Source organism: Photobacterium sp. GB-72, from assembly GCF_003026095.1.
GTDB lineage: Bacteria > Pseudomonadota > Gammaproteobacteria > Enterobacterales > Vibrionaceae > Photobacterium.
The window spans coordinates 57,672-115,342 of record NZ_PYNV01000011.1 but is presented as its reverse complement, the minus strand read 5'-3'; the positions used below and the strand labels follow the sequence as shown (position 1 = coordinate 115,342).

Annotated in this window: 53 protein-coding genes (2 of these 53 cut by a window edge); 24 read left to right on the top strand and 29 right to left on the bottom strand. The window is 37.1% G+C overall.

Annotation, left to right across the window (positions count from 1 at the left end; translation table 11 throughout):
- Positions 1-916, top strand: the 3' portion of a protein-coding gene (locus C9J40_RS13500; protein WP_107247195.1) for a siroheme synthase. 23 nt of this gene lie to the left of the window's left edge; 916 of the gene's 939 nt are visible here — the last part of the coding sequence; the start codon falls outside the window, past its left edge; its stop codon occupies positions 914-916.
- A 130-nt stretch (positions 917-1,046) separates the two neighbouring features.
- Here the strand turns inward: C9J40_RS13500 and C9J40_RS13495 are convergent, their stop codons facing one another.
- Positions 1,047-1,544, bottom strand: a complete 498-nt coding sequence (locus C9J40_RS13495) for a DUF1097 domain-containing protein (protein WP_107247194.1) — start codon at positions 1,542-1,544, stop codon at positions 1,047-1,049.
- A 286-nt stretch (positions 1,545-1,830) separates the two neighbouring features.
- On the opposite strand from C9J40_RS13495, the gene nagZ reads away from it, so the two are divergent.
- Positions 1,831-2,835: a beta-N-acetylhexosaminidase gene (gene nagZ / locus C9J40_RS13490; protein WP_107247193.1), complete on the top strand. Its 1,005-nt coding sequence runs from the start codon at positions 1,831-1,833 to the stop codon at positions 2,833-2,835.
- Between the two features lie 79 nt (positions 2,836-2,914).
- Here nagZ and C9J40_RS13485 read toward each other — a convergent pair whose 3' ends face one another.
- From C9J40_RS13485 to C9J40_RS13470, 4 genes are all read right to left on the bottom strand, one after another.
- Complete coding sequence (locus C9J40_RS13485) at positions 2,915-4,507, bottom strand: EAL domain-containing protein (protein ID WP_107247192.1); 1,593 nt, start codon at positions 4,505-4,507, stop codon at positions 2,915-2,917.
- A 794-nt stretch (positions 4,508-5,301) separates the two neighbouring features.
- The gene (locus C9J40_RS13480; RefSeq protein WP_107207199.1) at positions 5,302-6,216 is read right to left on the bottom strand and encodes a cation diffusion facilitator family transporter; all 915 of its coding nucleotides are present in this window, start codon (positions 6,214-6,216) and stop codon (positions 5,302-5,304) included.
- Between the two features lie 293 nt (positions 6,217-6,509).
- On the bottom strand, positions 6,510-7,001 hold the full coding sequence (locus C9J40_RS13475; protein WP_107207200.1) for a hypothetical protein: 492 nt from the start codon (positions 6,999-7,001) through the stop codon (positions 6,510-6,512).
- Positions 7,002-7,162: 161 nt separating this feature from the next.
- Complete coding sequence (locus C9J40_RS13470) at positions 7,163-7,849, bottom strand: VC0807 family protein (RefSeq protein WP_107207201.1); 687 nt, start codon at positions 7,847-7,849, stop codon at positions 7,163-7,165.
- A gap of 133 nt (positions 7,850-7,982) precedes the next feature.
- Between C9J40_RS13470 and C9J40_RS13465 the strand changes: the two genes are divergently transcribed.
- A complete protein-coding gene (locus C9J40_RS13465; RefSeq protein ID WP_107207202.1) occupies positions 7,983-8,528 on the top strand; it encodes an isochorismatase family protein in 546 nt (181 codons plus the stop codon).
- 123 nt (positions 8,529-8,651) lie between these two features.
- Here C9J40_RS13465 and C9J40_RS13460 read toward each other — a convergent pair whose 3' ends face one another.
- Complete coding sequence (locus C9J40_RS13460; protein ID WP_107207203.1) at positions 8,652-9,410, bottom strand: hypothetical protein; 759 nt, start codon at positions 9,408-9,410, stop codon at positions 8,652-8,654.
- Positions 9,411-10,265: 855 nt separating this feature from the next.
- On the opposite strand from C9J40_RS13460, the gene nagA reads away from it, so the two are divergent.
- Positions 10,266-11,399 (top strand): N-acetylglucosamine-6-phosphate deacetylase, encoded by a 1,134-nt coding sequence (gene nagA / locus C9J40_RS13455; protein WP_107207204.1) that lies wholly within the window; start codon positions 10,266-10,268, stop codon positions 11,397-11,399.
- A 207-nt stretch (positions 11,400-11,606) separates the two neighbouring features.
- Here nagA and C9J40_RS13450 read toward each other — a convergent pair whose 3' ends face one another.
- The gene (locus C9J40_RS13450) at positions 11,607-12,035 is read right to left on the bottom strand and encodes an NADH:ubiquinone oxidoreductase (protein ID WP_107247191.1); all 429 of its coding nucleotides are present in this window, start codon (positions 12,033-12,035) and stop codon (positions 11,607-11,609) included.
- A gap of 632 nt (positions 12,036-12,667) precedes the next feature.
- On the opposite strand from C9J40_RS13450, the gene C9J40_RS13445 reads away from it, so the two are divergent.
- The 5 genes from C9J40_RS13445 to C9J40_RS13425 all read left to right on the top strand — a co-directional run bounded on the left by C9J40_RS13445 (position 12,668) and on the right by C9J40_RS13425 (position 17,325).
- Positions 12,668-13,621, top strand: a complete 954-nt coding sequence (locus tag C9J40_RS13445) for a chemotaxis protein CheV (RefSeq protein WP_107207206.1) — start codon at positions 12,668-12,670, stop codon at positions 13,619-13,621.
- Positions 13,622-14,108: 487 nt separating this feature from the next.
- Positions 14,109-14,774, top strand: coding sequence for a hypothetical protein (locus tag C9J40_RS13440; RefSeq protein WP_107247190.1), 666 nt, complete (start codon positions 14,109-14,111; stop codon positions 14,772-14,774).
- Between the two features lie 160 nt (positions 14,775-14,934).
- Complete coding sequence (locus C9J40_RS13435; protein ID WP_107207208.1) at positions 14,935-15,855, top strand: DUF368 domain-containing protein; 921 nt, start codon at positions 14,935-14,937, stop codon at positions 15,853-15,855.
- A gap of 173 nt (positions 15,856-16,028) precedes the next feature.
- Complete coding sequence (locus C9J40_RS13430) at positions 16,029-16,628, top strand: SCO family protein (RefSeq protein ID WP_107247189.1); 600 nt, start codon at positions 16,029-16,031, stop codon at positions 16,626-16,628.
- Positions 16,629-17,064: 436 nt separating this feature from the next.
- Complete coding sequence (locus tag C9J40_RS13425; protein ID WP_107207210.1) at positions 17,065-17,325, top strand: Lpp/OprI family alanine-zipper lipoprotein; 261 nt, start codon at positions 17,065-17,067, stop codon at positions 17,323-17,325.
- A gap of 438 nt (positions 17,326-17,763) precedes the next feature.
- Here C9J40_RS13425 and C9J40_RS13420 read toward each other — a convergent pair whose 3' ends face one another.
- The 3 genes from C9J40_RS13420 to C9J40_RS13410 all read right to left on the bottom strand — a co-directional run bounded on the left by C9J40_RS13420 (position 17,764) and on the right by C9J40_RS13410 (position 20,705).
- On the bottom strand, positions 17,764-18,666 hold the full coding sequence (locus C9J40_RS13420; protein WP_107247188.1) for a L,D-transpeptidase family protein: 903 nt from the start codon (positions 18,664-18,666) through the stop codon (positions 17,764-17,766).
- Between the two features lie 326 nt (positions 18,667-18,992).
- Entirely contained in the window at positions 18,993-20,126 is a 1,134-nt protein-coding gene (locus C9J40_RS13415; RefSeq protein ID WP_107247187.1) for a fatty acid desaturase, read from the bottom strand.
- Positions 20,127-20,219: 93 nt separating this feature from the next.
- Positions 20,220-20,705 (bottom strand): hypothetical protein, encoded by a 486-nt coding sequence (locus C9J40_RS13410; RefSeq protein ID WP_107247186.1) that lies wholly within the window; start codon positions 20,703-20,705, stop codon positions 20,220-20,222.
- Positions 20,706-20,852: 147 nt separating this feature from the next.
- On the opposite strand from C9J40_RS13410, the gene msrP reads away from it, so the two are divergent.
- From msrP to C9J40_RS13390, 4 genes are all read left to right on the top strand, one after another.
- Positions 20,853-21,866, top strand: coding sequence for a protein-methionine-sulfoxide reductase catalytic subunit MsrP (gene msrP, locus C9J40_RS13405; RefSeq protein ID WP_107247185.1), 1,014 nt, complete (start codon positions 20,853-20,855; stop codon positions 21,864-21,866).
- Between the two features lie 2 nt (positions 21,867-21,868).
- Positions 21,869-22,534: a protein-methionine-sulfoxide reductase heme-binding subunit MsrQ gene (gene msrQ / locus C9J40_RS13400; RefSeq protein WP_107247184.1), complete on the top strand. Its 666-nt coding sequence runs from the start codon at positions 21,869-21,871 to the stop codon at positions 22,532-22,534.
- Positions 22,535-22,740: 206 nt separating this feature from the next.
- Positions 22,741-23,367, top strand: coding sequence for a hypothetical protein (locus C9J40_RS13395; RefSeq protein WP_233220322.1), 627 nt, complete (start codon positions 22,741-22,743; stop codon positions 23,365-23,367).
- A gap of 110 nt (positions 23,368-23,477) precedes the next feature.
- On the top strand, positions 23,478-24,806 hold the full coding sequence (locus C9J40_RS13390; RefSeq protein WP_107247183.1) for an MATE family efflux transporter: 1,329 nt from the start codon (positions 23,478-23,480) through the stop codon (positions 24,804-24,806).
- 707 nt (positions 24,807-25,513) lie between these two features.
- On the opposite strand, the gene C9J40_RS13385 is transcribed toward C9J40_RS13390, so the two are convergent.
- From C9J40_RS13385 to C9J40_RS13375, 3 genes are all read right to left on the bottom strand, one after another.
- Positions 25,514-26,908 (bottom strand): peptide MFS transporter, encoded by a 1,395-nt coding sequence (locus C9J40_RS13385; protein ID WP_107207217.1) that lies wholly within the window; start codon positions 26,906-26,908, stop codon positions 25,514-25,516.
- A gap of 407 nt (positions 26,909-27,315) precedes the next feature.
- The gene (locus tag C9J40_RS13380) at positions 27,316-28,272 is read right to left on the bottom strand and encodes an electron transfer flavoprotein subunit alpha/FixB family protein (protein ID WP_107247182.1); all 957 of its coding nucleotides are present in this window, start codon (positions 28,270-28,272) and stop codon (positions 27,316-27,318) included.
- Entirely contained in the window at positions 28,272-29,105 is an 834-nt protein-coding gene (locus C9J40_RS13375; RefSeq protein WP_107247181.1) for an electron transfer flavoprotein subunit beta/FixA family protein, read from the bottom strand. Before C9J40_RS13375 ends, C9J40_RS13380 begins: the two co-directional genes overlap by 1 nt.
- A gap of 131 nt (positions 29,106-29,236) precedes the next feature.
- On the opposite strand from C9J40_RS13375, the gene C9J40_RS13370 reads away from it, so the two are divergent.
- From C9J40_RS13370 to C9J40_RS13360, 3 genes are all read left to right on the top strand, one after another.
- Positions 29,237-30,946 (top strand): electron transfer flavoprotein-ubiquinone oxidoreductase, encoded by a 1,710-nt coding sequence (locus C9J40_RS13370; protein ID WP_107247180.1) that lies wholly within the window; start codon positions 29,237-29,239, stop codon positions 30,944-30,946.
- A gap of 382 nt (positions 30,947-31,328) precedes the next feature.
- Complete coding sequence (pflB, locus tag C9J40_RS13365) at positions 31,329-33,626, top strand: formate C-acetyltransferase (protein ID WP_107207221.1); 2,298 nt, start codon at positions 31,329-31,331, stop codon at positions 33,624-33,626.
- A gap of 292 nt (positions 33,627-33,918) precedes the next feature.
- Positions 33,919-34,752, top strand: coding sequence for a C13 family peptidase (locus C9J40_RS13360; RefSeq protein ID WP_107247179.1), 834 nt, complete (start codon positions 33,919-33,921; stop codon positions 34,750-34,752).
- Positions 34,753-34,887: 135 nt separating this feature from the next.
- Here the strand turns inward: C9J40_RS13360 and murP are convergent, their stop codons facing one another.
- A complete protein-coding gene (murP, locus tag C9J40_RS13355) occupies positions 34,888-36,342 on the bottom strand; it encodes a PTS N-acetylmuramic acid transporter subunit IIBC (RefSeq protein ID WP_107207224.1) in 1,455 nt (484 codons plus the stop codon).
- 31 nt (positions 36,343-36,373) lie between these two features.
- Positions 36,374-37,279, bottom strand: coding sequence for an N-acetylmuramic acid 6-phosphate etherase (gene murQ / locus C9J40_RS13350; RefSeq protein ID WP_107207225.1), 906 nt, complete (start codon positions 37,277-37,279; stop codon positions 36,374-36,376).
- 252 nt (positions 37,280-37,531) lie between these two features.
- Here murQ and C9J40_RS13345 point away from each other — a divergent pair, with 252 nt between their 5' ends.
- Entirely contained in the window at positions 37,532-38,383 is an 852-nt protein-coding gene (locus tag C9J40_RS13345) for an SIS domain-containing protein (protein ID WP_107207226.1), read from the top strand.
- 66 nt (positions 38,384-38,449) lie between these two features.
- On the opposite strand, the gene C9J40_RS13340 is transcribed toward C9J40_RS13345, so the two are convergent.
- Positions 38,450-38,965, bottom strand: a complete 516-nt coding sequence (locus tag C9J40_RS13340; RefSeq protein ID WP_107207227.1) for a GNAT family N-acetyltransferase — start codon at positions 38,963-38,965, stop codon at positions 38,450-38,452.
- A gap of 159 nt (positions 38,966-39,124) precedes the next feature.
- On the opposite strand from C9J40_RS13340, the gene C9J40_RS13335 reads away from it, so the two are divergent.
- Positions 39,125-39,928, top strand: coding sequence for an arylamine N-acetyltransferase (locus tag C9J40_RS13335; RefSeq protein ID WP_107247178.1), 804 nt, complete (start codon positions 39,125-39,127; stop codon positions 39,926-39,928).
- 165 nt (positions 39,929-40,093) lie between these two features.
- Here the strand turns inward: C9J40_RS13335 and C9J40_RS13330 are convergent, their stop codons facing one another.
- The gene (locus tag C9J40_RS13330) at positions 40,094-41,890 is read right to left on the bottom strand and encodes a GTP-binding protein (RefSeq protein WP_107247177.1); all 1,797 of its coding nucleotides are present in this window, start codon (positions 41,888-41,890) and stop codon (positions 40,094-40,096) included.
- A 353-nt stretch (positions 41,891-42,243) separates the two neighbouring features.
- On the opposite strand from C9J40_RS13330, the gene C9J40_RS13325 reads away from it, so the two are divergent.
- Positions 42,244-43,083 carry an SDR family oxidoreductase gene (locus C9J40_RS13325; protein ID WP_107247176.1) on the top strand — a complete coding sequence of 280 codons (840 nt, stop codon included), beginning with the start codon at positions 42,244-42,246 and terminating at the stop codon, positions 43,081-43,083.
- A 220-nt stretch (positions 43,084-43,303) separates the two neighbouring features.
- Here C9J40_RS13325 and C9J40_RS13320 read toward each other — a convergent pair whose 3' ends face one another.
- Entirely contained in the window at positions 43,304-44,566 is a 1,263-nt protein-coding gene (locus C9J40_RS13320) for a dicarboxylate/amino acid:cation symporter (protein WP_107207231.1), read from the bottom strand.
- A gap of 464 nt (positions 44,567-45,030) precedes the next feature.
- Positions 45,031-45,456, bottom strand: a complete 426-nt coding sequence (locus C9J40_RS13315; protein WP_146144961.1) for a hypothetical protein — start codon at positions 45,454-45,456, stop codon at positions 45,031-45,033.
- Between the two features lie 134 nt (positions 45,457-45,590).
- On the opposite strand from C9J40_RS13315, the gene C9J40_RS13310 reads away from it, so the two are divergent.
- Together C9J40_RS13310 and C9J40_RS13305 are read left to right on the top strand one after the other, a co-directional pair.
- Positions 45,591-46,514, top strand: a complete 924-nt coding sequence (locus C9J40_RS13310) for a DMT family transporter (protein WP_107247174.1) — start codon at positions 45,591-45,593, stop codon at positions 46,512-46,514.
- Between the two features lie 133 nt (positions 46,515-46,647).
- On the top strand, positions 46,648-46,941 hold the full coding sequence (locus tag C9J40_RS13305; RefSeq protein WP_107247173.1) for a hypothetical protein: 294 nt from the start codon (positions 46,648-46,650) through the stop codon (positions 46,939-46,941).
- Positions 46,942-47,709: 768 nt separating this feature from the next.
- Here C9J40_RS13305 and C9J40_RS13300 read toward each other — a convergent pair.
- From C9J40_RS13300 to C9J40_RS13285, 4 genes are all read right to left on the bottom strand, one after another.
- Positions 47,710-48,549: a hypothetical protein gene (locus C9J40_RS13300; protein WP_107247172.1), complete on the bottom strand. Its 840-nt coding sequence runs from the start codon at positions 48,547-48,549 to the stop codon at positions 47,710-47,712.
- Positions 48,550-48,801: 252 nt separating this feature from the next.
- On the bottom strand, positions 48,802-49,443 hold the full coding sequence (locus C9J40_RS13295; RefSeq protein ID WP_107247171.1) for an acyltransferase family protein: 642 nt from the start codon (positions 49,441-49,443) through the stop codon (positions 48,802-48,804).
- Positions 49,440-49,646: an acyltransferase family protein gene (locus C9J40_RS22395; RefSeq protein ID WP_107247170.1), complete on the bottom strand. Its 207-nt coding sequence runs from the start codon at positions 49,644-49,646 to the stop codon at positions 49,440-49,442. Before C9J40_RS22395 ends, C9J40_RS13295 begins: the two co-directional genes overlap by 4 nt.
- Positions 49,643-49,822, bottom strand: coding sequence for a delta-aminolevulinic acid dehydratase (locus C9J40_RS13285; RefSeq protein ID WP_107247169.1), 180 nt, complete (start codon positions 49,820-49,822; stop codon positions 49,643-49,645). Before C9J40_RS13285 ends, C9J40_RS22395 begins: the two co-directional genes overlap by 4 nt.
- Positions 49,823-50,027: 205 nt before the next feature.
- Between C9J40_RS13285 and hemB the strand changes: the two genes are divergently transcribed.
- Positions 50,028-51,020, top strand: a complete 993-nt coding sequence (gene hemB, locus C9J40_RS13280) for a porphobilinogen synthase (protein ID WP_107247168.1) — start codon at positions 50,028-50,030, stop codon at positions 51,018-51,020.
- Positions 51,021-51,170: 150 nt separating this feature from the next.
- Here the strand turns inward: hemB and nagE are convergent, their stop codons facing one another.
- On the bottom strand, positions 51,171-52,652 hold the full coding sequence (gene nagE, locus C9J40_RS13275; RefSeq protein ID WP_107208543.1) for an N-acetylglucosamine-specific PTS transporter subunit IIBC: 1,482 nt from the start codon (positions 52,650-52,652) through the stop codon (positions 51,171-51,173).
- 283 nt (positions 52,653-52,935) lie between these two features.
- Here nagE and C9J40_RS13270 point away from each other — a divergent pair, with 283 nt between their 5' ends.
- Positions 52,936-53,814 carry an AraC family transcriptional regulator gene (locus C9J40_RS13270; protein WP_107247167.1) on the top strand — a complete coding sequence of 293 codons (879 nt, stop codon included), beginning with the start codon at positions 52,936-52,938 and terminating at the stop codon, positions 53,812-53,814.
- Between the two features lie 74 nt (positions 53,815-53,888).
- On the opposite strand, the gene C9J40_RS13265 is transcribed toward C9J40_RS13270, so the two are convergent.
- On the bottom strand, positions 53,889-54,206 hold the full coding sequence (locus tag C9J40_RS13265) for a DUF4144 family protein (protein WP_107247166.1): 318 nt from the start codon (positions 54,204-54,206) through the stop codon (positions 53,889-53,891).
- Between the two features lie 281 nt (positions 54,207-54,487).
- On the opposite strand from C9J40_RS13265, the gene C9J40_RS13260 reads away from it, so the two are divergent.
- Complete coding sequence (locus C9J40_RS13260) at positions 54,488-54,844, top strand: YibL family ribosome-associated protein (RefSeq protein WP_006643799.1); 357 nt, start codon at positions 54,488-54,490, stop codon at positions 54,842-54,844.
- A gap of 138 nt (positions 54,845-54,982) precedes the next feature.
- Here the strand turns inward: C9J40_RS13260 and C9J40_RS13255 are convergent, their stop codons facing one another.
- From C9J40_RS13255 to C9J40_RS13240, 4 genes are all read right to left on the bottom strand, one after another.
- Positions 54,983-55,648 carry a YdcF family protein gene (locus tag C9J40_RS13255; RefSeq protein ID WP_107247165.1) on the bottom strand — a complete coding sequence of 222 codons (666 nt, stop codon included), beginning with the start codon at positions 55,646-55,648 and terminating at the stop codon, positions 54,983-54,985.
- 436 nt (positions 55,649-56,084) lie between these two features.
- A complete protein-coding gene (locus C9J40_RS13250; protein ID WP_199187085.1) occupies positions 56,085-56,624 on the bottom strand; it encodes a YaeQ family protein in 540 nt (179 codons plus the stop codon).
- A 182-nt stretch (positions 56,625-56,806) separates the two neighbouring features.
- On the bottom strand, positions 56,807-57,115 hold the full coding sequence (locus C9J40_RS13245) for a GIY-YIG nuclease family protein (RefSeq protein WP_107247164.1): 309 nt from the start codon (positions 57,113-57,115) through the stop codon (positions 56,807-56,809).
- A 124-nt stretch (positions 57,116-57,239) separates the two neighbouring features.
- On the bottom strand, positions 57,240-57,671 hold the 3' portion of the coding sequence (locus C9J40_RS13240) for a YceH family protein (RefSeq protein WP_199187080.1). The gene runs 228 nt beyond the window's last position; the window shows 432 of its 660 coding nt (coding positions 229-660); the start codon falls outside the window, past its right edge; its stop codon occupies positions 57,240-57,242.

Genomic DNA, 57,671 nt, shown 5'->3' with positions numbered 1-57,671 from the left:
AAAGTTAACCCATAAAAAAGTATTAGTCGTGGGTGGTGGTGAAGTGGCCTGCCGCAAAGTAGATCTATTACTTAAAGCCCAAGCTAACATTACGCTTGTCTCGCCAGAGCTTCACCCTCATCTTGTATCACTACTCGATGAAGGTAAATTTGAATATCTAAAAGCCCGTTATAAAAAGTCACTTCTTACACAATTTGACCAAGTTTGGGCGACAACCGATTCTCGTGAACTCAACCATCAAGTTTATCATGATGCTAATGCATTAAAGATATGGACAAATGTTGTTGATGATCCTGCATATTGTGATTTTATAACGCCATCCATGATTGATCGTTCACCAATGCAAGTTGCCATTTCAAGTGGTGGCGCATCACCTGTTTTGGTTCGTTACTTACGAGAACGTTTCGAAACACAATTACCACAAAACTTAAGCTTATTAGCTCATTATTCAGGACAGCAGCGTACTCGAATAAAACAGCATTACAAAACCGTTGATGAACGTCGAAAGTTCTGGGAGACATTCTTTCGTCTACCAGCAGTTGAAACAGCAACAACAGAGCAAGAATTAGAACAGGCTTTTAGTGAATTATTAGCATCATACCAAGATACAGGCGCTAACTTGTATTTAATCGAAACAGGTAACGACCCTGAATTATTAACACTGAAAGCATTACGTTTGATGCAGCAATCAGAGTTTGTTCTCTACCCTGAAGGGAAGAATGATATTTTTGTCGACCTTTGCCGTCGAGATGCTGATCGTGAAAGTTACGAACACGAGAACGTCATCGCTCGTGCGAAACAATTACTGAATGAGGGAATGCGAGTTTGTGTATTAGCGTCTAAAGACCAACACCGACCAGCATTGAAAAAGCTGTGTATCGAGCGTAATGGTATTTTTGTGCCTAGTCATAGCTAATACATCGTAAATAGACAAATATAAATTTATCATTACATATAACAATGCCGCTGATTAATCGCTTTTTTAAGCATAAATCTAGCGGCATTTTTATAAAGCTGGTTAATGAGCAATATGTAAGATTGTTTACTTAATCCTGGGTGATGGGTAACTCTATTTCAGCGCGAGCCGTTTTTTTTTCTGCGAGTTTCGCGTGTAGCCATAAACCAGAACTTTTCATTAAATAGCCAAATACTACACCCACAACCAATGATGGTATAACCAATTGCCAATTACCATTTGCAGCAAACGTTGCGCATGAGCCTATAAAGGTACCAGGGATAAAAGATAACCACGATTTTTTTGCTTGTGCGCACATCATAAATGCAACTAGAGCAGTGACAACGTAACCAATAATCTCAAAATGAACTAAAGATGATAACTTAATGATCACCATCGCCCAAAAAACACCGCTTAAGTTTGTTGCAATGCTTAACCCAACGCCTTTTATACCATCGCGCTGAAGAGCAAAATATGTCGTGCAGCCAAGAAATCCTCCCCAGCTTAATAAGCCCAGAGATACAGCTACCCAGCCCCAAATCCCAGATAAAATTCCTGTTGTTAAAGCGATTGCTATAAGTACCGACATGACTCACTCTTTTGCGATGACAGAATTGTATTGAGTGTAACCTAAGACCTGTTCAAATTAATCAACTAAGATCACACAAAGAAAGTAATACTACATTCCATTTCATAAAATAATCAACAAAGATCACCATAATTACTTTAATTTAATACTGATATTGGAAATGATTAAACCGTGTTCATCCCCTAAAAAATTCCATTATGATGATGCCTAAATTCACATTAAAAATTGCGGATAAAACTGACTATGGTAATTTATCGCCTAATATAATGTTACTCGGAGTGCCGTCATGGGACCTTTAATGCTTGATGTATCAAGTTATGAACTTGATGCAGAAGAACGCGAAATTATTCAACATCCTACAGTAGGCGGTATCATCTTTTTCGCCCGAAATTATGACAATCGTGAGCAACTTCGAGCGTTAGTTAAAGAGATTCGAAAAACGGCTAAACGCCCTTTACTGATTGGTGTCGATCAAGAAGGCGGACGTGTTCAACGTTTCCGCGAAGAATTTACCCAACTACCACCTGCTCGCGCTTTTGCAGCGTCTAAAAATGGAGAAGTGCTTGCTAAGCAAGGTGGCTGGCTAATGGCTGCTGAACTACTCGCGATGGATATTGATATTAGTTTTGCGCCTGTACTTGATCTTGGTTACGACTGTAAAGCGATCGGTGATCGCGCTTTCTCAAATTCACCACAAGACGTTATCCGTTATGCAAGCCAATTTGTAAGTGGTATGGCGCAGGCTGGCATGGCTGCAACCGGTAAACACTTCCCTGGTCATGGTGGTGTGATAGCCGACTCTCACTTAGAAACACCTTACGATTCACGGGATAATATTAAGAACCATGATATGACCGTATTTACACATCTCATTGAAAACAACCTGCTGCAAGGCATCATGCCAGCACACGTTGTATTTGATGCTTATGACGAAAAACCTGCAAGTGGTTCCGAATATTGGTTAAAACAGGTATTACGTAAAGAGCTAGGTTTTAAAGGCGTGATCTTCTCTGATGACCTTAATATGAAAGGAGCTGACGTATTAGGCAGCTATAGCGAACGAGCTATTGCAGCTCAAGAAGCTGGTTGTAACATGGTAATGTTATGTAATAACCGTGAAGGTGCTGTACAGGCCCTTGATGGATTACCACAGATTCCAGTGCCTATTTTAGAAACATTGTTAAAGAAACCAACCGCTGAGTATAGTGATTTGATCAATACTCGTATATGGAAAGAAAGCCAAGATGCCGTTTCTCGTCTCGCACAAGAGTGGACAGAGAAAAACGTTTAACACGTGGTTACTGTAATCATTACCAACAAAAAAGCCGACATTATGTCGGCTTTTCTTTATCCATAACTCGTTATCTTATCTAAATAGCCAAAAGCTTATTCTTATTTTTAATCTCAATATTATAAATCGAAAACTCTTCAGCATTCATTGGCATACCAAAATAATACCCCTGCTGAAGATAAACATCACGCTCAACAAGGTAATCGGATTGCTCTTTCGTCTCGACGCCTTCTGCTATCATTTCCATTCCAGCCTGTTTGCCGAAGGCTATAATAGAATCAAGCAGAGAAAGTTTTATATCCGTCGTACCGATATTTTCAACGAACATCTTATCGATTTTTAAACTCCGCAAGTTCAATTCTTGAATATAACTGAACCCACCATACCCTGTGCCTGCATCATCTAATTTAATATCAATACCCTGAGCTTTAAGATATTGGATAACCTCAGAGGCAATAGTAAGATCTTCAAATTGTTTTCGTTCTGTAATTTCAAAAGCAACCTGTTTAATAGGGATCTTTGAATTGCTGAATAATGCTAATGACTCATTCATTATCTGTATATTTTCTAATTGTTGCGGTACAAGATTAATACTGATCACTCTATCGGTTAACTGCCAGTTGATAGTACTCAAATCTTTAATCGCTTTTTCAATTAATAAATTAGTAATAGGGATAATTTGTCCACTTTTCTCAACGTAAGGAATAAATTCCATTGGTGATATTAATCCAGCCCCTTTTTTCTTCCATCTAGCAAGTACTTCACAACCATAAAGTTCTTTGGCCTTTAAATTAATAATAGGTTGGTAATAGGGTACGAACTCACGTTTAACTATCCCTCGTTGTACTAATGCATGTAACGATAAACGTCGTCTAATGAATAAACGCCGCAACAAAATTAAAAATCCAGCAATAAATGCACCAGCTAAAAAGAGAGGCATCCTTAATAATTGTGACTCTTTATCTAATAATTCCAACTTAATGTAATTAGAAAATTTCAAACCATTAGGCATTAAAACTTCATATATAGGTTCAGCCGTGTATGATTTATTATCACCTTGCCAACCTAATCGATCCAATTCATTATCTGCTGATATAGATGTTAAAACACAACCTTCACAGTATTTATTTCGTAAGATTTCTTCAACGATGGGTTCTAAGGACAGAACCAAACTCCCCTTGCTACCTTGCCACCGAACTTCAAAAATACGTTGCAGACTATTTTTTTCAGAAGATAACCATAACGACATCATATTGCCGTAAGTTTTAATTTTCCGAGATTCAACATGCTGACCATGATTTTTTTCATAAAAACTCGAACAAGTACTTTTGCCTGAGGGGGTTAAAGAAATCTTACGGATAAGATAATTACTATAGGCAATACGTTTTAATTGCTCCTGCTCTTTCTCACTACACGTAAAATCAAAATTGCGGCTAAGATTCGTAATAAAGTCTTGATAATCGCCTATATTTTGAATATGAGTTTTAACCAATTCATCAGTATCTGTTTGAATTTTTGTTGATAAATGCTTAGTTGCAAAATATGGTGCGAGAGTCGTAAAACCAAAACCGACTAAAATAACAAAAAACATTAAACCAATACCAATATGGCCTGAAAATCGCATCAAAAAAATATCATCAATCGTTTTGGTTAATCTCTCTTTCTTAAACATTGAATAAACCATCATTGTTATTATTCATAATCTACCATCCATGTAGATCTCTATAAAAATCATTACTTATAATAAAGTTAAAACCTAAAGCATTATTAGACAAGCCATAGAGAAGATTAAATACCAGCAGAGATCACATGTTATAAAATATTCATTTCAACTTAAGACTTACACTCTAATTTATAAAAACAAATCAACACAGTCAAACTTTTACAAATTAAATACCAAATTAAATACCAAATTAAATACCAAATTAGAATAGAATATACTCAAAAAATTTATCAATGAAATAATAATGTTTGTTAAACTTAAACTTTAATTTATCTCCATTTCATTAAAATAAGATTTAAATCACAATAATAGTTTCATTTTTTGCCAATAAAAAAAGCGCTAATCATAGCGCTTTTTTTAATTTCTGTTCTTCGCAATAAGGATTATAAACTATCCTTGCTATAATCAATATTCTTAGTGCATTTTTTTTCTTTAAGAATGATATAAAATGCACCCACAATGAATGCTATAACTAAAGCAGTGTCCATGATTCACCTGTGATAAAAATAATTTTCAACATTGGCTAAAAATTAACTCTTATTTCGTGTTTAATTAAACAAAGATAATTTTTAGAGCGAAGAAATAATACAAGATTCCTATATCTATTTCACCACAGTGGTTATCATTTTGTAAAATTCAATATAAATGATTCGAAAAAGTATAATTACAAAATGTTAGTTAGGATAAGCCCTGATTCGCAGTCAATTATCCTAACATTAAACCTAAGTTCTATTTAGACTATGTTACAGCCAACGTTCTTGACCGGTAAAACTAACAGAAAGCCATGTTTCACCAAGATCGGCCTCCAACTTATCCCATATGATTTGACGAATATTATCTTGTTGTTTTGTCGTCCATCTTTTTTCATCTTTTACCAAGATGTTAATTTCTAAATCATACTGACGACCGATTTTAGCAAAATGATGAGTATAATCATCGAAGTCATACTTTTCAGAAAGCTCTGCAATAACTTGATCGACGTGCTCTTGAACACTGTCTTGTGGTGCGACAAGCAATACTTCCTTTAGATTTCGTCTTAATACCTTTATCGGTAATACTGATGCTGCGATAGATAATGTTGTAACAAGAATGGGATCGACATAGGCATTCCACTTAGAATAACCCATTGCATCAAATATAATAACTAAGATAAAACCAACCAATATTGCAGCACTTAAGATCGCGTCAACTAACCATTCTTGCGAGTCAACTCGGACTAATTCGGAATCAACACTGCGTGCGATAGAGGTTTCAAAAAAGTAAATCGAAAAACAACTGACGGTTGAAAGAACAGCATAGACAATCGCGTCTCCCAAAATAATGTCGTGACCACCTTGCATTATTGTTTGTATGCCCGTCACAAAGGCAAATAAACATGTTACTAAAATTAATAGACCATTTACCACGTTGATAAGAGGTTCAAAATGGGCATAACCAAATTGAAACTGTTCATCATCCGGTTTTGAAACTAAGTACGCCGTATAAAGACTAAGTCCTGTCATCCCCATACTTAAAAAAGAGAACATACCGTCTAATAAAATAGCATTAGAACCAACATACAGACCGTAACCAATACCTAGCGTAGCAACAAAAATTGTTCCTACTAATGATATCTTCAGCGCCATTCTCTCTTTACTAATTTTACGGCTTGAAGCCATAATATCCCCCTAGAATTAATGATAAAATAACGTAACTACCCGCTACGACAATAAAACTTCAATTTAAAATATCTCTATATTTAACAATATAGTGTCAAATACAATATCATTAAAAGTGCTTTTAGGGGAATTTTTGATATTTTTCAGTATTAAACAGGCGTAAAACAGATAGCCTATGCCATGCAGGTTTAGAGCTATAAACACAAAAAAGTACAATAAGTTATTAACTTATAAGAATATAATTTCACTGTATATATTAGGTTAAACAGAACTTCGTGTGTGACACATATTGATTATTGCTCTTCACGAACAAGCTCTAAACGTTCAACATCACTATAAAATGACACCATTTTTACTCGGCTTAAATCAAATTCAAAGCTACTTTTATCACACATATTTTGCTTATCTGCATCAAGTTTTATTCTGTTTCTTTGTTGTCTATTAAATGATGCTATGTACTGCTCTTTTATAAATTCACAACGTGCTAGCTTTTCACATGCTTCGTAACTTTGCTGGTTGAGTATTTCCCAGTGCTCGTTAAATTGTGACAAGGCAATATGGAGTTGCTTGTAATTTTGATCACTAATAAAACCTTTAAGCTCTGTAATTTTTTGATATTGGGTATCTAGAAATGAGCTAAAGAAATGAGAACCTCGTTGGGACGGGTGGTTAGCGCAATGTTTATCAACAAACTTCATTCCTTCTTTATCTGAAGAGTTAGCCACTTCAATCGTTGAGCAAGCCGTTATTACTAGTGATGTGAATATTATTGAGGTTAGCTTCATGACATGTCCGTTTTTAAACTACATGTCTAAATTATTACTCAAAAGTTTGAATTATGTTTTCCCTGTAAGCATTATCTTAAAAATAAAACGGTAACACACCTTACTTTGATACAAAAAAAGCAGTGAGTGATTCACTGCTTACATTTTGATGAAAAACGACATTACTGCGACTTAAATATCTCGGCCGTTTCTAGCTGTGTCATACGGCGAATTTGACGCCATACAAAATAGAATATACCCATCATCATCAACATAGATGGAATTGCTATCATCGGGTAACTTAACAATGTTAAACGTCCCAACTCTTCATTAAATGCTTCAGTTCCTGATTTGCTGGTTACAATCACTGTCGCCAGAATATAGTTCATCACAGATGAAAAAAGAAACGTGCTAGCAAACATGTAATTAGACTGCGTTAGACAGCGATCAAATAAATGCTCGTTGTTCTTTTCTTTTAAACGCTCATTTATGAGCCCTAAATTAAGCACGCTGTCATTTAATACTAATTTGCGTACAACTGGAAACTTGGTAAATGTTGAGCCAAAAACAACAATTCCGATAAGTCCAGGGATCAAGGCTTCTTTAATCGCTAACCACTTAGTATCAAGTTCAAGTAAACCTATACCGCCTGTTAGAAGAACGCTGACAATACCTAGCAAAGCTATAAAGTTATATTTCTTATAACGAATAAGCTCATAACCGCCAAAAATAACAGGGAATGCCAATGCTGCTAGTAATCCGCCTACCGCACCGAGTTGATCACCACCACTAAACTTCATCAGAATCACTGACGGTATAATAACGTTAAAAACAATTTCACTTAACGGGTTTGATTTTCTCTCAGCCATAATCTGACAATACTTCCTTTGTTTACATTTATTTTACGTTAGTCACTTTGCATTGTTCCGTTTCTAAACAACACTGTAAAGAGCAATATGGTTACAAACCATTACTTTTTCAATAGACATAAGGAATCGCGCAATGCTTGATATTCACCATTCAATATTGGTTGTGGTTGACATACAAGGCAACCTCGCGCAACTAATGCACCAAAAGGACCACTTTTTTCGACAAGCTGAAATTATGGTAAAAGGCGCCGAGCTCTTTGACTTACCAACATTATGGCTTGAACAGTTACCCGATAAACTTGGCGCAACGATTCCTCAAATAGCACAACCTCTTACTCAGCAAGGATTAACGCCCATTTCTAAAGAAAGCTTTAGTGCCGTTCAAAATATTAGTTTTGTAGAGCAACTACAATTAAAACAACGTAAGTCGATCATCATTATTGGCATTGAAGCACATATTTGTGTTTATCAAACCGTTATTGATCTGATTTCTGAAGGCTACCAAGTCACTGTAGTAAGTGATGCGATAAGTTCACGGACAGAAGAAAACAAACAGATTGCAGTGAATAAAATGCAACGTGCAGGTGCACAAATCAGTACAACAGAAATGGTATTGTTCGAATTACAGCGGGTCGCCAATGGCGGTAGATTCAAAGCCTTACTCAATTTAATTAAGTGAACGTTGTCTAAGTAAGCAGCGCTTACCTTTTTAGCTGAAAGTGTAATAAAAAGGCATTGCATTATAGAATAACGCTATGCCTTTAATGCATTGATATTAGTAGAGCTGTTATTGACACAGTTACTAGATTGATAGAGCCATAAGGAAACTCGCTGCCGACATAATAACACTACTGATAACGAGCATCACCGTAACGGGTTTACTCTTTGTAATAATTGGCATTAACCATAAGCTTAATGCTAAAACCAGCAAGCCAATACTTGAAATTCGTACGACAAAGCCCGTTAAGTTGCCGAGTTCAGCCTGATGTACCAATAAGCTCATACCCTGCATATTCGATAGTATCGTCACAACACCAAGCACTAAACCACATACAGGTAAAAAGGTATTAAGTTTTGTTAACTTATGCTCAGATTTTACTAACATACAATGTGCGACTAAGCTTCCACCTATAAGAACATTGGCGATAAATTGAATGGCTAGCGAGTAACTAATACCATGATTAATCACCCCTTCAATAAAGTACAGTCCACTCCAAACCACGATCAAGAATAAAAAAGACTTACGCCATTTATCACTGCCAATTAAATGTTTTTCGCATAACCAATAAGCCATGGTAAAAATCAAAATTGTTAAGCAGAAAAAGGTATCAAGACCAAAACTTGATTGACTATGGATTTGCGATAGCATTAACATGCCTTCTCGCAATAACATTGCAGTAATTAACAACAACCAGATCAGGGGAAAGTTTTTAAGTACCCTATCAGATTGTCCAAAACATAGTTTCCCCGATAGCATAATCACGCCAATGACAATAAACGCGCCAATAGAAAATTGAGATAACACCTGAGACAATAAAAATGGCCAGTCAATCCACAGCATGACAACTCCTATACAGTATGGATAGTAACGAACGCTTAAATAAGCGCTTTAACAGTACTAATAATGAGAAGGCGCTATTTTGCCCAAATGCCCACTTGAGTGCAAAAAGAAAAAGGATAACTTCTCGCGTCATGCCTTTTTGTTTATCAGTAAAAAGCGTTGTTTATTAATCAAGCGGTCGTATTCTTAACATCAATAACATCAATAACGTCAACATAGTGGCAATAACTGGCATGGCTAAATAAGTTAAACTAAAACCATGTTATAAACTCTGTGGAGCAACGACATCTGTAATATCCGAGCAGCCACTTAGTGACAAAAGACAGCAGAAAAAACAGCCCCAAAAAAAGCAGCGGCGAGTTACCGCCCAAAACTAAACATTGACACCCAATACCACAATCTTAGGTGGTAATATATGCTTTCTTCTAATGTTCCTAGTGCAATAACCAATTACTAAACTTCCTTAGGGAATGTCATATAATCATCTCCCCCTACAGATAGCGCATACTGATATACCTGGAATAAAGTGATGATATATATATCAATTACTATACAATTACGGTACAAATAAGAATAACCCACTTATTGTCTAATTAAAAAAATCATTCCCCACCATGCTTTCAGTGAATATTTAAAGGCCAATTATGGGTACTTTTGCTGTTTATTTAATGAAAGGATTTGACGAATCATTAACTAAACAGGTATCTTAATTCACATAGAAAAATAAGATTATTTTAATGCTTTCAATCGATGTGTCGTTGCCGTTTAAGTTCAATTGACGAGACATTGTATAAAAGATGATGTATTTACTGTGACACTTGTTGTTAGCAGTACCAATTTACAAGTGAGATACCCATGATCGCAATTATCAACGTTAATGTATTTGATGGACAAACGACTCTTAACAATCAAGCTATTTTTGTTAAAGATGATGTTATTCAACGTATCATTCCAATGGCTGACGTAAACCAATCAGAACTTCCTGAAACAGTGGTTGATGGTAAAGGCTTCTTAGCTTCTGCTGGCTTTATTGATCTTCAGATTAATGGCTGTGGTGGCGTACTACTTAATACTGCAATAAGTAGTAAAACACTTGAGATCATGAACGAGACCAACTTAAAAAGTGGTACAACTCAGTTCTTACCAACTTTTATTACAAGTGACGGTGCTTCATTAGTTGAAGTACTTGAAATGGTTGAAGCTACAGAGCAGCCTGAACAACAAGGTATTTTAGGTCTTCACATTGAAGGTCCTTTTATCAGCGTAGAGAAAAAAGGCGCACACCGTGAAGAATTCATTCGTGAGCTTGACGAAAAAACAGCCCACTACCTTGCTGATAACGCAGATAAAATTTGTGTTTTAACCGTTGCTCCTGAAAATACGTCACAAAAAGTAATCGATATTGTTCGTGAAGCAGGCATTACCGTTTCTCTTGGTCACACTAACGCTACTTACGATCAAGTAAATGAGAAATCAGGCCTAGAAATGGCAACTCACCTATATAACGCGATGACACCACTTGGTTCTCGTGAACCTGGCGTTGTTGGCTACATTTTCGATAAAAAGCCACATGCAGGTATTATCGTTGATGGTATTCACGCTTCATACCCTTCTGTTCGAATTGCACATGATATCATGGGTGAACAACTATTCATGGTAACTGATGCTGTTGCACCTGCTGGTACAGACATGACTGAGTTCGATATGGCAGGTCTTAAAGCTTACGTTAAAGATGGTAAGTGTTTCTACGCTGATGGCACCATTGCTGGCGCTGCAGTTACAATGATTCAAGGCTTAAACAACTTGATTAATCACGTTGGCCTATCTCGTGAAGAAGCATTACGTATGGCTACATTATACCCTGCAAAAGCGATTAAGATCGAAAACGAGTACGGTATGTTAAAAGAAGGCTACAAAGCAAACATCACGTTGCTTTCTGACGACAACCAAGTTAAGCACGTCTTCCAAATGGGTAAACACGTTTTCTAAGTTAGCCACGTAAAATAGTTAACTTGGTATCTGATTAAAATTCAACGGTGATCTTACTGTTGGATTTTTTTATTGCTTCTATCTAGCGATAGCCTGTAGCTATTGATTAAAGACTAATTTGTAAGCAGGTTAAAAATAAAAAGGCCAAGTCAGTCTCTGACTTGGCCTTAAAATTTGATTAATTATTGCCCTATCTAAACTTTATAGTTAATTAGTAGAGAGTTGAGATAAGTGTCTTGGCGCTTTATTGTTACTTTCATCTCTTTCTTCTTGCTGTGTATTGATAACAACACGCTTACCAGCCATAGACATTTGAAACTCTCTTAATTTGAAGTAGCCATATGTAACAACAATAGAGAAGAATAAGTAAGATAACGAGAATACAAACGGTGAATTAATCACTTCAGCTTTTAATCCCCACATAACGCCTACAATCGTTACGGAAAGTTTAGCCATCATTCCCATTAACAGTAATAATAATGCTAATTGCGGGTAGCGAGTTGAACGAAATGCTAACCAATATGCTGTTCCTACAGAAATGGCTGCAATACCAAAGCCGGCAGCAAATGAATGAAAATGGTCACCAGATAAAACACCACCGATCGATGACAGTAAAAAAATCAATGCTAGTTTCATATTTGCCTCTCCAATTGTGAAGCGAAAAATCAATAATATTGCTACTAGGTATATTTTCTCATTTTGAACGCATTATGTATATATGAATTGAAAGATTTCATTTTTGAAAGAATTATGTATTAATTGTTAAATAACAAGCAATAAGCACTTAACACTTTGAAAATAAAGGCGACTATATTAATATAACCGCCAATTGTTAATCTATTGATAAATAAGTAACATTCTTGTTTTAACGCTACATTTAGAAGATTTACCAGTAAACCCGAAGAAAGGTAGATGAAAACACTATCACAATAAGACTAAAATCACAGATTATGAGTTAATTTATCCAAAGTTTTAAAATTAGAGGTTATTTTTTAGCGATATAAATAAATGGTTAATTTTAACCCTTTTTTCTACTGTTTTTGTTGTCTATTTAATCTACGTCACATTGAAGCAACGAGCTGTATGATCATCATAGCTAAAGTCATACTGCTACATCCTCAAATAACAATCATAGAATTAAGAGTTAGCTCACTGTTTAACATTAAACCTTCTTTTTTACTTTCTATTTCATTCAATAAATCTTTTTATCTGTCGATAGAGCTTAATTACTCTATAAGGCCAATCACTCTAACTAAGGACGGTTAAACATGGCAACAATTCTTGACAGTGTTAATCAACGAACCCAATTAGTAGGAGAAAACAGACTAGAGCTACTTATCTTCAGGCTTAACAGCCAGCAACTATTTGCTATCAATGTGTTCAAAGTCCGTGAAGTCGTTAAAGTACCCCACCTTAATTCTCTTCCAGGATCTCATATAAATGTTAAAGGGGTGGCATCTATTCGTGGCGTATCTATCCCTGTTATCGATCTTCGAACCTCAATAGGTATGAAAGAAACCGATATTAATGAACTGAGTAACCTAATAGTGACTGAATATAATGGTTCGGTGCAGGCATTTTTAGTCGGACAAGTAATGAATATCGTTAACATGACATGGAAAGATATTCAGCCACCACCCGATCAAGTAGGCAAGAATAATTTCCTTACAGCTATTTGTGAAATACATCGTGATAACCAAAAACATCTTGTCGGTATAATTGATGTTGAAAAGGTGCTCGCGAATATTATTAATTACAATATTAAAATTTCTGATGAATTATTGAGCAGAGATATCAGTCAGCATCTACAAGGACATAAAATTCTTATTGTTGATGACTCCCCTACTGCACGTAATCAAATTAAGTCAACACTCGCTCAAATTGGCATCGAAGTATTTGAAGCAAACAATGGCCAGCAAGCCTATAATCTATTAGATCAATGGTGTAATGAAGGTAAAACGGTAACCGATGAAATATTGATGATGTTTACTGATGCAGAAATGCCTGAAATGGATGGCTATCGACTTACTCATAAAATTCGTCATGATCCTCGCATGTCAAACTTATACATTACTCTTAATACCTCATTGAGTGGAAGTTTCAATGAAGCAATGACAGTGAAAGTAGGATGCAATAAATTTATTTCTAAGTTCCAACCAGATCTGATTGTTGAAGTTGTACATAACCGAATGATGGAAAAACTAGCAGAGCAAAACCCGTAATTATTTAGGCTCTCTATCAAACTTTTTAACACATTATCTTGTGTTATAACTCTTTGATAGAGAGCTAAGCATAATTTGTAACAGCGATTAAAAATACACTTAACGCAATAACTATTGCAGCTATAATTAATAACACTTCGAATATGTGCTCTGGCATATCATTCCTATATTACAATATAATATGAGTAAATATCTTTTATTAGATAATTTGATGTTTTCTACTCTTAATTTACACATACAGTATAGAGTTCTAAACTAAATCGAAGCTGAACATAACAGCTGTCTTTTCATTTCATCATAGACTCATGTTTTTAAAGTAATTTGTAGAAGAATGTGACCGAAAACGTGAATTTTAATACTCATTATTACAACTACCATTCTTTTATTATCTTACGATCTCATTTTCATTAAGATAAATTTGCTCTTTATATAAAATAGCGTAATGATTAAATAAAAATACAATCAATGGGAGCAAAGAACGCATCATATGAAAAAAGTATTCACTATAGCTTTATTATTTTTTTCATATTTTCCAGCCTTAACTGCAAAAGCAGACGAAGATATACCTCGCGTAATAAAATTATCTCCTGAAAAAATCACACAGCATAATGTAGATCTTCCTCTTAACCAATTTAGAGCACTTGAAATCTTGGCTGATAAGAATGTCAGCAGCCATCAAGTGCCTCGTCCTTATACAATGCCAGACACCACCGACCATACTAAATTATTTGGTTCAGATCTTAATGATAATGGTATTCGAGATGACTATGAGCGTATGCTATTAAAAAGTTACCAACGTTCAGAGTATGTCGCTATGGGAATATTAGCAGCAGAGCGCTGGGATAAACTCCTACGATTATTACACTCACAAGAGCAAATCAAAACTCGTTTTCAAGCCTTAGAGTTATTCAATGATAATATCGCAATTAACCAATGCTATTATTCTTTACAAAAAGTAGATAAAAAGCTGATTTCACCTGTACTTAGCTATTTTAATAATGACCAATTATTAGAAGCTAAATATCAAGCAGAACTATTACTGCTTGATATTATTGGCAATGATCAAGCAAATTTCACTTTTCATCAGCAACCATGTGAACGCTTTGCTGATTTCGCTAAAAGTGCAATAAAAGGCAAACTTGCCGCTTTATAACAACTAGTCAAAGAATTTATCGTCACTTCATTTATTACTATCAGTCATGCTTTTGTTACAAATAACCCAAGATATTAAAAGTAAGATTTATGGTAGTATCTTTCTCATTACTTATATAATGCACCAAATGTTTTTGGCTATCATAGAGATACATAATCTAATGACTAAACTTTTCACCTTTCTAAAAGGCATGGCTATGGGGGCTGCAGATGTTGTCCCTGGGGTTTCTGGTGGTACTATCGCCTTTATCACTGGTATTTACGACACCTTACTTGAGAGCATCCGTCGTATTAACCCATCGCTTATTGGCATCATTCGAAAAGAAGGGCTTAAAGGCGCATTTGAACATATCAACGGTACATTTTTGATCTGTTTATTCGCCGGTATTCTAACCAGTATTTTTACCTTCGCTAAACTCATTACTTGGATGCTAGAAACACATCCAATTCCATTATGGTCATTTTTCTTTGGTTTGATCATTATCTCTGTTATTCATATGTTCAAACAAGTGGAAAAATGGTCGATTAATCGATTCATTGCCATTGTTATCGGTGCAGTATTTGCTTATGGAATTACCGTCCTTCACCCTGTCGCAATGGAGCCAACACCTATCAATGTACTTATTGCAGGTGCTATTGCAATTTGTGCCATGATTTTACCTGGAATATCTGGAAGCTTTATATTACTCCTGCTAGGTATGTATGCACCGATCCTTGCGGCAGCTAAATCTATTGATGTTGTTACGCTTGGTCTTTTCGCAATAGGTTGTGCTGCAGGGCTATTAACGTTTTCTCACTTCTTATCATGGATTCTTCGTAGCTACCGTGATATTGCACTAACGTTCTTAACTGGTTTAATGATCGGTACATTAAGTAAGATCTGGCCTTGGAAAGAAGTGGTGAGTTGGCGTGTAAATTCACATGGTGAACAAGTACCATTACTTGAACATAACTTATCACCGTTTAACTTCGAGCAAGTCACTGGACAACCCGCACTGATCGGATACGCTATTTGTGCAATGGTTTTAGGTATTCTGGTTGTTTGGGGATTAGAAAAATTTGCAGCAACTGAGCAAAAATAATTTACCTATAACGCTCATTGAAGAAGGCAGCCATCTGGCTGCTTTTTTTATCCTTTCTATATTTTAGAGCAAGGATAAATATACCTCACAAAAGTATTAAACATACCTACACTTATAAGATAGCTAAAAGCATAATCACAGTTGTACGATTAAACTTGTTTAAGGATAAACAAATGAAATACCAATGGGTTATTCTAGCCATCGCATTAATCGCAGGACTAACAACAAGCTATATACTTGATAGCCGCGACCCATCACTCGCTATAGAGCCTCATTACCCTCTAAATTTTCTAGAATCAGGCAACGAGGCCGTTGACCTCTATAATCCCGAAGATCAAAGAATACGTTTAGTTTATTTTGGCTACACACAATGTCCAGATGTATGTCCAACATCATTAGCAGTTATGTCTGCAGCCTTAAAACAAATTCCTGAAGAGCAACGCCAAAACATCTGGCCAATATTTATAACATTAGATCCAGAGCGAGATACTGCAGTAAAAACGGCTAACTATGCAAAACATTTCCATTCATCTATTTCAGGTATGGCAGGAACGCAAGAACAAACGAAGGAACTCGCTGAGAAATACGGTGTACTTTACATACGGACAGATTTAAAAGATTCAGCGCTTGAATATACGATTGATCACAATTCCTATTTTTACTTCTTATTACCTAACGGTGAACTTATTGATAAAGTGCCACACCTTCTTAGCCCTGCACCACTTATTTCCGTAATTCCTAACATCATTAAAAGTGTACCCAATGCATCATAATCATGAACGACACAACAATATATACAACTAAGTTAACATTGAGCGATATTTAGATACGAAATTGATAGTCAAAATCATGTGAACTTACTCTCATTTTCTATTTGCATTTTCGTTCATTAATTCGCCTGTTATATTTCTTTTTTTGTTAATATATTTTTTTTACATAAACCTGACGTTTTAATTTATTTGAAGTCATAAATATAGCGCCAGCCCTTATTACAAGCGGCATTACGCATAGTTAGTCACTAAAACGGTATGAAAATTTAATGTCATAATTGTTTATTTTTTAACCAAAAATTCAGTGTTTACGTGAATTTTTTGATCTAACCGAAAAAAATTAATGAGCAATTTTAAGAAGTTATGCCATAATGAATTTGCCAACTCAATCTTTCACACTCAGTTGTAGTGGCACAATCAATATGGAGATTTATAAAAAATGAAACGTACTGTAACTATCTTAGCTGGTCTTCTACTATCTGCATCTTTAGTAGGTTGTTCAAGCACTGAAGCAGACAAAATGCAAACTCTTACTAACAAAGTAGACACTTTAGCTGAGCAAGTAAGTGCACTACAAGGTCAACAAGACCAAATCGTTAGCGCTGTAAACGACTCTCGTGCAGCATCAGACGCGGCTTACCAAGAAGCAATGCGTGCTAACAAGCGTATCGACAACATTGCTGGTTCTTACACTAAGTAATTTGTCTTAGCTTAAGTACTTTAAGGAGATGGCTTTTTATAAGCCATCTCTTTTTTTGTCATAAGAAAGACCAATAAATACATTCATGGTATCAATCATTCCTCTGTTTAATACTTACCGTTAATTGCCTCTATCAAGTATTCAGCTCCCTATTCTAAGCAGCAAAACTTCCCTTTAACCCGTTTTAATTTGTAACTTAACCTAAGTAGAAGAAACGATCTTACGGTTGATAAGTTAAATTTAAACTCTCTTAATTCGTATACTTATATGCTCTCACCTAATAACAATGAGGGTTCAAAGCTTCTGTCACATATTACATCATCTATTAATACAATTATTCATATGCTTCACCAAATCCACCACCATCGTTATTACACACAATATTTAGATAAAAAAAACGAGAGCATAGGCTCTCGTTTGATATCATTTCAAATATAATTAATTTAAAACAACAGGAATACCACTTTGGTTATCTAATGCCTTGGTGAGTACCTGATAAGCATCATTATCGTAATTCAAGTCATCAATCAATTTCGCAGGTGCCGTTACAACTTTCTTTTCACCCATTTGTGATTCATCTTTCGATAATGGCGCATGTACTTCAACAACGATCTGTCCGTTAGGTTCAACTGAATACTTTACAGGTTGATTAATAATGCGCACTTGTGTGCCTAACGCAACGTGTGGAAATAACCACTCAACATCCCATGGGTTCATACGAATACAGCCACCACTAACACGCATACCAATACCAAAATCTTTATTAGTGCCGTGAATTAGATATTCTCCATGACCATAAGCTAAACGCATTTTATAGTCGCCTAACGGATTATCAGGCCCTGCTGGTACAACTGCGGGAAGAATATCACCTCTTGCGGCATGTTCTTTACGAATAGAAGCAGGCGGTGTCCATGTTGGATTCTTCACTTTTTCATTGATACTTGTTGTCATACTTGGGGTTTCACGTCCAACTCGACCGATACCAATAGGGAAGATATAAACTTTTGATGCATCGTCTTTTGGAAAGTAATACAAACGAAGTTCCGCAAGATTGACTACAATCCCCTTGTGAGCAACATCTGGTAATACAACCTTGGTTGGTACCTCAAGTAAACGTCCAGGAGCAGGAAGAAAAGGATCAATACCTTTATTCGCAGCCATCATACCTAAAAAACCAACATTATACTTATTGGCGATATCAGCAAGACTATCCCCTTTTTGTACTTCGTAATAGTTAGGTGTACCAACGATATTACTACCATCGGTTGGTAATTGATATTCAATTGCATTTACAGCAGAAGATACCAAACAAGTAAGTGAAAGAAGCAATGCGCGGTACAAAACGATGTCTCCGTTAAAAAATTCCTGAGTCTATTTGCAACAAACCCAAACATTTTGTTGCATAGTCAGTATTACTCTCTAATACAAACTATAAACAAATCTCTACAATCCATAGTACTTTATATAAGCAATTTCTACTAGCGAGGGTTATGTTTTAGATTAAGCAGATCATTTTAATCAATCAGTTACATAACTTAACTATGCGAATAATAGTAAAATTAATTATATCTATACTACTATACCGTTTATACAAAAAAAGAGCTGTTAAGTTACGGTAAACTTAACAACTCTTTAATTACTGTTTCAATACTATGGGGTTTAGCAAGCTACGTCGTATATTGTTGCATCAAACCTTTCCATGCACGCCGTTGTTGTTCTAGTCGGGCTTGCATAGATTTATACTGCTGCATAAACTCAAAATCATCATAGCTATTGGCAATTTTTTGCTTCTCAAGATCCAGTAAACGCTTTTTTGCTTGATAATAATCTGAAATTTTAGCAATCAAAGCTTCATACTCTTGCTGAAGCTGCGTTAGCCTTGCGACATTGTTCGGCATCTTACTCAATTGTTGTTGGATTCGTTTAAATTGCATTTTTGCTTTGGTTTTTTCAATTCGGTCAGCAGGCGTAACTTTTAAATTTCTTGTCCAACCTATCCATGAACAGGCCTTAATCAACCATTTAGTTGGGTCAAACTGCCACCAGCAAATACCATTTCGATAGTCATTTTCAAAAATATGGTGATAGTTATGATAACCTTCACCAAAAGTTAAAAAAGCCAATAATCCGTTATCACGTGCGGTATTTCTATCAGTATAAGGCTGAGACCCCCAAATATGCGCCAATGAATTGATGAAAAAAGTCGTATGATGGCTGAGTACTAATCGGAGAAAGCCAACAAGCAATAGTGCCCCCCAAATATCACCATGAATAAACCCGAAAGCTAATGGAATACCAAAATTGGTACCCATCGCCAGCCATAAATAATATTTATGCTGCCACATTACTATTTTATCTTTTTGTAAATCACGGCAATTGTCGTAGTCATGGTATCGGCTCCCTTGGTAATCACGTAACATCCAGCCAATATGGCTATAAAAGAAACCTTTTTTCGCTGAATAAGGATCTTTATCATTGTTATCAACATGGCGGTGATGAATACGATGATCTGAAGACCAATGCAAGATACTATTTTGCAAAGCAAATGCACCGCCAATTGCAAAAATGAAACGGAGCATTGCATTAGCTTGATAAGTTTTATGTGACCATAAACGGTGATATCCCGCCGTAATAGACATACCACAAAAGCTAAATGCTACAACTAACATTAATATTTGTGTCCAATCGAAACCATATTGGTACGCATAAAGCGGAACACCAATTATCGCAACAAGTAACGTCACACTAAACACGGCGACATTTAACCAAAGTACAGGGGGTTTTTGCTGTTGAGTTGTCATCCTATAATCACTCTACATTCAGCGTACACATGTAAGCCAAGAATATATGCGCTATTTACGACTATCAATAGATACGCAGTATTTTCATACGACCTACTTGACTAATGTGATACCTGCCACATCATAACGTGCTGAAATCTGCTTATAGTGTTTATGCTCACGTAGGTAAAAGCTTATTGGCATTGCATCGCGTAGCCCTTGCTTGGATAAATAAGCATATTCTTCACGAGTCATTACTACATACTTCAATTGCTCATTTAATAGATTGCGCAAAGCTTCAATCGTCAAAATATCATCTCTTACCATGGCTTTCATATAACCAATTAATACAGATAACGGCACTAACATATCTCTTATAAGCAATTTACGATCCATGATCTTCGCAGCATTTGTTGTTCGAATACCTACATCAAAAATTGCTTGCCAATCAGGCTTATCTTGTTTGGTGACGGCACCATGGGTAAAACAGTAATACGCTTCTATAAATGCTTTAAGGTGATGATACCGCTCCGCATGCACTTCAATATAGATATGCTGTAGTTCAAGATCAGCGTCATATGAATGTCTTGCCACCTTCATTCCTCCAAAATAAAAATTCATTATATAGCATCTACTACTCAGACTTCTTACGTACTGTTTATTGAAATTTCAAATAATTTGTATCGTATGAAATTTTTACAGCTTTTATCAGGTCTACTAATTTAAGCCATTTTTGTAGGGAACGTTATGCTAATTAAGAGAACAAACAAATGGGATTTAAGTGAAAATGATGTCACGCCAGAGTCCATTTATCATCAACGCCGCGATATTTTAAAAAAGTTAGGTATTGCAGCAGCAAGTCTTCCGTTAGCTTCTAATGCAACGGCGGGTATTTTTGATGTGTTTTCAAATGACGATCAGAAAACGATCGATAACCGACGTCCACTTTCTACAATAAAATCACCGTTATCTGATCCAAAGCTTTCACTCACACCGGAAAATAAGATCACTCAATATAATAACTTTTATGAGTTTGGTACGGATAAATCATCACCTGCTATTCGGGCTGAAAATTTTGTTACTGATCCATGGCAAGTAAAGATTGACGGCCTTGTTAATAAACCCTTAACGCTTAACTATGATGACTTATTTTCTTTGTTTCCATTAGAAGAGCGCATTTACAGGCTACGTTGTGTTGAAGCATGGTCTATGAATGTTCCGTGGATTGGTTTTAGCTTAAGCGATATTATTAAACGTGCCGATCCGACTAGTCGCGCGAAATATGTCGCGTTTCAGACCCTCTATGATCCAAAGCAAATGCCAGGACAAGCATCTCGCTCATTAGGTGGCGGCATTGATTATCCGTATGTGGAAGGATTACGCCTTGATGAAGCGCTACACCCTCTTACACTCTTGTCTGTTGGGTTATATGGTAAAACTCTCCCGCCACAGAATGGCGCTCCACTTCGTTTAGTCGTACCTTGGAAATATGGCTTCAAAAGCATTAAATCGATTGTACGTATTACGTTAACGGACAAACAGCCACCAACAACATGGAACATCTTAGCATCTGATGAATATGGCTTTTATGCCAATGTAAACCCAACAGTCGATCATCCTCGTTGGAGTCAAGCAAGTGAACGTTTTATAGGAGAAGGGAATATATTCAGTAGTCGACGTCAGCCTACCACCATGTTTAACGGTTATGCGGATGCTGTTGCGAGCTTGTATAAAGGCATGGATCTAAAAAGGAACTACTAATAATGAAATCTCAAAGAAAGAAGCGTTTTTTAAAGCTAACCCCTCAACATATTACTTGGCTGAAAGTAATAATTCATGCCGTTAGCTTATTCTTTCTTACTGTATTAGTTCTCCAAACATTCAATGGTGGTTTTGGTGCTGATCCAGTTAAGGACATTGAGCACTTCACAGGAAAAGCGGCATTGAATACATTATTTATTACAATGCTTATTAGTCCAATTGCCATGTATTTAAAACAAGGGGCTTTGGTAAAAACACGGAGAGTATTGGGCTTATATAGCTTTTTTTGGGCATTGCTACACTTGAGTGTTTATGTCTCGCTTGACTTAGGATTTGACTGGTCTTTAGTCGGTGAGGAAATCACTCAACGTCCGTATTTAGCTATTGGTGCAATTAGCTGGCTAATTTTATTATTATTGACTTTGACTTCTACTCAGAAGTTACAACGTATATTAGGAACAAGCTGGCAAAAACTTCATAACTGGGTATACCTTGCTTTATTATTGAGCCCAATTCATTATTTATGGTCTGTCAAATCTGGTATTACTGAACCAGTCATCTATATCGTTATTGCAAGCTTGCTTTTATTAAGTCGCAGAGACAAATTTAAACGTGGATTAACTAACCTTGGTATCAACAGAGATCAGAAAACGACGACATCAAATTAATCCACACAACACCTATTAATTTTAGTGAATGCTTTTCACTGTCTAGTAACCTGTACCTAAATCCCAATTGGTACAGGTCTTTTTTTATCTACTTGTCATTTATTATTAAAACCTCATGAATTACATGACATTGCAAAATTTTATGCTACGATAAACTCCTTGCATCTTTAGTTGTTGTGTATGTTATTTCATGAAGGTCATTCATTTTGTTCAGTGATATTTTAGCAACGAGCCTTGAGGAATTTGCTCACGATTGCATGTTGCTATGTGAGCAACACTACCCAACGATTCATAGCCGAGGCATGCAAGAAGATCATTTAGCGAAAACACTTTGCCGCCGTATTGCAGCTAATTGTGCCCAACAAAACACACCTGTCAAAATTACCCGCACAGATCAAAGCCAACATGCATCGCAAGCTATCTATTGCTTACAGCACGAACATTCATATATCTGGGTGATTGCCCATCACTTCATTAGTGCCAATAAAGCCCGTAGAGATGCATTACTTAATACTATTGAGCAAGTGAAAAACAAGTTTTCTACTCATGGTGAACATTACCTTATGGTGATTGCTGATCATTGGTTCGATCGCAGTAAAGCGAGTAAGGAAATTCCCGCTTGGTGGCTTGGTGAATTACCTGATAATCATCTTGAATATGCTGCAACAGGAATCAAGCTTCAACCCAGTGAGAGCAGTTTTGCTGAGTCGGTAAAACAACGCTTTCATTTAACAAATGGCAGCATGTCTCTTAAACATCCTTTTGTACGTCATGATAATCAATCCCCTGTTTTACGTTATCTATTCTTAACTGCAATTTATAAGATTGACTAACTCCCCATTCCGATTAAAATGCGCCAAATTTTTAGTCTAACCGAATAAGTGTAATTTAACTTAAACGGTTTTAGTGTGATATCTCCTATCACCATACACGGAATGTTCTTATGTCTGTCTCATCGTCTCAACCTTTATCATTACGTGACGATTCTATTTTTCGTTTATTTTGGCGTTATACGCTCCCCACTATCGCTTCCATGTTGATCACCGGCATTTATGTTGCTGTCGATGGCATGTTTGTTGGCCACTTTATTGGTGAAGACGGACTTGCAGCAATCATACTTGGCTATCCGATTGGCTCCATTCTTTACGCCATAGGTGCTCTTATTGGTATGGGTGCATCGGCATTAGTTTCGATAAAGCTGGGGGAAGATAAAACAGAGGAAGCGAGAAATATTGTTGGTAACGCATTCAGCTTATGCCTAATAGCAGCAATGATTATTTGTGGATTAGGGATCACATTTGGCACAGACATACTGCAATGGGTTGGCGCAAAGGGAGAGATCCTATCAATGGCAGAAGATTACCTCTTCTGGTACTTCAGTATGGGTTTCTTTGCCATCATCTCAATGGCATTTTCATCACTATTACGTAATGATGGACAACCCAAACGCGTGACTTACATCATGATTTTCGGTGGTCTGCTGAATATCTTCTTAGACTGGCTATTTATTGTGGTGATCCCTTGGGGATTAACAGGCGCAGCTATTGCCACAATGCTATCTCAAGCCGCCACCAGCATCTTGTGTTTACAGCATTTCTTTAGCAACAAATCAGCACTACGAATTCATTGGGACAGCCTAAAACTTAAACTTGATACCTGCTTACAAATTTTACAACTCGGAACATCAAGTTTACTCATGTACATGTACCTATCTGTCGTACTAATTTTACACAACAAAGCTTTCTTGATGGTCGGTAAACCGATTCATGTTGCTGCCTACAGCATCGTGAGTTATACAGAGGCTTTCTTCTATTTAATTTTCGAAGGCATTGCATTAGGCACACAACCGATCACCAGTTTTAATACAGGTGCAGGTTTAAAAGATCGTGTGATCAAAGCACGAAACCTTGCTTTTGCCGTTACCCTTGTTGTCGCGCTTATTGGCGTCACAATACTTTATAGTTTACCCGATTATGTCGTGTATTTATTCGCGGGTGATAATCAACTGCTTCAACCTGTTGCGATAAACGGTATGCACCTTTATTTTTGGGGATTACCTTTTGAAGGGTTATTACTCATTGGTGCAACCTATTTCCAGTCAATTAACATGGCAAAAGAAGCGTCGATACTAACTGGTGGCAAGTTAATCCTGATCTCTATCTTTATCTTTACGTTCGCGCATATTTTTGGCGTTGACGGTGTATGGGTCGCATTACCTTTTTGTAGCTTACTTCTGACATCATGGATGATATATAAACTCAAAAGCCTTTAATGTCGACAAAGATCGGTAGTGATTGTTAAACATTGCTACCGGTCTATTTAAAACACTATCCAATTAACATAAGAACAATGAATTATTAGTGTATTCCTTGAGGGATAATTATAAAGACTTCCAAGAAAACAGTTAACCAACTGTTTTAATAGGATTTATATTTATCTACAATAGAATAAAACATGAAAAAATTATTACTCCATTAGCACTTATTTTTCAGCATTCGCAGTTACTTCAGCGCATGCAGTTAAACAAGATTACCTTATCGGCGCTGATCTTGGTTTACGACTTTCAAGCACAATGGAAGCAAAGTCAGCAAGTACAAAGATGAGTTAGATTTAGACAATAGCGCGATTTAAGGTATTCATGGTGGTGTAACACTTAATGATCATCATCGCTTAACCTTAGGTTACACTCATGAAGAACTGTCTTTTAAAGACGATAGTGGTTCAGCAGGCTTAGATAAAGTAAAGTTCAGCTCTTGTTGTTTTCCCCATTACTTAAAACGGCACGGTTAGAGTAAAAAGTTACATTTTTACTTCTATAATTATTTAGCATCTAAAAGATTAAAGCCTTTGTCGATATCATTTATCTAATACCTGCCATATTAATTTTCGAATATCTAACAGTTACTTTTCAAATTATAACAAAAAAGCCCATAGCTATTCCTAACTATGGGCTAAACGAAGAGATGAATCGTTTAAATTTTAATTTGCTTCTGCAAGTTTAGCTTCCGCTTCTTTCATTGCCGTTGTTGGTTGGCCTTCTGCACCGTGCATCCAGTCAACTAACTTACCAGAGAACATGATAAGAATAAGACCTGATAGTGTTGCAGCAATTGCGATACCGCCAAAGATAGATAGTGCACCGGCATCGCCAATATGTGAGCCAATAATACCCGCCGCATAGTTTGCTAATGCGTTAAACGAGAACCACACCCCCATTAGCAGTGAACATAAGCGTAATGGTGCAAGTTTCGTTACCATCGATAAACCGATTGGTGATAGGCATAGCTCACCCAGTGTATGGAAGAAATACGCACCTACAAGCCATAGCATTGATGTTTTAACCGTTAAATCGCCACCTTGTTCTAACGCTGCTCCCACCATGAATAAAAAGCCAATTGCAAGGAAGAACAATGCTGCCGCAAATTTAATTGGTGAGCTTGGCTCCTTCGAGCCCATTTTTACCCATAATGAAGCAATAACAGGCGCTAAAGTAATAATGAAGAACGGGTTAAGTGATTGGAACCACTCTGTTGGTACAGTAAAGCTGCCAATAATACGATCTGTATACTGTTGGGTGTAAATGTTCATCAATCCACCGGCTTGTTCAAAGCCAGCCCAAAAGACAATAACGAACAGACCCATGACCATAATAACTTTTAAGCGATCACGTTCAACTTTTGTTAATGGCTCTTTTTTACCTGATTTGTTTTTAGCTGCATCACGTTTAGCGGCAGCCTCAATACCAATATCACCCAAATAACGACGTGCAAATAACATTTGAAGCGTTAAACCAATACAGATACCGATACCAGCAGTTGCAAAGCCTGCTTTATAACCCCAGATTGTTACAGCTGTACCTGCAATAATACCAGCAAGTAGCGAACCTAAATTGATACCCATATAGAAAATGGTAAATGCACCATCACGACGGTTATCACCTTCATCATAAAGATCACCAACCATAGTTGAGATATTGGCTTTAAATAAACCATTACCGATGATCATCAACGTTAGGCCAGCATAAAAAACATGCAATGCAGAATCCCCAACAACCGAGTTAGGTAATGCAAGAACAAATTGTGCAGCAGCCATTGCCACACCACCTATCATGACGCAACGGCGTTGTCCTAAAAAGTTATCGGCAATCCAGCCACCGATGAGAGGAGTAAGATAGACAAGTCCGGTATAAGTCGCGTAAAGACTTAGCGCATCTTTTGCTGTCCAGCCAAAACCACCGTCCATTGTTTTTGAAGTTAAATAAAGGACAAGAATGGCGCGCATGCCATAAAAGCAAAATCGCTCCCATAGTTCAGTACCAAACAATAAGAACAGCCCCTTAGGGTGTCCTAGTAATGTGCTAGAGTCTCTTCTCATAATTATTCCTTTTAATTCGTTTTTCATTCAGTAAATGAATACTGGCATTACTTATAAGGAATAACTATTCACATATCAAATTAGCACTAAATTGCTATAAGATTTGTTTTTTAATAAGCCTATGATTTTAAAATAGAATAAAAATACAACAACGATAATGAAAAATAATATTTAACTTTAACAGTAGATTAATGAACCACTTAACCATAAATTACTAGTCTTTTAAACTAAAAAGGAAGTAATAATTAGTGAATACCTATAAATATTTCATTTAAGTTACAAATATAACAAAAATGCCATCATTTAGAGTGCTTTTTAAACAAGGAACAGTTTCTATAACTTGTATTGGTTAAGAAACATACTCATCCCTTTTAAGATAAAATGTGAAAAATTATTCTCAACGCACCCTATTTACATTTGGATGAAAGCTCAGGGACTAAATCGAATAAATCTCCCACTAAACCGTAATCGGCATAAGAAAATATACTTGCATCAGGATCATTATTAATAGCCACAATCACTTTTGCATCTTTTATCCCAGCAATATGTTGAACTGCACCCGAGATCCCAACGGCAATATAAAGTTCTGGAGCAATAATTTTCCCGGTTTGCCCTACTTGGTAATCGTTAGGTACGAATCCAGCATCCACGGCTGCGCGAGAAGCACCAACCGCACCGTCTAAGGTATCTGCTAATTGCTCAATCAATAAAAATCCATCTTTACTTGCAACACCTCGCCCACCTGCGACCACAACACGTGCTGTAGTAAGATCTGGTCGCTCATGGTTACTCGTTTGCATGTCAACAAAACGTGTTCGAGTTAATGAATGACTTATCTTTAGCAATTCTTGCTCGGCGGGTTGCTCCGATAACCCACAAGGCTCGAAACTAGCACTGCGAATTGTTGCCACCATAACAGCCTCACAAGACTTAACCTCAACCGTTACGTTACCGGCATAAATAGGACGAACGACTGCATCTAAACCAGTAAATGCCATCACATCGGATAATTGCTCTATACACAACATCGCAGATACTCGCGGCAATAGATCTTTACCTGATGTGCTACTGCTCATAAAAATATGACTATAGTTTGATGCAATATCCTTAATGACCTTAGAGACGTTTTCTGCCAAACCATGCTGATAACAAACATCATCCACCAATAACACTTTATCAATATCGGCTAACTCTGCTGCCTGCTGTGCAACACATTCACATTGAAAACCAACCACGACAATATGGATACTTAACCCCTTGCTAAAACACTGTAATGAAGCTGCCGCAGTAACAACTTTACGTGTAGCTAACGAAATATTCTGATGATCATGCTCTGCGATAATCAAAATGTTTGCTGTCTTCATTAGATCACCTTTACTTCATGACTTAACTTATCAATAAGTGCATCAACATTGTCGACCATAACCCCAGCTGTCCGTGGTTTTGGCGCGTTATAGTGAAGTATTGTTTGAGACGTTGTCTTTATCAGATTTTCCAGCGATGGGTACTGCACGCTATTTTTTTCAATAAAGTCTTGCAACGAAATAGTCGTTAATGGTTTAGCTTTCGCTTTCATAATATTTGGAAGTGATGCAAATCTGGGTGTATTAAGTCGTAAATCGCAGCTAATCACACAAGGAACTTTAACCGCCAAAGTTTCAAGACCACCATCGACTTCACGAGTCACAATAAGCTCATCTAATATCGAAGGGTTGTCATAGTTAATCTCTGAAGCATAAGTCGCTTGTGGGCAGTCTAATATTCCTGCCAGCATTTGAGGTGTTTGATTGTTATCGCCATCAATAGACTGCTTCCCCATTAACACCACATCACTCTTGTTCTCTATCGCTAATACAGATAACAGCATAGCTATTTTAAGCGGGGTTATATTTGTTACATTGTCACTTTCAGTTTGCTTTGTATTAATATGAATAGCACTATCAGCCCCTAGTGCTAATGCCGTCCTTAATGATTCATTGCAACTATCATCCCCAATACAAATAACAACGACCTCTGACGCTATTCCTTGTTCTTTAAACTGTACGGCTTGTTCAAGTGCTATTGCACAAAAAGGATTAATGGTTTTCTTCACATTATGATCGTCAATACCACTATTATCATCCTTTACACGGATCGCTACATAAGGATCAACCACACGCTTAATCGCCACTAATATACGGATTGTAGATTCTGCCATATCGCATACCTCTAATAAGAAGTCGTTGATTTAACGGCTAATACTGGAATGTATTTGTTTCTTTGAGCCTAGTTGAATTTACGTTTACGTCAACTGGACTATAGTTAAATAAAGCAATAAAGGAGTCATCTATGGCAGAGGAAGAAAGTGCTCAAGACAGTATCTCTTTTGATGTTTTAATAGTCGGCGCAGGACCTGCCGGGCTTGCTAGTGCTATCCAGCTTGCTCAATTAGCCAAAGAGCATCAACGCCCATTCTCTATTGCTGTAATAGAAAAAAGTGCCGAAATCGGCGGACATATTTTATCTGGCGCCTTGTTTGATACCCACGCACTCAACGAATTATTACCAAACTGGCAAGATACTGATTGCCCAGTCCGCACCAAAGTAAAATATGATGATTTTTATTGGTTAACAAACTCACAATCAGTATTTTCAATCCCACCTTTATTACGTCCAAAAGTGTTTGAAAATCACGACCATTATATTGTTAGCTTAAGTGAGTTATGCCGTTGGCTAGCAAAACAAGCCGAGCTATTGGGTGTCGAAATCTACCCTGGCTTTTGCGCTGACAAAATACAGTTTGAACACCAAAGGAGTGACAGCGTAACAAGCGATAATGCCGATTTACCCATTTACATGAGCACCGTAAAGGGGATTACAACCAAAGCAATGGGGTTAGACAAACAAGGTAACAAAAAAGAAAACTATCAACCCAGTATGCTGATTAACGCGCGTTACACTATTTTTGCCGAAGGTAGTCGAGGGCATTTAGGAAAAGCGCTAATAAAACAACTTAAGCTCGATAAGCACAAACAACCGCAGCATTACGCATTAGGGATAAAAGAAATTTGGCAGGTTCCCAAGCAACAGCATCAACAAGGAAGAGTTATGCATAGTTTGGGGTGGCCACTAAGTGAATCAAGTTCAACGGGTGGCGCTTTTATGTACCATCTTGATGATAGCCATATCGCAGTGGGGCTTATTACCGACTTAAACTACCGTAACCCCTACCTTAGCCCGTTTGATGAATTTCAACGGCTAAAGCATCACCCTCTATTTGCGCAAGTTCTTCAAAACGGAAAACGAATTGAATACGGTGCAAGAGCTATTACCAAAGGTGGTTTAGCCTCCCTACCCAAACAGTCATTCCAAGGCGGTGTATTAATAGGCTGTGATGCTGGTACCCTGAATATGAACAAATTAAAAGGCTGCCACACCGCGATGAAATCCGGCATGTTAGCGGCAAGCGCGGTATACAGTGAGTTAATTCGTGATCATTCCCATACCGAGCCTTGCTATAACGCTCTTTTTGAAAGTAGCTGGCTGTATGATGAACTTCATCAAGCGAGAAATACCACTGCAAATATCCATAAATTCGGTCAACTGAGTGGCGCTATTGCAACCTATTTAGAGCAAAGTCTATTTAGTGGTCGTGCAAAATGGCAGCTTAATAACAATGTGCCAGATCATACTTGCCTACTGCCTATATCAAAAACAAACAAGATAAGTTACCCCAAACCTGATAACCAATTAAGCTTTGATAAAACCTCTTCACTCTATCTTGCTTCTATTAGCCATCCTGACGATCAACCTTGTCACCTTCAATTACAAGATGCTCAAATACCAATAAGCCAACATCTAAAAGCGTTTGATGAACCTAGCCAACGTTACTGCCCTGCAGGTGTTTATGAAGTTATTGAAGAAAATAACCAAGTGAAATTTCAAATCAATGCAAGTAACTGTTTGCAATGCAAAGCCTGCGATATAAAAGATCCTTCTCAGAACATTTCTTGGACGCCACCAGAAAGCGGATCAGGGCCTAATTATAGAAAAATGTAATAAGTCTAAACTTTTTTTGAATTAAAGTTCGTAAACACAACAAAACGCTTCTAACATCATATTGATACAAAAAACGTATAACACATTGTTTATTAATACATATATCTATTTATACATCATTTATTATTCATATGTATGCATTAGATGCATTTGAAAAATGAAAACCATTCATTTTACTCATACCCTTATAAATCATAGTATTTATCTCAAGCCAAGAAGCAGTTAAGACAGCGAAATGACGACTGTTGAATAATAAAAAATAGGCTTCCAAAGCAGTGAATTAAATCAGCCGATCGTGCTCAACACACATCAGATTTTAAGTTTATGGTGAGTCAGTTTCATCATAACGCATTCGCATATATCACCTATTGAGGTAAACATTATGACAATCCCTACTACAGAAATGTTAGAAGCGTGGAAAGGTTTTAGCGCAGGTAACTGGCAGCAAGAAGTTAACACTCGTGACTTCATCCAGACTAACTACACGCCTTATGAAGGGGATGAGTCTTTCCTAGCCGATGTTACAGAAACAACAACATCACTATGGAATACCGTTCTAGAAGGTATTAAAGAAGAAAGCCGCACTCACGCGCCGGTTGATTTCGATACTGATTTACCATCAACAATTACTTCTCACGATGCAGGCTACATCAACAAAGATCTAGAAAAAATCGTAGGTCTACAAACTGATAAACCACTTAAGCGTTCAATCATCGCTAACGGTGGTATTCGCATGGTGAAAAACTCATGTGAAGTATACGGTCGCAAACTGGATGAAAGTGTAGAGAAGATCTTCACTGACTACCGTAAAACACACAACAAAGCATGTTTCGATCTATACACTAAAGAAATCCTAGCATGTCGTAAATCTGGCATCATCACAGGCCTTCCAGATGCTTACGGTCGTGGTCGTATCATTGGTGACTACCGTCGCCTAGCGCTATACGGTATTGATTTTCTAAAAGCTGACAAACAAGAACAATACAAGTCCACTCAAGCATTCCTAGAGCAAGGCCATGATCTAGAAAAAACACTTCGCCTACGTGAAGAGTTAGCAGATCAAGTTCAAGCACTAGAAGACATCCGTCAAATGGGCTTGAAATACGGCATCGATATGTCTGCTCCTGCTCGCACAGCACAAGAAGCGATTCAGTTCACTTACTTTGGCTACCTAGCAGCGGTTAAATCTCAAAACGGCGCAGCAATGTCACTAGGTCGTACATCAACATTCCTTGATGTATTTATCGAGCGTGATATTCAAAACGGCTTGATCAACGAGCAAGAAGCGCAAGAGATGATCGACCACTTCATCATGAAGCTACGTATGGTTCGTTTCTTACGTACACCTGAGTACGATTCACTGTTCTCTGGCGACCCAATCTGGGCAACAGAAGCAATGGCTGGTATGGGTGTTGACGGTCGTACTTTAGTAACAAAGAGCACATTCCGTTACTTACACACACTACACACAATGGGTCCTGCACCAGAGCCAAACATGACTATTCTTTGGTCTGAGCAACTCCCTATTGCCTTTAAAAAGTACGCAGCGAAAGTATCAATTGAAACATCATCTGTTCAATACGAAAACGATGATCTAATGCGTCCTGATTTCAACAACGATGACTACGCAATCGCATGTTGTGTAAGCCCACAAGTCGTTGGTAAACACATGCAGTTCTTTGGTGCACGCGCTAACCTTGCAAAAGGTCTGCTATACACTATTAACGGCGGTATTGATGAAAAATCTAAAGCCCAAGTTGGCCCACAAGTAGCAAAAATTGAAGATGAAGTATTAGACTTTGATTCACTAATGCCACGCTTTGATTCAATGTTAGATTGGTTAGCAACACAATACGTGACAGCACTGAACATCATCCACTACTCTCACGACCGTTACAGCTACGAAGCATCACTAATGGCATTAATGGATCGCGATGTACGCCGTACTATGGCATGTGGTATTGCAGGTCTTTCTGTTGTTGCTGATTCATTATCAGCAATTAAATTTGCGAAAGTAACACCAGTACGTGACGAAGATGGCGTAGCAATCGATTTTAACATCGAAGGTGACTACCCTAAATTCGGTAACAACGATCCACGTGTTGATGATATCGCTTGCGACCTTGTTGAGCGCTTCATGAAGAAAATTCAGAAGATGCACATGTACCGTGAAGCAATTCCAACACAATCAATCTTAACCATCACATCAAACGTTGTGTACGGTAAGAAAACAGGTAATACACCTTGTGGTCGTCGTGCTGGTATGCCATTTGGCCCAGGTGCAAACCCAATGCACGGTCGTGATGAAAACGGTGCGGTTGCATCACTAACATCTGTATCTAAACTCCCATTTGCTTACGCGAAAGACGGTATCTCATACACCTTCTCTATCGTGCCAAATGCATTAGGTAAAGATGAAGAAACACAGAAACAAAACCTTGCAGCACTAATGGATGGTTACTTCCACCACGAAGCAGCAGGCACAACAGATGGCATTGAAGGTGGTCAACACCTAAACGTGAACGTATTAAACCGTGACATGTTACTTGATGCTGTTGAGCACCCAGAGAAATACCCACAGCTAACAATTCGTGTTTCTGGTTACGCAGTGCGTTTCAACTCACTGACTCGTGAACAACAACAAGATGTAATTAGCCGTACCTTTACTAATAAGATTTAATAAATAGCTACTACATTGGTAATATCCGACTAACTACCTAGGTATTACCATTTTGTCGCCATAGTTCCCTACCTAACTATGGCGGCTTTTTTTATTCATTATTTACAGAAAATATAATCGTGAAACCTACTCTTTCAGCTCCTTAATTAACAAAGTTTTTATACTTACAATGTAAATAAATAAATTACAAATGAGGTTGTGAAGCCACTCGATAAACTGTATTTATTGCTCTAATTTAAGTCTTCAGTTTTGTATAAAGAACTATCAATGACTAAAAAGATCAATAAAGAACATGTTAAATGCAACCATTCAGCCCATTACTTCTGTTCCTAAATTAATACTTATCGCACTTTCTTTCGCAATTCTTTCAGGCTGTGCGTCGAAGGAACTTCTGCTAGCTCAACCATCTTTAGTTGAACAGCAAACTTCAAAATTGTTACCACAACGCCCAAATAAAACAGACTTATATTTTGTAGGTTTTGCGGCAGACTCTAGTCAGAACGTATTTAGTAAAGAAGTTAAATATGCACAACAGTTATTTGATAACAAATTTGATACCAAAGGACGCTCAGTCACATTGATTAATCACTCATCAACTATCAATGAAGCTCCGATGGCTACACTATCGAATCTTGATAATGTATTAAAAAATATTGGTAACACTATCGACAAAAATGAAGATATTGTTTTTCTTTTTCTGACAGGACATGGTTCTTTTGAAAAAGGCTTACACTCTAAATTTTGGCCGCATCACAAAGAGTTAATAACACCTAAAGATCTTAAAAAGTCCCTCGTTGAGTCAAAAATAAAGTGGAAAGTTGTCGTGGTTTCATCGTGTTTCTCAGGACAATTCGCTAATGAAATTGCAGATTTACATACTTTAGTTATTACCGCGAGCAATCCAAGCCAACCATCATTTGGTTGTACCAACACCTCTGAATTTACCTATTTTGGTGAAGCTTTCTTTAAAGAACAGCTTGCACAAAATGCTTCATTTATAATGGCCTTCATCGCAGCAAAAGCCAGAATCACAGTTAAAGAAAATAAAATGGGATTCGAGAATTCACAGCCAATGATGATTACGTCAAAACCCATTATCGATAAGTTAAAAGAAATATCTCAATAATATTATTATTTCAAACTATATCGTTCTCTGGAGTAACAAACGACAAAGCGGAGCCTTTTGCTCCGCTTTTTATTAATACATCCGTTATGAATTAAATTTTCATTTTCTCAACAACGGCTCAATAACGATTTAGTATTAACTTAAATCGACATTTTTCGTACCAAAGAACCATGTTGCGACAAAACCTACGATATAAGCGATCAGCAAACCAATGGTAAAAATAGCCATACCTGCAAAGATACCAGAACTTGAGGTCATTAACGGTAAAGCAACAATACCAGATGGACCGAATACTGTATTTAAACCAATCGGTAATCCCAGATACGATACTAACCCAATAAAGAAACCACCCGCAGAGCCCCCCACACACGCAGTAACAAAAGGTTTAACCCGCGGTAATGTCACACCATAGATAAGCGGCTCACCGATACCTAATAATCCCGGAATGATCGCCCCTTTGACCTGCAGACGTAACAAAGATTCTTTTTTCGCTTTTGCATATAAAGCCAGTGCTGCACCTACTTGCCCTGCTCCCGCCATGGCTAAAATCGGGAAAAGTGAGTTAAATCCTTGTGCGTCCATAAGAGCAAAGTAAACCGGAACAAAACCTTGGTGGATACCAAACATCACTGATATTAAGAATAAACCGGCTAAGATCGCACTACCGAATGGATTACCATTTAAGTTGATAAATAACCATGACATACCCTTAAATAGCTCACCACCAATTGGCATGATAATCACAAAGGTAACAGCGCCCATAATCAACAAGGTGATCATAGAAGTTAAGATCATATCTAAATTATCTGGAATATATTGGCGGACTTTTTTCTCAACGCCTGCACCAATAATGGCAGCAATCAGAACCCCAATAATATTGCCTCGTGGATCGATACCATTGCCGAAAAAATCGTTCATTCCAGAGAAAATGCCAGACGTTGCATCTGGGTTATAACCAAGTACAAACAGTGACGCTAAAATCGCACCGTTTACCCCTGAACCACCAAACGCTTGCTGCGCATTGTAGCCAATAAGGATACTTAAGAAGCTAAATAAACCTTTACTGAAAACTTTCATATACGCAATTAAATCAAGTAAATGCGCATTAGGCGAGGCCTGCCCTATAACAAAAAGTTGTTCCAGCAAGGTCGCGATACCGAGTAATAAACCTGCAGCAATGAAACCGGGGATTAAAGGCGTAAATATAGTTGCAAACTTGCTTAGAAAGCGTTGTGCTGCACTGGTTTGTTTTTTCTTTAATTGCTGTTTATGTGCAGAAGCCACATCTTTTAGGTCGGAATGTGTTTTTGGAGAAGTTTTCTCCTCACCTTGCTCGTTCTCAAGCATACTATTCATCATTTCAGCTGCAGTTTGTGCTTTGCCCGGTCCTAACACAATCTGAAATTGATCGTCACTTTCAACTAACCCCATCACGCCTGCAATACGTTTGATTGAGTCACGATCAGCTAAGCTGTCATCTCGTAGTGTAAGACGTAATCGCGTCATGCAATTACCGCATTTAATAACGTTTTCGTTACCGCCTATTGCAGTGAGTATCTCTTGCATCATTGAAGCAGTTACTTTGGCCATCTTATGATCCTCGATATAACCGATTGTTTTATTATTTTTGGTCTAAAAGTGCATGACGAATAAAGCCATGATGCTTACCGAGTTTTGCAGTCGCCAACTCAGCATCAATATCAAGTAAAATCATAAGGATTGCGGTTTTACAATGGTTATTACACTGCGCAAGTGCCTCCGCTGCTTGTAATTCACTGCACCCTGTCGCTTCAACTACAATATTTTTTTGACGTTGGATAAGTTTGGCGTTGGTTGCTTCAACATCAACCATTAAGTTTCCAAAGACTTTCCCAGTTCGGATCATTGCCCCTGTGGTTAACATATTTAGTACTAATTTCTGTGCAGTACCGGCCTTCATTCTTGAAGAGCCCGTTACCACTTCAGGCCCAACAATGGGTGTTAATGAAATATCTGCGATCTGCGTCATTGGACTATTCGCATTGCAACTTAAGGTAGCAACGGTTGCACCGATACTTTTTGCGTAATTCATTGCACCTAAGACATACGGCGTACGTCCGCTTGCAGCAATGCCAACAAGCACATCTTTTTCATTAAAACCAATCTGTTGTAAGTCACTTGCACCTAATTCAACATTATCTTCTGCATTTTCAACCGCCTTTAAAATCGCTGTATGACCACCAGCAATTAAGCCAACCACCAAATCGGGATTAGAACCGTATGTAGGAGGACATTCACTGGCATCCAAAATACCTAATCGACCTGATGTACCCGCACCGGTATAAATCAAACGTCCACCAGATTGGAAAGCATTAGCGATAAGATCAACAACCTTGGCAATTTCAGGAATAATGGCTTCTACTGCAAGTGCCACTTTCTTGTCTTCTTGATTGATAACTTTCAACATCTCAACCGTTGATAGCATATCGATGTTTTCACTATCTTTATTTCGGCTTTCTGTCACTAAGGTTGTTAGATCAATTTTCATTATCTGCTCTCTTCACTTGGAGGTTTTGTTGAGAGGCATCATATAGAATAAAAAATTCATTTAAGTGATAGTTATCACAACTAAAATTATTCATTTTGTGCCAAAATTAGAGAATAAATACGAGTCACAACTCTTTTAAATATTCTAAAAAGTATAAAAATAACTTATTTATTCAGATAGTTAATTCCACTCAGGTTAAATGAATAATGTTTAGGTCTCGTTGAATAATTAATTCAATAAAATTAGGAAAATATGAGTATTTTAGAGCGAATGCAAAACCAAAGAAGTAGCTTATCGAGTAATGGAGTAAAGATATTAGACTTTATTCTTGAAGACCCAGCTTCGTTAAGTGCCTATGTCAGCCAAGATATAGCGAAAAAGGTAGGTGTTTCACAATCTGGTGTGATCAAATTTGCTCAACGGCTTGGTTTTAAGGGGTTTACAGCACTAAAACTTGCCATAATTGAAGATCTTGCTCAACAAAATGCCATTCTAGAACCCAAAAGACCTATTCATAACAAGATCCATAGCGATGATTCTTCAATAACGATTGCACAAAAGTTAATACAAGAGAAAACACACGCTATGATTGCGACAACCAACGCTATCAACTTTTCAGAATTTGAAGCTATCGTAAAACGGCTAAATCAAGCGCATCGCATACAAATTGTAGGCATTGGGGGTTCAGCATTAACCGCCAAAGATCTTACTTTTAAGCTGTTAAAATTAGGTATTACTGCACTCACTGAACAAGATACACATGTGCAAATCGCAACAGCGAATACATTAACGAAAAACGACATACTCATCGCTATTTCATTTTCAGGAAAACGGCGTGAGATAATAATGGCAGCACAATCAGCTTACGACAAAGGCGCGACAGTCATTGCGTTAACAAATATAAAAAAGAGCCCCTTACGGCAATTAGCCCACTATACGATTGACACTATTGCCGATGAAAAACAATTTCGAAGCTCTTCAATTTCTTCGCGAACCGCACAGAATGTTATCACTGATCTCCTTTTTATGGCCTTATTACAGCTGAAAAGCGATGATGCAAAACTACTTTTAAGTGATATATCATCAGTCATTGATAGAATTTAGCTTAATAATTACCAATACAACATTTGCAAATGTATTTTAATGTCAGACCGTATCATTAAAGTGAGCTTATAATGTAGAAAGGTAAACACAAACCTCACGCTCTTTTCCTTGCATGTGGTTTATCTGATTACCTTTATAGGTTACGCCAAGCTTGTTGATAACCGATCTTGAACGTGCGTTATCAGCTAAATGGGTTACTTGTAACTGCGTTAAGCCACAGTGCTCTTTCATGTACGAAATTAATAAGCTTGACGCTTCAGTCGCATAACCATTTCCCCAAAAAGGAACACCCAGCCAGTACCCAAGCACACCTACGCCATTTTCTATTTTCGGGAAACTAACCGTACCAATGACTTCCATTGTTTGTTTTAAAACGATGGCGTAAACAATACCTGTACCGCTTAAGAACATGTTGCTATGTCCCTGAATCCAAGTGTGTGCATCCGATACAGAGTATGGATAAGGTATATTTGCTGTCATGTCAGAAATTCTTTGATCACTTAGCAAGTTAGCTACTCGTTCAGCATCTGTTAGCGTAAATGGTCTCAAAATTAAGCGTTGGCTTTCTATTGTTTGCTGCATCACATTTGGCTCCGTTTCCTTAATGATGAAATATATGGCTTAAGTGTAAATAATATTCAGCTCCCCCTTGACCTCAACTTAACTTGAGGGTGCAAAGTCGCTTTAACAAATGAATGTATTGAAGCATTCCCTCAGCAAGAACAAGTTTAGAGATCCAATATGAATAAAGAAATGCTATCAGCTTATTTAGAAAAAATCGGTTTTCAAGGAAACACATCCCCTGATTTAACGACTCTATTCGCTCTGCATCAAAGTCAACATAGCAGTATCCCTTTTGAAAATCTTGATATCGTCAATGGTCGTACTGTCGAACTTGATGAAGATAAAATCTTTAATAAGCTCGTTTATTCTAATAGAGGTGGATATTGCTTTGAATTAAATAGCTTAATGAATCGCGTACTTAAAACGCTTCAATTTAATGTGGAGAAAAAGTTAGCTAGAGTCCACTTAACTGAAAATCCATCAGGTCGCGGGCATTTAGTCAATATTGTGACTTTCAATGAACAACAATGGCTTGTTGATACTGGTTTTGGCTCAAATACCCCCAGAGCACCACTACCAATTACGTTTAATCAAGAGCTTAAAGAAGAGAAACAAACCTTTCGATTTATCGAAGATGCGTTCTTTGGAATGATGTTGCAATGTAAAGTTCAAGAGCAATGGATAAACCAATATAGCTTAGATATGAGTTATGTCTGTGATGGCGACATTGAATATGCCAATCATTATGCATCCACCCATAGCAACTCACGATTTACCACTCAGGTAGTTGTCGTGGCAAGAACAGAGTATGGTAATAATATTCTTTTAAATAACCGTTTGAAGTTAGCTCACGCCGATGCCGTTACAGAAACTTTTATCAATGATGTCTCGTCTTTTCATCAAATATTAAAACAGCACTTTGGTATTGATAATCCAGTGCAGTTAGAAACATTCGAACAATACTTAGTCAATGAGAAATAACAGATTAATAGCCTAACAAGCAATGGATTAACTCTACAATTAAATAGATTTATTGCTATAAATGTTAGACACAAAAAAGCCCAGCAAAACTCGCTGGGCTTAAAGTGTAATTATTTTAAAACATGCACTTATGCACAATAACGGTTAAACCTGTTTTGTTACAAACTAATAGCTGTACATCGCTTTTCTAAGACGAATAGCTTTTGGCGTTACCTCAATCAGTTCATCACTATTAATCCACGTTAGCGCTTGCTCTAAACTGAAATTCATAATGGCTTTCATGGCATAATTTTTATCTGCCACTGTTCTCCACATCCGAACGAGGTTCTTACCTTGGCGGCAGTTCACCCATAAATCGGTGTCATTAGAGGCTGCTCCAATAATTTGCCCCTGATAAACCTGATCACCATGGTTAATCATCAACCTTCCTCGCTCTTGTAACGAAGATAAAGAGTAAATTAAAGCTTTGCCAATACCATTTGAAACCAGTACGCCTTCACGCCTACAACCAATATCACCAACGATTTTTTTACCGTAGCCAACATCTTCCTTATGAATACTTGCAGAACCTTCGGTCAAACTTAGTAAAGTATGTCTAATACCTAACAATCCACGTTTTGGCCCTAAGAATAATAATCGTTGATGACTATTATCCAATGGCTGACTATGCTCGAATTGTGCTTTACGGTAAGCCATCTCTTCAATAACCTTGCCCATAAATTCATTGGCGCAATCAACGTAACATTTCTCATAAGGCTCTTGCGTCTTACCTGCATCGGATTTCAACAAGATCGTCGGGCGAGATACAGAAAACTCGTACCCTTCTCGACGCATACTCTCAATTAAGACCCCAAGGTGTAATTCACCACGACCTGAAACTTCATAGACGCCTGCCTCTTCTGCCTCAGTAACATGCAGAGATACATTGTGTGAAGCTTCGAGATACAAGCGTTCTGCTAATTCTCGAGATTGTAATACCTTACCTTCTTGACCTGAAAAAGGAGAATCATTCACGCTAAATTTCACAGAAACAGTCGGCGTATCAATTTCTAGTGCTTCAAGCTCAACATCATTGCCACGTGAAGTAACAATATCTGAAATCGCAATATCAGATATCCCTGTTAAGGCTATAATATCGCCAGCCACACCGTAATCAACGGCAACACGACTTAATCCTTGTTGATGATAGACTTCTTTGATCTGACAGAAACGTGCATCTTCACCGGGCGCATTAACCGCAACTTTCTGACCTCGATAAAAGGATCCTGAGATAACACGCCCTATCCCAATCAAACCAAGATATTCTGAGTAATCAAGTTGATGAATTTGAATAACTGGTTCTTGTTCAACGGTTACCGTTGGTGAAGCGACGTTTTCAACTAACATATCTAACAATGGCGCCATGCCATTTTCAGTATCAGCCTCACCAAAGGTGTCATAGGCAAATGCTTCTTTCGCTGAACATGATACTGCTGGAAAATCGAGCTGCTCGCAATCAGCACCTAGCGTTACAAACAAATCATAAAGTTGATCAATTGCCTTTTCTGGCTGTGCCTCTGGACGATCGACTTTATTCACTGCAACCAATAGTTTCAAACCTTTATTTATCGCTTTTTGAGCAAAAAATCGTGTTTGTGGCATCGGTCCTTCAACTGCATCAACAATAACAAGTACCGCATTTGCCATATCTATAACACGTTCAACTTCGCCACCGAAATCAGCATGTCCAGGCGTATCGATAATATTTATTCTTACCCCTTTCCAGTCGATTGCCGTGACTTTCGATAAAATAGTGATGCCTCTTTCTTGTTCTTGAGCATTACAGTCCATCACTAATCGTTGTGTGCTTTCTCTACGTGTTAATGCATCAGCTTGTCTTAATAGTTGATCGACAAGTGACGTTTTGCCGTGATCAACATGAGCAACAATCGCAATATTACGAATGTCTTTAGTATTTAACATTTTGTTATCCCCATATCGATGTGATAGCAACATATTACATGGGTTTAATGAGCACCCAATAACGACATTTAGACTATAAGTATCAATTTAAGGACATTTATTAAATTAACTATTGGGAGTTATGGGTTATATATTTTATTTGTAATCCACAGAGACTTTGCAACGACAGTAAAATTTATTCCCCCGTATACATTCAACAAAGCTTCACTCGACTTTGGCTAAACCATGATTTTCTAATTTTCAACGCGACTCAGCATTCCATCTTACTGCACACCTTAAAACTGTTGACACCTGTAATTTTAAAGGTGTATTTTAAATGCAACTTTATTGATCTAGATTAAGGAACTATTAAAATGAATAAGAAAACGGTATTTATTACAGGTTCAAATTCAGGTATGGGCTTATCTACAGCAAAACTTTTTGCGACCAAAGGATATAAAGTTTACGGAGGAGTTCGTAATGCTGAAACTGGAGAGGCATTAAAAAATGATTTTACTGTTAATGACCTAACTATTACGCCGGTTATCTGTGATGTAACAAATACTGATAGCGTCAATTCGGCGATTGAATCTATTGTCAAAGATAGCGGTAAAATTGATATTCTCGTTAATAATGCGGGTTATGGCCTCGTTTCTAGTGTTGAAGAAGGGACTGATGAAGAACTCATACTCCAATACAATGTAAACGTATTTGGTGTGTTCAGAACTTGTCGTGCAGTAATTCCATTCATGCGTGAAGCCGAAAGCGGTATGATCATTAATGTTGGCTCGTTCTTAGGTAAGATGGGGCTTCCACTGTTAACTCATTACAACTCAAGCAAGTATGCGGTTGAGGGCATTACTGATTCGTTACGCTATGAACTAAATCCATTTGGTATTAAGGTTCATACGGTCGCGCCAGGTCTATTCAAAACTGGGTTTGTAAAAAATGGACTTAAAGCAAACACTAAAACAACAAGTGAAGATACGCCTTATGCCACTCAAGCGAGCGCCCTTCTCCCTCAAGTTGTAGATATGATCAACAATGGACCTTCACCAGATTTAGTCGCTGATGCCATACTGTCAGTCGCCGAAGGTAAAATTACAGATGCACGAGTTCCTGTTGGTGAAGATTCGGTTTACTTCAGTGATACATTGAATAAGCAAACTCAAGAACAATTTGAAATCACTGTTAAAAACGCACTTTCACTATAACGAATTCAACACAGTAGCCTATTTTATTACCAAGTTGTTTTACAGCTTTATTCAGAGTCGCTTAGATTGATTTTAGTTGAATAATCGATGTAATAAGTTGAAAAAATTGATTTACGGGAACGGAAAGATAAACAGTAAGTAGTTATAAAATCCGAATTATCAATCATCAACTATAAAAAAGCGGAGCCTAAGCTCCGCTTTATCATTGTGTTAATTTCGTTTAAGCAGGATTTACTTCTGCATTTACTGGCTCTTCAATAGCACCTTCGGTTTTAGCAACAATGGTATTTACTGCCGTATCCCCAACTACATTAGATGACGTACAGAACATATCGTTAATACGGTCAACAGCTGCAACAATAGCTAAACCTTCTGCAGGTAGTCCTAATTGGTTAAGCAATACACCTACCATCACGATACCGCCACCCGGTACACCACCCGCGCCCACAGACAGTAGCAAGATAGTTAAACCTAATGTCACAATATCTGAAGAGTTAATAGGTTGACCAAATGCGTTAGCCACAAAGATGGTTGCTAGTGCAATATAAATAGATACGCCTGACATGTTCATTGTGGCGCCTAGTGGTACACCAAAACCTGCAACAGATTTCGAAACGTTTAACTTTTCCGTTAGGGTTCGCATAGTAACTGGGATGGTTGCATTTGAACTTGCTGTTGATAGCGAGAATAAAACCTGCTCACGTGTTGCACGCAAAAATGTCTTAGGTGATGTACCCGTTGCAATGCTTACTGCCATTGGATAGAAAATGAAAATCCAGAACACCAACATGCTAACAACTAACGCTACGTAACCTGCAACAGATAACAGCGTATGTGAATCCAGTGTTGCCCCTAATTGGATCATTAGCGCGAATACACCGTATGGCGCAAGACTCATCACTAAGCCAACCAGCTTCATCATAATTTCGTTAGCTACTTTAAAAGTACGAATAGCTGGACCACCACGTGAATCTAATGCTTGAATCGCAAGCCCCGTTAAAATTGCCATAAAGATGATTTGTAACATGTCACCATTAGCAAAAGCTTGAACTGGGTTACTTGGTACGATATTCACCACTAAATCAAAGATATTAGGCGTTTCTGTTGTTGTAAGTTTAACGGATTCAGACACGCTTCCTGCTAAATTCGCGCCTTTACCCGGTTGGAAAATCATACCTACAGCTAACGCAGCACTGATCGCAATAATGGTATTAATAATGTAAAGCGCAAAAGTTTTACCACCAAGACGACCAAAAGCTTTAACATCTTTTAGCTCCACGATACCGCAGACAATAGACACAAAAACTAAAGGTACAACAAGCAATTTGATTAGGGATACAAACATCCCCCCAGCCCCTTCTGCTGCCCCTAATAAGTAAGTATCAAAGAGTGCGATATCATTAAAAATATATTGGATTGCTGTGCCGATTATTAGACCTGCAAAAAGACCGACAAAGATCTTTTTTGAGAGCGATTTATCCATTGCTCATCTCCGATTGTTATGTTGTATTTTTATAATTTGATAGTGACTAATAACACTATTTTGCTGTCGAGCCAGTGCATAATACACAACAACATAACAATTCAAAGCATTTATTTACAAAAGTGCAACATCGATCATTTAGAGTAAACAACTAAATTTACATCCATTTATCGCATAACACATTGAGAGATAATGTGTAAATCACCTGTTTCACCTCCAAAAAAGGATATTATCTTGCGAGCAACAAAAAACACCACTGGCTATTTTTCATACAAGGTTTTACTGAGTGTGTTACATGCAATATCTTGGTGAGAATTAATTTTGTATTATGTAGCCATTAAAAAAGGCCACCTAAGTGACCTTTAAATTATTTTTAGTTGCCTACTAACTTTGTATAAGTTGTTACACATAAACCACTCTAAATTTCACATTAAACAATTTTTATACTCGTTAGAAATACTTAGCTAAAAATAAAAGCCGTATTTAAGTCCAATTACCAGCCCTACGATAAGTAATAACGGAATGATTGGCGTAATGAAGTAAATCGCACCGATAAAAAAGACTTTCTCTTTACGGTCTGCTTTATCTATTTCTATGTAGTTGCATGCTTTTTGTACATTATCGATTTGACTGACAATATGATTAATCATCAATGCAGGTAAAATCGTAGCAGCCCCTATCAAAACAAACATCAATTCAATAGGAATATGAACGCTAAAAAAGTTGGTTAGGATGATGTTAATGGTTAAAAGTACCATCTGAAAGGGAATAGTGAGAGCGAGAACCGTCTCCCAAGATTTCACTCTCCCATTAGAATGAGTTAAATTCTTAGGCGCTATACTGATGTAGACAACAGATAGTAATAGCTTAAATTGATCAACTTTTTTCAATGGCGTTACCTATTAGTTAAAATCTCTCTTTTATTAAAATATTCTTATATCTGGTTTCTCTCTGGTTCAGCATGACTCTTTTATAGTACTTTTTGATATTAACATAGAGCGTTAAGCAAAGTAGCTAGAACATCATGAAACCTCAATACAATAATATGCTTGGCGCACTCTTAATCATTATTGCGACACTATCACTTACTATTAAAGACAGCGCTGATAAGTATTTGATACAGCATGGTTACCATCCCGTTCAAATGGTATTTTTCCGCTTTGCGATCCCGTTTGTATTTATGCTGCTTTTTATGCCAAAACAGACGAAAACCGCAATACTGGCCACCAACGGTAAATTATTGATCCGTGCTGCGATGTTCCTAACCTGTGCTGTAGTTTCGGTGATCTCTTTAAAATATATCCCTTTAGAAATCTATATCGTTATTGTACAAATGAGCAGTGTAGCGTATATGCTCGGTGGTGCCATTTTTTTTAAAGAAACCCTAACCTTACCAAAAATTATCGCAACAATCTTAGGCTTTATTGGCGTAGTTGTTGTTATCAATCCCACTAATGTCGATGGCTTGCATTGGGTCTATTTATTGCCGTTACTTATTGCAGCAACGACCTCTGGCTATAACCTGATAACCAAGACTATCGACTCAAAAATATCTCTTATTTCTGTTTTAATTAACTCGTTTTTTGTTTTAGGTTCAGTTGCAACAATACTACTCATTGCTCAGCCTGATATTTGGAAAACACCGACATTAACAGCATTACCCTATTTTCTCACAATTCCAATTGTGACTATCGTGTCACAATTGTGTTTAATCAAAGCCATGAACGTGGCTGAAGCCTCTCACGTAGCGCCATTTTTCTATTTTCAGATATTGTTTTCATGTATTTTTGGCTACTGGCTTTTCAATGAAATTCCAACAACATATACCATCATTGGTGCAATTTTCATTGTAGTATCAGGCTTAATTATAACTTACGCTAACTATAAACCTGGTTGTGGAAAAGCCCTAAAGCAGTCCAATAAAAAGTTAAATTCTGCACCAGAATAGTTCAAAAGCTCACCCTTTAAGTGCAAGATCATAGGATCCATACATATGTGACAAATAACTTATTGTTATAAAAGGATTAAATATTGGTATAGATTTTGGATTTAATTTTGTGGCAGAGATATAAGGAGTGAATATGTATATTGAACATAAGCATTTTAAACTACCTAATAATACCTCAGAGGTTGATGTTTTCATTAGTCCAACAGGCGATATTGAAGTAATGATAGAAGGTAATCAACAAGTTCTAAAAGGCGATTTTCATCATCTTTCATTCAAGATAATAAATACAGGAGTTGATTTGATATATAAAACACGTTCAAAAAAAAGTTCTTGGGATATTATCCTTACTCAAAAAGATGCAGAAACCGTAAGTAAAATGATGAATGAAGCCGATGAATATTATGAAATTATTATGCGCGATTTATAATAACTTTGGGGTTAGATAGATAACCCCTTTGAGAATAAATTTTATAACACTCATATAATTTACCCTTAGGTTTCAATATACTGTAAATAATATAATTAAGAATATTAAAATAAATATCACCACTTCGACCACCCATTTGAAAATTATTATTAAGTTTTATATAGCCTGACAAAACTCATATAAAGATAAAGTTTATGACATTGTCATTACATGTATTTTATTGGAATCAATTGTAATCATATATAAATAATATGTTATGTATAACATCACGCCATGTTATGTGTAGAAGTTGAATCCTCGATAAATTCTATAATACCAATAAGATAAATAGGTTTATTTCCCACCCAATTTACTCACTGTTATCAATCCATTTTTCTAGCCTCACCTTCTGAATAGCGGCTTATTTTTTTCACGGTAATGTTTACCAGAAAAAACACCAGAAAACATATTGCAATAATAAGTAAAATTAAGATTAACCTCAGTGTTCGGTTTTGTTTACTGTTCTTCTTATATCACTGAAAATAAACACCTTTATTAATAGTAGTTGTTAGTCTTACTAGATTTCGCATTAACACATTATCTATTGATCCGATAGGTATTTATATTTCATAAAATCTTGATATGGTGTGCATTACATTCCCGATCAAAGCACCTGTAGTTTTAACTCATCAACTTTGTCAATTGCCAGAGTTTTTTGTTGATTCTGTTTACTGGTATTGGGCAACGATAATTACGTCCCCCAATCTACCTATAACTCTCAAGTTAAGGCTAATGAAAAATAACACCTGTATGTTCTTGATTATATGTAATATGAGTAATCATTTCCTCATTGGTATAATTAACAATCTGAATTGATTTATCTGAGGTAAATGTTTTAAATAATACTTCACATTTATCATATTCATTTTTTAATTCAGTAAGTGTTTTACCAAACATATCTTTGACTGTTATCGAATATGGTGAAGACATTTTTTTCTCATAGTTAGAATTTAATGAAAAGATAAGTTCCCTATTTTTATTGTCATTATTACAGGATAAATAATTTATATGTCCGGCATTACTGGCTTCACTCGCTAAATTAAGCCATTTAAAAGTGAGAGTATCTGCTTGTTCATCAGATGTGGATTCAAAAGAATAGATACCGTTCGGTAAATCATCAACATAGGTATGCGAGATAATGTCGCCGTTACGATACCAGAAGATCTCATACGCCTTCTCTATTGGTAAATTATTGAAATTAAGTGCTGATGATCCAGAGTGCGAAGCTTCAGGAGTATAAGTCGCACCGCCAACACGTATTTCAATATTATCAGGTCCTGATATTAGCACTGGCCCCGATGAGCTATGCATCCCAACTGCCGCATTAAGCTTATTAAATGCTAAAGCTCCATTCTCTGCTTCTATAAGGTTAAGGTGTAAGTTTAATGTTAAATTTTTCGGATCGTGGTAACACGACATTTCGGGCAAATTACCACAGGTTGTATTTTCAGGTTCTGATACTTCTACTTTATCAGCAGTTACCTGCTCTGCTTCTTTATCACTTCCACTGCCGCCGCCACCACAACCCACCAGTAGGACTAAAGATAATAAGCCGATCCTATGTTTCATATTCACTTCCTTTTGATTTATAATTTATTTATTGTTAATAAATACAAAAGCAAATTACCACTTGCAATTAAATCCTAATGACGAATGTCACAATATGGATTTTCAACATTTTCAGTCTCAAAAGCAGATGAAAATGTCTGAAAATTATCAAGTGAATTTTAGAAAATCATTTAAGGAAATACGTATATTTATCCTAAATATGACAGTTAAAATATCTCTTTAAGCTTCGGTGTTTTTATAAATCACACCAGCTTAAGCGAACGCAATGATCACGCTTGGTATACCTACGACAACAAAGTTAATCAATGGGGTTTGTGTCATCAAGGGCTGATAAATCTTAGCGACAGAATATAAAGCGATATCTTGAAAAACATAGGCTGCAAAAGCAGTTCTAGATAACCATTTAGTCCAGTCATTATTTTTATTGAAAAAAGTTTTAAATACATAAAGTACACACATTGACATACCGATAGCGGTAAAGCCCCTAATCAACACATATGAAGATGAAGCGTATTCGCTATTAATTGCGTGTAAGTAAAACATAGTAATAAATGCGAACAGCCATATACAAATACCGACACTTGCATGTTTAACGGTTAGCTTATCTAACCATTGATATCTATAGGCTTGAATACCTAAACAAAACATGGCCATATAAGCAGGGGAATTACCCAAGCTACGAAAGCCCATTAAATTATATCCACCCACGTTTTGTAAGTATAAGAATATGTTATTTAAAGGTATCAAAATAAATGCAAAGACAATAATTATCAAAACAGCAGGGAATGGTGAATCTATACGCTCTTCTACCATAGCTTTATTATTTACAACAATTGAGTAAACAATAGAAAAAACAATTAGTGTCCAACAAAACCATGTTACACCAAGATCTATATTTCCAGATTAAAAAAATCAACGAAATTAGTTATAAATTCATTACCAATAAATAGATTTATAAACACTAATGATATTAATACTGGGATCCCTAGTCGAATAAATTTATCTTTTATAAATAATCGTTGGCCTTTACGTTCTTGAGAAGATGTTACAAAGTAAGCTGATATGAAGAAAAAACAAACTTGTGTTATATGGTTCAATTATCATTGTCAATCCATCGTTCAAGTCTCGCTTTTATTATAGCGGCTTCTTCTGATTTTTCTTTCGCAAGATCGGCGTGTTCACGATAGGCTTGACCTGCAAAAAAACCGGCTACTAAGAAACATAAAACCAACAAGATGAATAAGCTAATTTTCGCTTTCTTTATATTTAACATCGCTATATGTCTTCTTTTTCTCTCTAAATTGTACCTTAAAAGTATAAATTCTAACTTTATAATAATAGTTATAAATATCCAGTATGACCGCTCTAACTACTCACCTTCCCATTGCTGTAATAGCTACTTTCTTTGCATAAAAATTTGATCTGCGTTGTAATATTTGTATGATATATGTCTAATTATTATTAAAAGACATAATCCAATGACTACTACACTCACTTCCCCATTAAAACGTATCCGTCGTATGCGTCGCAGTGCAAATATGCGTGATCTTGTTCGTGAACACGAATTCAAATTAGCCGATCTGATCCACCCTATCTTTATTGAAGAAACGTTAACTGAAGAAGTGCCTATCAGCACGATGCCAGGGATCTCACGTATTCCTGAAACTCTGTTGGCAGATGAAGTGAAAACGCTTTATAAACTGGGCGTGCGTTATGTTATGCCTTTTGGTATTTCGCACACCAAAGATGAGATTGGTAGCGATACATGGAATGATGATGGCTTACTGGCACGTATGGTGAAAACCATTAAAGCAGCATGCCCAGATATGATGGTGATCCCTGATATTTGTTTCTGTGAATACACTACGCATGGTCACTGTGGTGTTTACCATGACGAACATGTTTTAAACGATGAAACATTAGAACTATTAGTTAAACAAAGTGTTACGGCAGCCCGTGCTGGTGCAGATATGCTTGCGCCATCAGCCATGATGGATGGTCAAGTTAAAGCTATTCGCGAAGGGTTAGATGCCGCAGGTTTTGAGCATGTGGCTATTCTTGCTCATGCGGTTAAGTTCGCCTCATCATTTTATGGCCCATTCCGTACTGCGGTTGATTGTGAATTAACAGGTGATCGCAAAGAATACCAAATGGATTGTGCTAATGGTCGTCAAGCATTACAAGAAGCATTACTTGACGAAGAAGAAGGCGCAGATATTTTAATGGTGAAACCGGGAACACCTTACCTTGATGTTGTTGCGAATCTTCGTCGCGAAACTCACCTTCCGCTTGCTGTTTACCAAGTCGGTGGCGAGTACGCTGGGATCAAATTTGCAGCGTTAGCAGGTGCGCTTGATGAAAAACGTGTGGTATACGAAACATTAACAGGCTTCAAACGTGCAGGTGCTGATTTAATTGTCAGTTACTATACCAAGCAAGTGGCTGAGTGGATGGCGCAAGACAACGCGTAAGAAACTTATTTCTACTTACATCTTAAACCTTGTGCAATCTACAAATGGTTAAGTCGACATTTAAATGAATATTTAATCGAAAAAAGTAAACAAAAAAGGAGTAACTGATTGGACAGTTACTCCTTTTAGCTTAAAAATTAACTCAAAATTTTAACTCATCGTCGCCTTAATACTATTGGCTATAGATTCCGCTTTAGGACCTAAAATTACCTGTGCACTTTTCTTACCAATCCGCACTACACCTTTTGAACCAAGGGCTTTAAGTGCTTCTTCATCAAATAAACTACAGTCATTCACACCTAAACGAAGTCGTGTAATACACGCATCAACAGAGATAATATTACTTTCGCCACCCAACGCTTCAATATAAGCCACAGGATTAAGCCCGACTTCTTGTGATACTTTACTTTCGTCATCATCAACTGAAGGTGTAGGTAATTTAAATACCTTGATAACAAAGTAGAAAATCACAAAATAAATCACAAAATAAGCACCAATTAATGGCACCAGTAACCATGGCTTCGTTGCTAGTCCCCAGTTGAGAACAAAATCAATCAATCCTGCTGAGAATCCAAAACCATGTAAGATACCCAGTGAGTTACAAATCACCATCGATACACCAGATAACAGTGCATGAATACCGTATAAAACTGGCGCGATAAATAGGAAGCTAAATTCAATCGGCTCTGTAATACCGGTTAAAAATGCTGTAAAAGCAAGTGATAACAACATTCCACCGACTAACTTACGTTTGTTTTTCGGAGATGCTAGCGTTAAGGCTAGAGCCGCTCCAGGTAAACCGCCCATCATTACTGGATATGCCCACGCCATATAAACACCAGCAGTTGGGTCGCCAGCAAAGAAACGATTTAAATCACCACGGGTTGTAATATCAGCAATCTTAGTAATAACTGAACCATCAATATTCGGCACCATTTGCCCTATTGATAAATGTGAAACAATACTTGGGTTTAAACAAATCTGATGCAGTGATGAACCGAGTTCATACGACACTTTGGTACATTCGCCAAGACTGAACCAGAACACAGAATGTAGGAAGTAATGTAGACCTAAAGGTATTAACGCACGATTTAATACGCCATAAATAAATTCACCGATATAGCCACTATGAGCTATCCACCCACTGAAATTATCAATGCCTTGCTGCACATATACCCATACTTCACCGCATACGACAGCCATAATTAAACAGCACAATCCAGCAACAATCGGGGTTAATCGCTTCCCTGAGAAAAACGCTAAGAAATCAGGCATTTTTGCTTGATAGGAATAATTATAAGCATGCCCTGAAATAATACCGGCGATAATGCCAGCAAAAAATCCTAGTTTTACGTCAGGGTTAATCGCAGTTGTCGCTTGCGTCAAAATAAAATAACCCACAACCCCAGCTAATGCTGCAGCACCTGAACCGTCTTTTGATAAACCTACCGAAATACCTAAAGCAAAGATTAAAGGAAGATTATCAAAAATACTGCTACCCGCTTTGGCAATAAAAGAGATGTCTAACAAATCGGGTTGTCCAAAGCGCAGCAATAACGCTGCTATCGGTAATGTCGCGATAGGCAGCATCAGTGCTTTACCTAATCGCTGAAAATAAGCGAAATTAACCATATATGTATGCCTTTTTAGAGGATAGATAAGGCTGGTGAAATATAAGGGGGAATTTATATTTCACCATGAAGTATACGGATAACATTCATTGTTTATCCCTACCTTGCCTTTAGCCATACAATAATCCTTTCACCAAACAAGCTTTGATACTTTTTTATCAGTTAGTAGTACTTTTTCATCACAAACGTATTTTTAGCGATAATTTCGATACTATATTGCTAGAAAATAATACTTTTCAATCAGGTCTTATTTTTTAGATAAAATAATCTTAGGAGATCGGAATTTGAAAGCGACATTAGAAAAGGTACCACAACGTATAGGCTGCTCATGGCGATTTAAAAAAATTCTCGAGCCAGTAAAAGAGTTCAGTTGGCATTATCACCAGAAAGAATTTGAGTTACTGATCCACCGTAACTTCCGCTCACGCTGTCATATTGGTCATTACCAAGGTGACTTCGATCAAGCCACGATGATCTTAATTGCACCTAATGTGCCGCATGGTATCGAGTCAATTAGCCCTCCTGATAGCAAAGACTATGAAACTTTGGTGGTGTGGTTTAAGCAAGACTGGATCGCGAATATGATGTTCAGTTGTCAGGAGTTAAGGAAAGTTGACTCGCTACTAAAGCGCGCAGAGAAAGGCTTACTTTTTAGCCCAGAGACGACACAAAAGGTGATCACTATCGTCGAGGCTATCGATGAAAAACATTTTGATCCGATTAACTTATTGGCTGCCTTGATTCATATATTTGAAGCGCTTTGCCAAGATAAAGCCAGTCAAACCTTGCTCTCCCATAATGTTGAAAGCAAAAACCACGACCAATGTAATAAAGAGAAAATTGAGCGTCTATGTACATTTATCGATCAACATTACGCTGAACCTATAATGTTAGAAGATGTGGCTAACTTTATCTGTACCAGTGAAAGCACTATTCATCGCTTATTTGAACAGCATTTTAATGAAACCTTTATCCAATATCTGAAGAAACTTCGCTTAAACCATGCATCTGAATTATTGGTATCAAGCCGTGACCCGATTTCTCATGTTGCAGAGCAAGTCGGTTATCGAAATCAAGCCAATTTTAACCGCCAGTTTAAACAATATAAGAGTATGACTCCGCGTGAATATCGACGTACTTATAAACTTGATGCTAAGGTCTAAAAGGTGTGTTTTAACTTTCTGGTTAGAAATGATTAGGCCGATTAAGCGTTGATAAATCAACAAACCTTTTATTGTTAAAATGACAATGATTCAATCGCATCATCTATTGCTCTAAACTGAATTTTGGTTAAACACATTTCTGCTTTTGAAAATTCATGCGCTTGAATCAAAGCTGTCACGGCCTCTAATGATAGAGGATCACCTTGCATTTGAAAGCAAAACGTATTGTTTTTGGAAAGAGTAAACGTAAACTGTTGACCATCACTATCGACGATAACATCTGCATCACTCCAAATAAGTGACTGGCATTCATCCATTAAGTCACTTTCTGAGCCTAGGTAAATGAGTTCATCATCACCTTCTAACTTAAAGAAACACGGCCAATTAATCATCACTCTTACCTCTTAAGTAAGTCGATATTTATCAAAAAAGAACCACAATACAAACACGGTTTACTGTCCGATAAGTGGCTAAAATAAGCGCTATACCATGTCACCAAAGATGAGTCGTGCTGCTTTTAAGTCTGTTTCCCTATCAGAACTAAAAATACTTTCATGATATTGCTCACGATTTAGCATATATAAGGTATAATATTCAGAACTCAATACCCTACTCGCTGAAAACACTGCGATTTGGTGTATTGCGAGCGTAAATACGAAGGTAATGAAAACACATGAATTTAAACCAAGAGCTTCAAAATCTTAATAACCGTATGGACAAGTGCCAGCGTAAACTTGCTGCTGCTATTCAACGAGATGACAAAGTTATCATCAAACAGTTTAAAGATGAGCTTACCAAGCTAAATAAAAAAGCTCAAAACGTTAAACACCGTAAATCATCTGAAGTGAGTAGCAAAGGTAAAGATGTTAAGTCTCTTGCTTTTAACCGTGTACTAACTAAAGCTGAACAAGCAGATATGGGCAAACTGAAGAAAACAGTTAAAGGCCTAGTTGTTGTTCACCCTATGACGGCTTTAGGCCGCAGCATGGGTTTAAAAGAAGTTACAGGTTACGCACCTAAAGCATTTTAATAGACTTTAAGTGTCAAAGAAAAAGGCGAACATTCATTGTTCGCCTTTTTGCTTTCTAAACGACTTTCTAAACTATAAGTTATTAAATAAAAATCAACTCAGCTCATCTTCTTTAACCAATACTATACGATAAAAGCATTAAGACGCTTTTGCTGTTAATTCTGCTGATAAATGCTGATCAAAACCGTAACTGACTAAACGCTCAAACGCATCCCATACTTCATTAGGTATTGGTTGTGGTGTTGAGAATCCTAACTCTGGGTAAAAACGGATACGCTGTAAATCACCAACCATCACGTTAATCAAATCACCAAAACTGATTGTATCATTTGCATAATCATCAAAACGAATTACCGGAGATGTCACGATAGCTTTCATGTTAGGCCATTGTTGTTCAAACGTCGCCAGTGTACGTCGCTCCATAAAAGGCTTTTGAACGAGAATAAAGCTGCTCGGTGTCAGCCCTTTTTGCTGTAATAAACGACGGGTAAAAAGGACATTCTCACCTGTATTGGTTGACTCAGGCTCAATCAAAATCGCCTCTTTTGGCACCCCCATATCTAGCGCTATTTTTGCAAAATGTTCGGCTTCTGAAGTGTTAAATAAGCCTTCGGTTAGCTCACCGACGCCACCAGAGAAAATGATACAAGGTGCAAGTCCTTGCTTATAAAGTTCTACCGCTCGCTCAGCGACACGTTCATCGTTACTTCCTAGCACAAAGATACAATCACTCTTTACTATCTCATGACTCAACTGGTGATAATCCCAAATTATGGTTGCTAGTTCATAAATTCGTTTAGGCATAAATCGTCCTTATTCGCAGCAAGATGAATGAATACTCTCTGATATTTCACGCTGTTGATACAGCCCTACATTGTTTTGTAATAAGGGATAAGTGGCATAATGCGTCTTAGTTATGATTGCATAATGACAAAGATAAGAAACTCACTTAATACTGATAAAACTGTTTCAATATTGATAATCATAATTAATCACAACTTACAAAAACGTAAAGCTGCTACTGCTTTATTATATAAGGCACCGACTAATAAAAACTGAATCAAATCATAAAACAAGCAAAAAAAAGGTGACATAGACTCGTCTACGTCACCTAGTATGTTTGGTCTTAACATTATAACTTACGGTATGACACGTTTAACTCGCTACTAATCCACTTCGGGGTTATGTCGTAAATTATTCGTATACAACCAATGTTAAGCGAAACATTTAATAATTAAAATTAGCGCTTCCACCATTCAGGGATGATTGTTACGTTCGCATTCGCCGCACTCAACCAAGCCTGTTCACCTTCGATTGTTAGCTGTAATTGCATGGTACGTTCCACCACACTTTCTAGCTGTTTCAACACTTCATCGCGAATATAGACCACAGAAACATTATCTAATGCATTGATTTTACTTTCATTTGCTTGCCACCAAATAGAAGCTGCATTATCACCATAAGCAAAAATAATCACCTTCTCTGATTTATGTGACGCTTTACGGATACGTTTCTCATCAGGCAAGCCAAGCTCAACCCATAATTCAATATCGTCAATTAAACTTTTCGTCCATAAATCAGGCTCTTCCGTACTACTTACACCTTTTGTAAACTGCAAGTTGTGATCCGCATTTAAGCCCCAAGCAATGACGCGTAACATGAAACGTTGTAAAGTTTCTGATGGATGACAAGCAATAGTATGTTGCTGATCTAAATAGACATGTCGATCCATGTCTGCCACGTTCATTTGTACTTTGTAAATAGTGGCATTGGTAGCCATATAGTAAACCTTATTATTGTTCTGTTGCATGTTATACGCCCTCCGTTGAGGTTATGTCTTACATAATTAGTGCCATTTCTGGCGCGCATAACAGTAAAATTTTTGTCCTTTCGGCTAACTGTTTAAAAACAATTAGTTATCAATATGCTTTACAGCGGATGAGGATTGTATGTTACTGCGGCTTAATTTTGCGGAAATAACAGATAAAGATCAGTGTTTATTTTTATTAACTGTTCTTTGCGTGCTCTAGTCAGTGTTTTTTTTATTTTATATTCAAACACCATCGCATCACGCTTATTGAGTACTTTTTGCGACCAAGCCAATGTGAGTGGTCCTTTTCCTTTAAGGTACTTTGCACCTTTTTTACCGTGTTGATGCTCTGCAAACCGACGCTCTATATCGGTCGTTACACCGCAATATAACGTATTAGAGGAAGTTCTGATTAAATAGACATACCAAGATGTTACGTCTTTTGTCGTTTCTTTACTCATCCAATACTCATCTCATGAAAACAAAAACAGGTTCAGCAATGCTGAACCTGTTCGTGTGGGTATTCAATCATGGATGGTTTAATAGCGCAATAAAACAATGCTAAACGTATCCATTTAATCAGATCTATTCAGTTAATGAAGTAATGATTGCCTGTAACTCTGCCACTTTTTGTTTTAATTCTTCTACATCGTTTTCAAGTTGGCTAATACGTTCATTATTGCCTGAACCACTTGTTACAGCTTGTACTGCACTTTCATATGCTGAAATATCAATCTGACCACTTAGCAAATGCATGTAACGACAATCACGTTTACCTGGCTCTCGAGGTAGTTTTACAACATATGGGCCTTTCTCATCACTTGATAGCTTAGTTAACACAGCTTCAGCTTCACGTACGTCCGTAAATTCACATAACCGATTAGTACGAGTACGGATTTCACCGGCAGTTTGCGGCCCTCGAAGTAATAACACTATCATTGCTCCGAGCTCTTGTTTTGTAAATTGTAAACTACCAAACTCGGTATTACAGAAGCGATGTTGAAATTTTGATACTCG

Bases quoted from the DNA above. Each gene is read 5' to 3' on its own strand.
- C9J40_RS13495 (WP_107247194.1), bottom strand. From the start codon at position 1,544: ATGTCGGTACTTATAGCAATCGCTTTAACAACAGGAATTTTATCTGGG.
- nagZ (WP_107247193.1), top strand. From the start codon at position 1,831: ATGGGACCTTTAATGCTTGATGTATCAAGTTATGAACTTGATGCAGAA.
- C9J40_RS13485 (WP_107247192.1), bottom strand. From the start codon at position 4,507: ATGTTTAAGAAAGAGAGATTAACCAAAACGATTGATGATATTTTTTTG.
- C9J40_RS13480 (WP_107207199.1), bottom strand. From the start codon at position 6,216: ATGGCTTCAAGCCGTAAAATTAGTAAAGAGAGAATGGCGCTGAAGATA.
- C9J40_RS13475 (WP_107207200.1), bottom strand. From the start codon at position 7,001: ATGAAGCTAACCTCAATAATATTCACATCACTAGTAATAACGGCTTGC.
- C9J40_RS13470 (WP_107207201.1), bottom strand. From the start codon at position 7,849: ATGGCTGAGAGAAAATCAAACCCGTTAAGTGAAATTGTTTTTAACGTT.
- C9J40_RS13465 (WP_107207202.1), top strand. From the start codon at position 7,983: ATGCTTGATATTCACCATTCAATATTGGTTGTGGTTGACATACAAGGC.
- C9J40_RS13460 (WP_107207203.1), bottom strand. From the start codon at position 9,410: ATGCTGTGGATTGACTGGCCATTTTTATTGTCTCAGGTGTTATCTCAA.
- nagA (WP_107207204.1), top strand. From the start codon at position 10,266: ATGATCGCAATTATCAACGTTAATGTATTTGATGGACAAACGACTCTT.
- C9J40_RS13450 (WP_107247191.1), bottom strand. From the start codon at position 12,035: ATGAAACTAGCATTGATTTTTTTACTGTCATCGATCGGTGGTGTTTTA.
- C9J40_RS13445 (WP_107207206.1), top strand. From the start codon at position 12,668: ATGGCAACAATTCTTGACAGTGTTAATCAACGAACCCAATTAGTAGGA.
- C9J40_RS13440 (WP_107247190.1), top strand. From the start codon at position 14,109: ATGAAAAAAGTATTCACTATAGCTTTATTATTTTTTTCATATTTTCCA.
- C9J40_RS13435 (WP_107207208.1), top strand. From the start codon at position 14,935: ATGACTAAACTTTTCACCTTTCTAAAAGGCATGGCTATGGGGGCTGCA.
- C9J40_RS13430 (WP_107247189.1), top strand. From the start codon at position 16,029: ATGAAATACCAATGGGTTATTCTAGCCATCGCATTAATCGCAGGACTA.
- C9J40_RS13425 (WP_107207210.1), top strand. From the start codon at position 17,065: ATGAAACGTACTGTAACTATCTTAGCTGGTCTTCTACTATCTGCATCT.
- C9J40_RS13415 (WP_107247187.1), bottom strand. From the start codon at position 20,126: ATGACAACTCAACAGCAAAAACCCCCTGTACTTTGGTTAAATGTCGCC.
- C9J40_RS13410 (WP_107247186.1), bottom strand. From the start codon at position 20,705: ATGAAGGTGGCAAGACATTCATATGACGCTGATCTTGAACTACAGCAT.
- msrP (WP_107247185.1), top strand. From the start codon at position 20,853: ATGCTAATTAAGAGAACAAACAAATGGGATTTAAGTGAAAATGATGTC.
- msrQ (WP_107247184.1), top strand. From the start codon at position 21,869: ATGAAATCTCAAAGAAAGAAGCGTTTTTTAAAGCTAACCCCTCAACAT.
- C9J40_RS13390 (WP_107247183.1), top strand. From the start codon at position 23,478: ATGTCTGTCTCATCGTCTCAACCTTTATCATTACGTGACGATTCTATT.
- C9J40_RS13385 (WP_107207217.1), bottom strand. From the start codon at position 26,908: ATGAGAAGAGACTCTAGCACATTACTAGGACACCCTAAGGGGCTGTTC.
- C9J40_RS13380 (WP_107247182.1), bottom strand. From the start codon at position 28,272: ATGAAGACAGCAAACATTTTGATTATCGCAGAGCATGATCATCAGAAT.
- C9J40_RS13375 (WP_107247181.1), bottom strand. From the start codon at position 29,105: ATGGCAGAATCTACAATCCGTATATTAGTGGCGATTAAGCGTGTGGTT.
- C9J40_RS13370 (WP_107247180.1), top strand. From the start codon at position 29,237: ATGGCAGAGGAAGAAAGTGCTCAAGACAGTATCTCTTTTGATGTTTTA.
- pflB (WP_107207221.1), top strand. From the start codon at position 31,329: ATGACAATCCCTACTACAGAAATGTTAGAAGCGTGGAAAGGTTTTAGC.
- C9J40_RS13360 (WP_107247179.1), top strand. From the start codon at position 33,919: ATGTTAAATGCAACCATTCAGCCCATTACTTCTGTTCCTAAATTAATA.
- murP (WP_107207224.1), bottom strand. From the start codon at position 36,342: ATGGCCAAAGTAACTGCTTCAATGATGCAAGAGATACTCACTGCAATA.
- murQ (WP_107207225.1), bottom strand. From the start codon at position 37,279: ATGAAAATTGATCTAACAACCTTAGTGACAGAAAGCCGAAATAAAGAT.
- C9J40_RS13345 (WP_107207226.1), top strand. From the start codon at position 37,532: ATGAGTATTTTAGAGCGAATGCAAAACCAAAGAAGTAGCTTATCGAGT.
- C9J40_RS13340 (WP_107207227.1), bottom strand. From the start codon at position 38,965: ATGCAGCAAACAATAGAAAGCCAACGCTTAATTTTGAGACCATTTACG.
- C9J40_RS13335 (WP_107247178.1), top strand. From the start codon at position 39,125: ATGAATAAAGAAATGCTATCAGCTTATTTAGAAAAAATCGGTTTTCAA.
- C9J40_RS13330 (WP_107247177.1), bottom strand. From the start codon at position 41,890: ATGTTAAATACTAAAGACATTCGTAATATTGCGATTGTTGCTCATGTT.
- C9J40_RS13325 (WP_107247176.1), top strand. From the start codon at position 42,244: ATGAATAAGAAAACGGTATTTATTACAGGTTCAAATTCAGGTATGGGC.
- C9J40_RS13320 (WP_107207231.1), bottom strand. From the start codon at position 44,566: ATGGATAAATCGCTCTCAAAAAAGATCTTTGTCGGTCTTTTTGCAGGT.
- C9J40_RS13310 (WP_107247174.1), top strand. From the start codon at position 45,591: ATGAAACCTCAATACAATAATATGCTTGGCGCACTCTTAATCATTATT.
- C9J40_RS13305 (WP_107247173.1), top strand. From the start codon at position 46,648: ATGTATATTGAACATAAGCATTTTAAACTACCTAATAATACCTCAGAG.
- C9J40_RS13300 (WP_107247172.1), bottom strand. From the start codon at position 48,549: ATGAAACATAGGATCGGCTTATTATCTTTAGTCCTACTGGTGGGTTGT.
- C9J40_RS13285 (WP_107247169.1), bottom strand. From the start codon at position 49,822: ATGTTAAATATAAAGAAAGCGAAAATTAGCTTATTCATCTTGTTGGTT.
- hemB (WP_107247168.1), top strand. From the start codon at position 50,028: ATGACTACTACACTCACTTCCCCATTAAAACGTATCCGTCGTATGCGT.
- nagE (WP_107208543.1), bottom strand. From the start codon at position 52,652: ATGGTTAATTTCGCTTATTTTCAGCGATTAGGTAAAGCACTGATGCTG.
- C9J40_RS13265 (WP_107247166.1), bottom strand. From the start codon at position 54,206: ATGATTAATTGGCCGTGTTTCTTTAAGTTAGAAGGTGATGATGAACTC.
- C9J40_RS13260 (WP_006643799.1), top strand. From the start codon at position 54,488: ATGAATTTAAACCAAGAGCTTCAAAATCTTAATAACCGTATGGACAAG.
- C9J40_RS13255 (WP_107247165.1), bottom strand. From the start codon at position 55,648: ATGCCTAAACGAATTTATGAACTAGCAACCATAATTTGGGATTATCAC.
- C9J40_RS13250 (WP_199187085.1), bottom strand. From the start codon at position 56,624: ATGGCTACCAATGCCACTATTTACAAAGTACAAATGAACGTGGCAGAC.
- C9J40_RS13245 (WP_107247164.1), bottom strand. From the start codon at position 57,115: ATGAGTAAAGAAACGACAAAAGACGTAACATCTTGGTATGTCTATTTA.